This window comes from Rhodococcus rhodochrous (genome assembly GCF_014854695.1).
Lineage (GTDB): Bacteria > Actinomycetota > Actinomycetes > Mycobacteriales > Mycobacteriaceae > Rhodococcus.
Map to the genome: position 1 here is coordinate 518,104 of NZ_CP027557.1, position 56,644 is coordinate 574,747.

The 56,644-nt window shown below is 68.6% G+C and carries 55 protein-coding genes, 1 pseudogene and 1 riboswitch (2 of these 57 running past the window's edge); of the genes and pseudogenes, 43 read left to right on the top strand and 13 right to left on the bottom strand.

The features are described 5' to 3' along the window. The 7 genes in view from C6Y44_RS02340 to C6Y44_RS02370 are tightly spaced (at most 39 nt apart) and all read left to right on the top strand, a layout consistent with a single transcriptional unit that may run on beyond the window. Positions 1 to 699, top strand: the 3' portion of a protein-coding gene (locus C6Y44_RS02340; RefSeq protein ID WP_159416854.1) for an MlaD family protein. It extends 618 nt beyond the left edge of the window; only the last 699 of its 1,317 coding nucleotides appear in the window; the start codon falls outside the window, past its left edge; the stop codon is at positions 697 to 699. After that, entirely contained in the window at positions 696 to 1,733 is a 1,038-nt protein-coding gene (locus tag C6Y44_RS02345; protein WP_159416853.1) for an MCE family protein, read from the top strand. Before C6Y44_RS02340 ends, C6Y44_RS02345 begins: the two co-directional genes overlap by 4 nt. A gap of 4 nt (positions 1,734 to 1,737) precedes the next feature. After that, entirely contained in the window at positions 1,738 to 2,760 is a 1,023-nt protein-coding gene (locus tag C6Y44_RS02350; RefSeq protein WP_225623703.1) for an MCE family protein, read from the top strand. Next, entirely contained in the window at positions 2,757 to 3,863 is a 1,107-nt protein-coding gene (locus tag C6Y44_RS02355) for an MCE family protein (RefSeq protein WP_159416852.1), read from the top strand. The genes C6Y44_RS02350 and C6Y44_RS02355 overlap by 4 nt, the downstream gene beginning before the upstream one ends. Continuing rightward, the gene (locus C6Y44_RS02360; RefSeq protein ID WP_159416851.1) at positions 3,860 to 4,981 is read left to right on the top strand and encodes an MlaD family protein; all 1,122 of its coding nucleotides are present in this window, start codon (positions 3,860 to 3,862) and stop codon (positions 4,979 to 4,981) included. The genes C6Y44_RS02355 and C6Y44_RS02360 overlap by 4 nt, the downstream gene beginning before the upstream one ends. Further along, the gene (locus tag C6Y44_RS02365) at positions 4,978 to 6,240 is read left to right on the top strand and encodes an MlaD family protein (RefSeq protein WP_159416850.1); all 1,263 of its coding nucleotides are present in this window, start codon (positions 4,978 to 4,980) and stop codon (positions 6,238 to 6,240) included. The genes C6Y44_RS02360 and C6Y44_RS02365 overlap by 4 nt, the downstream gene beginning before the upstream one ends. Before the next feature lie 39 nt (positions 6,241 to 6,279). After that, the gene (locus tag C6Y44_RS02370) at positions 6,280 to 6,846 is read left to right on the top strand and encodes a hypothetical protein (protein ID WP_159416849.1); all 567 of its coding nucleotides are present in this window, start codon (positions 6,280 to 6,282) and stop codon (positions 6,844 to 6,846) included. A 12-nt stretch (positions 6,847 to 6,858) separates the two neighbouring features. Here C6Y44_RS02370 and C6Y44_RS02375 read toward each other — a convergent pair whose 3' ends face one another. Both C6Y44_RS02375 and C6Y44_RS02380 read right to left on the bottom strand, forming a co-directional pair. Beyond that, complete coding sequence (locus C6Y44_RS02375; protein ID WP_159416848.1) at positions 6,859 to 8,238, bottom strand: M1 family metallopeptidase; 1,380 nt, start codon at positions 8,236 to 8,238, stop codon at positions 6,859 to 6,861. Then, positions 8,205 to 12,110 carry a Pls/PosA family non-ribosomal peptide synthetase gene (locus C6Y44_RS02380; RefSeq protein WP_159416847.1) on the bottom strand — a complete coding sequence of 1,302 codons (3,906 nt, stop codon included), beginning with the start codon at positions 12,108 to 12,110 and terminating at the stop codon, positions 8,205 to 8,207. Before C6Y44_RS02380 ends, C6Y44_RS02375 begins: the two co-directional genes overlap by 34 nt. A 165-nt stretch (positions 12,111 to 12,275) precedes the next feature. After that, a riboswitch (SAM riboswitch) is annotated at positions 12,276 to 12,393 on the top strand. 68 nt (positions 12,394 to 12,461) lie between these two features. Between C6Y44_RS02380 and C6Y44_RS02385 the strand changes: the two genes are divergently transcribed. Together C6Y44_RS02385 and C6Y44_RS02390 are read left to right on the top strand one after the other, a co-directional pair. Then, positions 12,462 to 13,775 (top strand): aminotransferase class V-fold PLP-dependent enzyme, encoded by a 1,314-nt coding sequence (locus tag C6Y44_RS02385; protein WP_120281248.1) that lies wholly within the window; start codon positions 12,462 to 12,464, stop codon positions 13,773 to 13,775. Positions 13,776 to 13,982: 207 nt separating this feature from the next. After that, on the top strand, positions 13,983 to 14,615 hold the full coding sequence (locus C6Y44_RS02390) for a hypothetical protein (RefSeq protein ID WP_174246946.1): 633 nt from the start codon (positions 13,983 to 13,985) through the stop codon (positions 14,613 to 14,615). Positions 14,616 to 14,676: 61 nt separating this feature from the next. On the opposite strand, the gene C6Y44_RS02395 is transcribed toward C6Y44_RS02390, so the two are convergent. Together C6Y44_RS02395 and C6Y44_RS02400 are read right to left on the bottom strand one after the other, a co-directional pair. Next, positions 14,677 to 15,207, bottom strand: a complete 531-nt coding sequence (locus C6Y44_RS02395) for a winged helix-turn-helix domain-containing protein (RefSeq protein ID WP_159416846.1) — start codon at positions 15,205 to 15,207, stop codon at positions 14,677 to 14,679. Between the two features lie 219 nt (positions 15,208 to 15,426). After that, positions 15,427 to 15,900 (bottom strand): YbaK/EbsC family protein, encoded by a 474-nt coding sequence (locus tag C6Y44_RS02400; RefSeq protein WP_120281250.1) that lies wholly within the window; start codon positions 15,898 to 15,900, stop codon positions 15,427 to 15,429. Between the two features lie 113 nt (positions 15,901 to 16,013). On the opposite strand from C6Y44_RS02400, the gene C6Y44_RS02405 reads away from it, so the two are divergent. Next, positions 16,014 to 16,844, top strand: coding sequence for a crotonase/enoyl-CoA hydratase family protein (locus C6Y44_RS02405; RefSeq protein ID WP_120281251.1), 831 nt, complete (start codon positions 16,014 to 16,016; stop codon positions 16,842 to 16,844). Positions 16,845 to 16,912: 68 nt separating this feature from the next. Here C6Y44_RS02405 and C6Y44_RS02410 read toward each other — a convergent pair whose 3' ends face one another. After that, positions 16,913 to 17,404 (bottom strand): inorganic diphosphatase, encoded by a 492-nt coding sequence (locus C6Y44_RS02410; RefSeq protein ID WP_016933994.1) that lies wholly within the window; start codon positions 17,402 to 17,404, stop codon positions 16,913 to 16,915. 262 nt (positions 17,405 to 17,666) lie between these two features. Between C6Y44_RS02410 and dacB the strand changes: the two genes are divergently transcribed. From dacB to C6Y44_RS02515, 21 genes are all read left to right on the top strand, one after another. Beyond that, the gene (dacB, locus tag C6Y44_RS02415; RefSeq protein ID WP_159416845.1) at positions 17,667 to 19,010 is read left to right on the top strand and encodes a D-alanyl-D-alanine carboxypeptidase/D-alanyl-D-alanine endopeptidase; all 1,344 of its coding nucleotides are present in this window, start codon (positions 17,667 to 17,669) and stop codon (positions 19,008 to 19,010) included. Then, positions 19,007 to 20,056, top strand: a complete 1,050-nt coding sequence (locus tag C6Y44_RS02420; protein WP_174246945.1) for a zinc-dependent metalloprotease — start codon at positions 19,007 to 19,009, stop codon at positions 20,054 to 20,056. The genes dacB and C6Y44_RS02420 overlap by 4 nt, the downstream gene beginning before the upstream one ends. A gap of 2 nt (positions 20,057 to 20,058) precedes the next feature. Then, positions 20,059 to 21,111 carry a tRNA lysidine(34) synthetase TilS gene (gene tilS, locus C6Y44_RS02425; RefSeq protein ID WP_225623704.1) on the top strand — a complete coding sequence of 351 codons (1,053 nt, stop codon included), beginning with the start codon at positions 20,059 to 20,061 and terminating at the stop codon, positions 21,109 to 21,111. Then, complete coding sequence (gene hpt, locus C6Y44_RS02430; protein ID WP_060653514.1) at positions 21,093 to 21,647, top strand: hypoxanthine phosphoribosyltransferase; 555 nt, start codon at positions 21,093 to 21,095, stop codon at positions 21,645 to 21,647. The genes tilS and hpt overlap by 19 nt, the downstream gene beginning before the upstream one ends. Before the next feature lie 251 nt (positions 21,648 to 21,898). Next, on the top strand, positions 21,899 to 24,454 hold the full coding sequence (ftsH, locus tag C6Y44_RS02435) for an ATP-dependent zinc metalloprotease FtsH (protein ID WP_192378620.1): 2,556 nt from the start codon (positions 21,899 to 21,901) through the stop codon (positions 24,452 to 24,454). A gap of 50 nt (positions 24,455 to 24,504) precedes the next feature. Beyond that, on the top strand, positions 24,505 to 25,191 hold the full coding sequence (gene folE, locus C6Y44_RS02440; protein ID WP_269072366.1) for a GTP cyclohydrolase I FolE: 687 nt from the start codon (positions 24,505 to 24,507) through the stop codon (positions 25,189 to 25,191). A gap of 32 nt (positions 25,192 to 25,223) precedes the next feature. Continuing rightward, positions 25,224 to 26,045 carry a dihydropteroate synthase gene (folP, locus tag C6Y44_RS02445; protein ID WP_174247090.1) on the top strand — a complete coding sequence of 274 codons (822 nt, stop codon included), beginning with the start codon at positions 25,224 to 25,226 and terminating at the stop codon, positions 26,043 to 26,045. Then, positions 26,042 to 26,425: a dihydroneopterin aldolase gene (gene folB / locus C6Y44_RS02450; protein ID WP_159416842.1), complete on the top strand. Its 384-nt coding sequence runs from the start codon at positions 26,042 to 26,044 to the stop codon at positions 26,423 to 26,425. The genes folP and folB overlap by 4 nt, the downstream gene beginning before the upstream one ends. Beyond that, positions 26,422 to 26,946 carry a 2-amino-4-hydroxy-6-hydroxymethyldihydropteridine diphosphokinase gene (folK, locus tag C6Y44_RS02455; protein WP_159416841.1) on the top strand — a complete coding sequence of 175 codons (525 nt, stop codon included), beginning with the start codon at positions 26,422 to 26,424 and terminating at the stop codon, positions 26,944 to 26,946. The genes folB and folK overlap by 4 nt, the downstream gene beginning before the upstream one ends. Before the next feature lie 11 nt (positions 26,947 to 26,957). Then, entirely contained in the window at positions 26,958 to 27,434 is a 477-nt protein-coding gene (locus tag C6Y44_RS02460) for a DUF3180 domain-containing protein (RefSeq protein WP_159416840.1), read from the top strand. Between the two features lie 74 nt (positions 27,435 to 27,508). After that, a complete protein-coding gene (locus C6Y44_RS02465; protein ID WP_192378621.1) occupies positions 27,509 to 28,675 on the top strand; it encodes a DUF6779 domain-containing protein in 1,167 nt (388 codons plus the stop codon). Positions 28,676 to 28,834: 159 nt separating this feature from the next. After that, complete coding sequence (locus C6Y44_RS02470; protein WP_159416839.1) at positions 28,835 to 29,770, top strand: Rossmann-like and DUF2520 domain-containing protein; 936 nt, start codon at positions 28,835 to 28,837, stop codon at positions 29,768 to 29,770. Beyond that, entirely contained in the window at positions 29,763 to 30,701 is a 939-nt protein-coding gene (gene panC, locus C6Y44_RS02475; RefSeq protein WP_159416838.1) for a pantoate--beta-alanine ligase, read from the top strand. Before C6Y44_RS02470 ends, panC begins: the two co-directional genes overlap by 8 nt. Positions 30,702 to 30,745: 44 nt before the next feature. Beyond that, positions 30,746 to 31,183, top strand: coding sequence for an aspartate 1-decarboxylase (gene panD, locus C6Y44_RS02480; RefSeq protein WP_060653532.1), 438 nt, complete (start codon positions 30,746 to 30,748; stop codon positions 31,181 to 31,183). A 2-nt stretch (positions 31,184 to 31,185) separates the two neighbouring features. Then, a complete protein-coding gene (locus C6Y44_RS02485; RefSeq protein WP_159416837.1) occupies positions 31,186 to 32,019 on the top strand; it encodes a type III pantothenate kinase in 834 nt (277 codons plus the stop codon). Positions 32,020 to 32,112: 93 nt separating this feature from the next. After that, positions 32,113 to 32,565: a rhodanese-like domain-containing protein gene (locus tag C6Y44_RS02490; protein ID WP_159416836.1), complete on the top strand. Its 453-nt coding sequence runs from the start codon at positions 32,113 to 32,115 to the stop codon at positions 32,563 to 32,565. 98 nt (positions 32,566 to 32,663) lie between these two features. Continuing rightward, the gene (gene lysS / locus C6Y44_RS02495; RefSeq protein ID WP_225623803.1) at positions 32,664 to 34,130 is read left to right on the top strand and encodes a lysine--tRNA ligase; all 1,467 of its coding nucleotides are present in this window, start codon (positions 32,664 to 32,666) and stop codon (positions 34,128 to 34,130) included. A 95-nt stretch (positions 34,131 to 34,225) separates the two neighbouring features. Then, entirely contained in the window at positions 34,226 to 34,585 is a 360-nt protein-coding gene (locus C6Y44_RS02500) for a histone-like nucleoid-structuring protein Lsr2 (protein WP_006550504.1), read from the top strand. Between the two features lie 150 nt (positions 34,586 to 34,735). After that, entirely contained in the window at positions 34,736 to 36,166 is a 1,431-nt protein-coding gene (locus C6Y44_RS02505; protein WP_159416834.1) for a phospholipase D-like domain-containing protein, read from the top strand. A 270-nt stretch (positions 36,167 to 36,436) separates the two neighbouring features. After that, a complete protein-coding gene (locus C6Y44_RS02510; protein WP_120281267.1) occupies positions 36,437 to 38,980 on the top strand; it encodes an ATP-dependent Clp protease ATP-binding subunit in 2,544 nt (847 codons plus the stop codon). Positions 38,981 to 39,160: 180 nt separating this feature from the next. Beyond that, positions 39,161 to 39,805, top strand: coding sequence for an MBL fold metallo-hydrolase (locus C6Y44_RS02515; RefSeq protein ID WP_159416833.1), 645 nt, complete (start codon positions 39,161 to 39,163; stop codon positions 39,803 to 39,805). Positions 39,806 to 39,863: 58 nt separating this feature from the next. Here the strand turns inward: C6Y44_RS02515 and C6Y44_RS02520 are convergent, their stop codons facing one another. Further along, a complete protein-coding gene (locus C6Y44_RS02520) occupies positions 39,864 to 40,490 on the bottom strand; it encodes a TetR/AcrR family transcriptional regulator (RefSeq protein WP_060653547.1) in 627 nt (208 codons plus the stop codon). A 119-nt stretch (positions 40,491 to 40,609) separates the two neighbouring features. Here C6Y44_RS02520 and C6Y44_RS02525 point away from each other — a divergent pair, with 119 nt between their 5' ends. From C6Y44_RS02525 to C6Y44_RS02535, 3 genes are all read left to right on the top strand, one after another. Then, positions 40,610 to 41,908: an oxygenase MpaB family protein gene (locus tag C6Y44_RS02525; protein ID WP_120281269.1), complete on the top strand. Its 1,299-nt coding sequence runs from the start codon at positions 40,610 to 40,612 to the stop codon at positions 41,906 to 41,908. Positions 41,909 to 42,025: 117 nt separating this feature from the next. After that, positions 42,026 to 42,466 (top strand): OsmC family protein, encoded by a 441-nt coding sequence (locus tag C6Y44_RS02530; RefSeq protein ID WP_060653552.1) that lies wholly within the window; start codon positions 42,026 to 42,028, stop codon positions 42,464 to 42,466. Between the two features lie 61 nt (positions 42,467 to 42,527). Further along, entirely contained in the window at positions 42,528 to 43,214 is a 687-nt protein-coding gene (locus C6Y44_RS02535; RefSeq protein WP_159416832.1) for a DsbA family oxidoreductase, read from the top strand. Here C6Y44_RS02535 and C6Y44_RS02540 read toward each other — a convergent pair. After that, positions 43,204 to 43,734, bottom strand: coding sequence for a DUF1990 family protein (locus tag C6Y44_RS02540; RefSeq protein WP_159416831.1), 531 nt, complete (start codon positions 43,732 to 43,734; stop codon positions 43,204 to 43,206). The genes C6Y44_RS02535 and C6Y44_RS02540 overlap by 11 nt on opposite strands. Position 43,735: 1 nt before the next feature. Beyond that, entirely contained in the window at positions 43,736 to 44,041 is a 306-nt protein-coding gene (locus C6Y44_RS02545; protein WP_006550495.1) for an antibiotic biosynthesis monooxygenase family protein, read from the bottom strand. Between the two features lie 33 nt (positions 44,042 to 44,074). Here C6Y44_RS02545 and C6Y44_RS02550 point away from each other — a divergent pair, with 33 nt between their 5' ends. Beyond that, complete coding sequence (locus C6Y44_RS02550; protein WP_159416830.1) at positions 44,075 to 44,833, top strand: alpha/beta fold hydrolase; 759 nt, start codon at positions 44,075 to 44,077, stop codon at positions 44,831 to 44,833. A gap of 45 nt (positions 44,834 to 44,878) precedes the next feature. Here C6Y44_RS02550 and C6Y44_RS02555 read toward each other — a convergent pair whose 3' ends face one another. Next, a complete protein-coding gene (locus C6Y44_RS02555) occupies positions 44,879 to 45,763 on the bottom strand; it encodes an HhH-GPD family protein (protein ID WP_159416829.1) in 885 nt (294 codons plus the stop codon). Between the two features lie 93 nt (positions 45,764 to 45,856). Here C6Y44_RS02555 and C6Y44_RS02560 point away from each other — a divergent pair, with 93 nt between their 5' ends. Next, on the top strand, positions 45,857 to 46,486 hold the full coding sequence (locus C6Y44_RS02560) for a carbonic anhydrase (protein WP_120281274.1): 630 nt from the start codon (positions 45,857 to 45,859) through the stop codon (positions 46,484 to 46,486). A 102-nt stretch (positions 46,487 to 46,588) separates the two neighbouring features. After that, a complete protein-coding gene (locus C6Y44_RS02565) occupies positions 46,589 to 47,332 on the top strand; it encodes a hypothetical protein (RefSeq protein WP_159416828.1) in 744 nt (247 codons plus the stop codon). A 23-nt stretch (positions 47,333 to 47,355) separates the two neighbouring features. Here C6Y44_RS02565 and disA read toward each other — a convergent pair whose 3' ends face one another. Beyond that, entirely contained in the window at positions 47,356 to 48,438 is a 1,083-nt protein-coding gene (gene disA / locus C6Y44_RS02570; protein WP_120281276.1) for a DNA integrity scanning diadenylate cyclase DisA, read from the bottom strand. Between the two features lie 93 nt (positions 48,439 to 48,531). On the opposite strand from disA, the gene C6Y44_RS02575 reads away from it, so the two are divergent. Next, on the top strand, positions 48,532 to 49,095 hold the full coding sequence (locus C6Y44_RS02575; RefSeq protein ID WP_120281277.1) for a PaaI family thioesterase: 564 nt from the start codon (positions 48,532 to 48,534) through the stop codon (positions 49,093 to 49,095). Positions 49,096 to 49,135: 40 nt separating this feature from the next. On the opposite strand, the pseudogene dinB reads toward C6Y44_RS02575, so the two are convergent. The 3 genes and pseudogenes from dinB to C6Y44_RS02590 all read right to left on the bottom strand — a co-directional run bounded on the left by dinB (position 49,136) and on the right by C6Y44_RS02590 (position 52,539). Beyond that, positions 49,136 to 50,391: pseudogene (gene dinB / locus C6Y44_RS02580) on the bottom strand (DNA polymerase IV). A gap of 32 nt (positions 50,392 to 50,423) precedes the next feature. Further along, positions 50,424 to 51,815 (bottom strand): DNA repair protein RadA, encoded by a 1,392-nt coding sequence (gene radA, locus C6Y44_RS02585; protein ID WP_120281279.1) that lies wholly within the window; start codon positions 51,813 to 51,815, stop codon positions 50,424 to 50,426. A 91-nt stretch (positions 51,816 to 51,906) separates the two neighbouring features. Beyond that, positions 51,907 to 52,539, bottom strand: a complete 633-nt coding sequence (locus C6Y44_RS02590) for a hypothetical protein (protein ID WP_174246944.1) — start codon at positions 52,537 to 52,539, stop codon at positions 51,907 to 51,909. A 276-nt stretch (positions 52,540 to 52,815) separates the two neighbouring features. Here C6Y44_RS02590 and carD point away from each other — a divergent pair, with 276 nt between their 5' ends. The 5 genes in view from carD to rlmB are tightly spaced (at most 25 nt apart) and all read left to right on the top strand, a layout consistent with a single transcriptional unit that may run on beyond the window. Beyond that, positions 52,816 to 53,304, top strand: a complete 489-nt coding sequence (carD, locus tag C6Y44_RS02595; RefSeq protein ID WP_006550486.1) for an RNA polymerase-binding transcription factor CarD — start codon at positions 52,816 to 52,818, stop codon at positions 53,302 to 53,304. A 25-nt stretch (positions 53,305 to 53,329) separates the two neighbouring features. Then, positions 53,330 to 54,037 (top strand): 2-C-methyl-D-erythritol 4-phosphate cytidylyltransferase, encoded by a 708-nt coding sequence (gene ispD / locus C6Y44_RS02600; RefSeq protein WP_159416827.1) that lies wholly within the window; start codon positions 53,330 to 53,332, stop codon positions 54,035 to 54,037. Between the two features lie 5 nt (positions 54,038 to 54,042). Continuing rightward, complete coding sequence (ispF, locus tag C6Y44_RS02605; RefSeq protein ID WP_024102859.1) at positions 54,043 to 54,519, top strand: 2-C-methyl-D-erythritol 2,4-cyclodiphosphate synthase; 477 nt, start codon at positions 54,043 to 54,045, stop codon at positions 54,517 to 54,519. A gap of 11 nt (positions 54,520 to 54,530) precedes the next feature. Next, a complete protein-coding gene (cysS, locus tag C6Y44_RS02610; protein ID WP_159416826.1) occupies positions 54,531 to 55,925 on the top strand; it encodes a cysteine--tRNA ligase in 1,395 nt (464 codons plus the stop codon). After that, a protein-coding gene (rlmB, locus tag C6Y44_RS02615) for a 23S rRNA (guanosine(2251)-2'-O)-methyltransferase RlmB (RefSeq protein WP_120281283.1) crosses the window boundary here: on the top strand, positions 55,925 to 56,644 show its 5' portion. Its footprint extends 249 nt past the window's final position; only the first 720 of its 969 coding nucleotides appear in the window; the start codon lies at positions 55,925 to 55,927; the stop codon falls past the right edge of the window. The genes cysS and rlmB overlap by 1 nt, the downstream gene beginning before the upstream one ends.

Consider the following 56,644-nt stretch of genomic DNA (forward strand, 5'->3'; position numbering starts at 1 on the left):
CTCACCCCCGACGGCGGGCCCTCGACGCTGGTCGCACTCTCGGATGCCGTGCGCGGGCTGCAAGAATCCGCACCGGATCTGCTCGACGCCGTGAACCATGCCGTGGTTCCCATGCGGACCCTGGCGGAGAAGCAGGCGGAGTTCGGGACGTTCCTGACGGCGAGCGCCACCACTCTCGACCACGTGGCGAACGGCTTCGAGAAGCACATCGACCAGGTCATCGGGGTGACGACCTCCCTCACGCCGGTGCTGGGGGTCATGGCGGACGGAGCCGACGAGTTCCCACGCATCACCACACGGATGCGTCGCATCTCCGACAAGTGGTTCGAAACCTTCTGGCCCTACGGCGCACCGCGCGGGATGGGCAAGTTCATCTTCCAGTTCACGCCGCACCGGATGTACACGCGTGCCGACTGCCCCCGCTACGGCGACCTCGCCGGCCCGAGTTGCGAGACGGCACCCGAGACCGGGGCACCTCCGGTCTCGTCGCTGAACACCGGCCCCCGGAGCGGAACGCAGGTACTCAGCAGCATCCCCTCCGGCGGCAACGTCGGCCCGGTGGGCAGCGACGAGGAGAAGAAGCTGCTCGGTGCCCTCCTCGGAGGCGATCCGTCGGCCGCCGCCGAAGTACTGCTCGGACCGGTGGCGCGCGGAGCGATGATCTCGATGCTCCCGGACGAGGGGAGCGGACCGAGGTGAGCTATCGCAAGCCCCTGATCGGCCTCGTCCTGTTCTTGGTGCTGGCCCTCGCGGCGACGTGGCCGGTGGTCGTCACCCTCCAGCGGAACGTCCACGGTGACACGGTCGGCTACAGCGCGGTCTTCAGCGACGTCTCCGGCCTGCGGGTGGGTGACGACGTCCGGATGGCCGGCGTGCGGGTCGGACGCGTCGACGCGATCGAACTCGACGGGTCGGTCGCGAGGGTGGCGTTCCGCATCGAGGCGGGGCAGACGATCCACGACGACACCGAGGCCGCGATCACCTATCAGAACATCATCGGTCAGCGATATCTGGGACTCTCCCGCGGAGAGGGCGGCTCCGGGGCACCGGCCCCGGAGAACTGGGAGATCCCCCTCGAACGCACCGATCCGTCGTTCGACATCTCCGTGCTGCTCAACGGATTCGAGCCCTTGTTCAGCGTGCTCGACCCGGAACAGGTCGACCGCATCACGAGCGCGATCATCGCGGCACTGCAGGGGGACGGTGGTGCCGTCACGGCCCTCGTCGCCGAAACATCGCGTCTCGCAGAGTCGCTCGCCGAACCCGACCGCATCCTCGGTGACATCATCGTCAACCTGGACGCGGTCATCGGCGACCTCGCGACGCAGAGCGAGGACGTCGACGCCGTCCTGACCAGTGCCCGTGCGATCTTCTCCGAACTGTCGGCGCGGCGCGACGAGACGATCGGCTCGCTCGACTCCCTGTCTGCGACCGTCGACCGGATCGCGGCGATGAGCCGGGAGGTGCACCCCGACCTGCATGCGATGATCAGCCGCCGACCCGGTTTCACCCGGCACTTCCTCGACAACAAGGACAGCTTCGGATATTTCGGGGCGAATCTGCCGGGGCTGCTCAAGGGCCTCGCGCGCGTCAGTCAGGAGGGCAGTTACCTGAACACCTACCTGTGCAACTTCAACGTCACCCTGATCCCCGAAGTGGGATCGATCATCCCGTCCGTCGTCTCCGAGGTCACGCCCGAAGGGCGGATCACGCATTCCCCGGTGTGCAGGTGAGACCGTGACGCGGAAACCGACCCTCGAAGATCGCAATCCTCTGGTCATCGGGACCGTGGCGGTCGTGGTGATCGTCCTCGCGCTGGCCGCCACCGTCGTCGTCTCCCGCATCGGATTCTCCTCCGTGCGTTACGAGGCCGAGTTCGCGCAGGCGGCCCGGATCAGCGCCGGCGACGCCGTGACGATCGCCGGTGTCCAGGTGGGAACCGTCGAAGGAGCGCGACTCGCCGGGGATCACGTGGTGGTGGCGATGGACATCGACCGCGACGTCGAACTCGGATCCGGCACCGTGGCGTCGATCAAGCTCACCACACTGCTCGGATCCCGCTATCTAGAACTGCAACCCGCAGGGGGAGAACCCCTGACCGACAACAGGATTCCCCTCGAGAACACCGTCGTTCCCTACGACCTGCAGGAGCTGCTCGCGGACGCGACGACCACCTTCGAGCAGGTGGACGCCGAACGTCTCGGGGAGACGATGACGCTGATGGCGGACGAACTCCACGGCGTACCCGAGCTTCTCCCGCAGGTCCTGCAGAACATCGAGAGTCTCTCCGGCACCCTCGCCGACCGACGCAGGCAGATCGGGTCGATCCTCGAGGCGACCGCGTCGATCACCACCATCGTGCGCGCCCAGCAGGACAGTCTCGGTGTCCTCGTCCGCGACGGGTACAGCATGCTCGCCGAGATCGAGAACCGCCGCAATCTGGTTCAGCGCCTGCTCGATTCGACCACCCAGCTCGTGAACTCCCTGCACTCGGTCGTCGTGGAGGACCGGACGCACGTCGACGCGATGATCGCCGATCTCGACGAGTTCCTGCAGACCCTCGCGAACAACGACGCGTTGCTCCGCAACATCCTCCAGATCCTGCCCGTCCCGATCCGGAACTTCACCAACGCGTCGGGGACGGGCAACGAGGTCGACTTCACGGCGCCGGCCGGACCGATGATCGACTCCTGGATGTGCGCCCTCGTGGGGCAGACCGGCGAGCCGAGCCTGCGCGACTATCTCGGGGAGTGCCGATGACGGTGAAGACGATGGTGAAGGGGATCGTGCTGGTCGCGATCGTCGCACTGGCGGGAGCCCTCGTGCTCGACCGGGTCCTGTCACCGGATCGGCCCGTCACCGTCACCGCACGGTTCGACAACGCCGCCGGTCTGTACGAGGGAAACGAGGTGTCGATCCTCGGGATACCGGTGGGGCGCGTGCTGACGATCGAACCGCAGGGCACTCACGTCGCGGTCGCGATGGAGATCGACGCCGGTGTCGAGGTACCTGCCGACGTCCGGGCGGTGGCCGTGTCGACCTCCGTGCTCACCGACCGGCATGTCGAACTGACCCCCGCCTACCAGGGCGGACCGACCCTCGCGGACGGCGCGGTGATCGACCTGGACCGGACCCGGACCCCGATCGAATTCGACCGCCTGCTCGCGATGGCCGACACCCTGGCCCTCGAACTCGAGGGCGACGGGACGGGCGACGGACCGGTGGCACGACTGCTCGATGTCGGAACCGGGATGACGGCAGGCAACGGCGTCGGTATCAGGGCCGCTCTCGGCCGTCTGTCGGACGCACTGCGGATGAGCGCCGAGAAGGGCGCGGTGACGGGCAACGAGATCACCGCCATCGTCGACAACCTCTCCGCCCTGACGGACATCGCCGCCGCCAACGACGTCGAGATTCGTGAATTCGGCGAAGCCACGCGAAGACTCAGCACGGTCCTCGCCGACGCCCGGGTCGGAACCGGCGACACCGGAACGAAACTCAACGAGATCCTCGCGCACGCCGAGCAACTGCTCGAGACCCACCGCGACGAGGTGCACTCGACGGTGACGAACGCCGAATCGGTCACCCGCGCGCTTGTCGACTACCGCAACGAGGTCGCCGAATTCCTCGATCTGTCACCGCTTCTCCTCGGCAACGCGTACAACGCGATCGACCAGGAACACGGTGCGGCCCGCGTCCACGCCCAGCTCGAGAAGGTCTTCTTCGACGGACATCTCGTCTCCCAGGTATGCGCGGCGCTGGAGATGCGCGACCACGGGTGCACCTCCGGAAACCTGAAGGACTTCGGCCCGGGCTTCGGCATCGCCTCGATGCTCGAGGGGATCGCGGGGTTGCCACGATGAGACACCGACACACCACCGGGCGACGACGGACGCGGGCCGTGGTCGCGATGATCGCCGCGTCGGTTCTCGGCACCACCGCCTGTTCGGTCGGCCTCGAGAGTCTTCCCCTTCCCGAACCGGGCGTGGACGGCGAGTCCTATCTGCTCCACGCGACCTTCGAGAACGCGCTCAACCTGCCGACGAAGGCCAAGGTGAAGCTCGCGGGTGCGGACGTCGGGGAGGTCGCGTCCATGCGGGTGGAGGAGTACTCCGCGATCGTGACCATGCGCATCGCCGAGGATGTGTCCGTCCCGGTGGGAACCGCCGCCGAACTGAGATCCGCCACGCCGCTCGGTGACGTGTTCGTCTCGCTGCAGCCCCCGGTGGATGCGGCCGGTGCCGCGGCCCTCGCTGCGGGGGACACGATCCCGTTGTCGTCGACTGCGGCAGCAGCGACCATCGAGGAGGTGCTGTCCACCGCATCGGTTCTCGTCAACGGTGGAGCGCTGCGGAACCTCACGAAGATCGTCGACGGGCTGGGGGAAGCGGTGGGGGATCGCGGCGACCGGCTCGGGACGCTCGTCGACGAGTCGACGCGGCTGGCGGGCCTCATCACCGCACGCACCGCCGAGATCGAGGAGTCCCTGACCCGCACCGACCGGCTCGTCGCGACCCTTGCGGAGCGTCGGTCGACGATCGACGAGGTGATGCTGGCCGCGCGCCCGGCGCTCGACGTCGTGGCCTCGGATACCGCGCAGCTGCTCGACCTCGTCGGGCAGGTCGACCGGATCGGGCAACAGATCGGGAAGTTCCCGTCCGTGCAGGGCACCGACACCCGCAGCACCCTCGCGGACCTCGACCGGATCGCCGAACAGCTGAACGCCGCCGCGACCCATCCGGACGCCAGCCTGAACTCGGTCAACCGGTTGCTCGCACCGATCATGCGGGTCACCAACAGCACGTCGGCGAACGTCGACGCCGACCTCGAGCAACTGGTGATCGGCGCTGTTCCCGCGCCCGGACATTCGGGAGACCCGGGCAGTCGCCTGCCCGACGAGACCGACTGGCAGGCGTTCGTGGGAACGCTGACGTACACGCTGATGCGATTGCAGCAGCGACTGGACGGAGAGGGTCCGTGAGCCGCCGCGGCCCCGTCGAGGTCGCCGCCGGCGGCATCGTCGCGGGGGTACGCTACGGCTACGCGCGTCGGCTGGGACTGTCCGTGGTCGCCCTCGCCACCACCTTCGTCGTCGGGATGACGTACCTGGTGTTCGGTGTGTTCGACGCGGACCCGACGGCCGAGACCTACCGGATCCGGGTGCACTTCGACGAGTCGGGCGGCTTGCTGCCCGGCCGGGACGTCACGCTGCGCGGTGTTCCCGTCGGTACGGTCTCGTCCGTCGACCTGACGGAGGGTGGGGTGGTCGCGGTCGCCGAGATCGATTCGCGGGCACGGATTCCGGCGGGTGGGGAAATTCGCGTCGCGGGCCTGTCGCTCGCGGGCGAGCAGTATCTCGACCTGCGTCCCGACAGCGACGACGGCCCCTATCTCGAGGACGGCGCCGAGATCTCGGCCGAGGACACCGCGACACCCGTTCCGCTGTCGACCCTCATGCACGACCTCGACGGCATGCTCGCCCAGATCGACCCCGACTCGCTGCGGGTGATCGTGGAGGAACTCGGTGTCGGACCGGAGGGTCCGCGCAAACTCACCGACATCGTCGAGGGCGGAACCTTCCTCATCTCGACGCTCGACGGGGTTCTGCCGCAGACGGTCTCGTTGTTGCGCTCCGGCAGGATCGTGCTCCGCACACTCGCGGATGCCGCACCCGGACTGCAAGGCATGTCGGGGGAGATGTCGACCCTGCTCGGCGGAGTCGAATCGATGGACGAGGGATTCCGCAGTTTCGTCGACAGGACACCCGCGACGATGCACTCCGTCGACGCTCTCCTCGCGGAGAACTCCCCGACGATGGTGCAACTGCTGGGCAACCTGACGACGGTGGCGCAGATGGCGCACGTGCGTGTCCCCGCCCTGAACGAGTTCTTCTTCCCGAGCGATCGGGACGGGTCGACGCTCGAAGCGCTCATGACCGCCTTCCGCGACGGCGGCATCTGGGCGCTGGTGAACATCTATCCCCGCAACTCGTGCGACTACGACCTGCCGCGACGACCACCGACGATCGCGGATCATCCGGAGCCGTATCTGTACACCTACTGCACCGACCCCGACCCGTCGACGCTCGTGCGCGGCGCCCGCAACGCGCCGCGTCCTCCCGGTGAGGAGGGCGCCGCGACCATGCCGCCCGGCGTCGATCCGCTCCGTACGTCCGACCCGGCTCCCGTCGGGCCGTACAGCGTCCCACTCGACTACGGCGGACCGACAGTGCCGAACTGACCTGTGCCCGACGATCGTGCAGAACCCAGGAGAACCGACATGAGCACCGACACCGCGACCCGCACGGACGGAACCGAGACGACCGACGACACGGATACGGTTGTATCCGAGAAGAATTCGAGAAGAAGGTGGTTCGCGCGGATTCCCCTCCTTCTGCTCGTGCTCGTCGCGGTGGCGGGACTGGTGGCCGCAGCGGTGCTGGGAACCCAACTCCGGAACGCCCGCGCCGTGGAGGACGCCGCCCGCGCGGCGTCGGAGGCTGCACGGCAGTTCGCCGTGACGTTGACGTCGGTGGACTCGGCGGACCTCGACGCCGACTTCGCCGCGGTACTCGACGGAGCCACCGGCGAATTCGAGAAGATGTACGCCGAGTCGAGTGCACAACTCGAACAGGTGCTGATCGACAACCAGGCACGCTCGGAGGGTGTCGTCGTGGAGTCGGGTATCAGGTCCGCGACCACGACGAAGGTCGAGGTCCTGTTGTTCGTCGACCAGAGCGTCACGAACACTCTCGTTCCCGAACCGCGACTCGATCGCAGCCGCGTGGTCATGACGATGGAACTCGTCGACGGCCGGTGGCTCGCGTCGCAGGTGGATCTGCCCTGAGCCGGTGTCGAGTCAGGCGGTCGGTGCCGGAGGGAGCTCTCGCGTGCTCAACCATGCCTCCCACAGCGGCCGGAGCGAGACTTCCGAGAAGCGTGCGGCGAGATCCTTGAACTGCGCCGTCGTCACGTTGCCGTGCCGGTGTTCCTCGGTCCACGTCCGCAGGAGGGTGAAGAACGGCTCGTCGCCGAGCTGCAAGCGCAGGGCGTGCAGGGTCAGTGCCCCGCGCTTGTAGATGCGGTCGTCGAACATGTCCTTCGGGCCCGGATCCTCGAGCAGGATGTCCTGCGGCTTGCGGGCCAGTCCCCGGTGGGCGTCGAGCGCGTGTGCATGCGCCGGTCTGCCGCCCGAGTTCTCCGACCACAGCCACTCCGCGTAGCACGCGAATCCTTCGTGGAGCCAGATGTCGCACCATCGGTTCAGTGTGAGGCTGTTGCCGAACCACTGGTGCGCCAACTCGTGTGCGACGAGCCGTTCCTCGCGGCCGGTACCGTCGCAGAAGTTCGCGCCGAAAATCGACAATCCCTGTGCCTCGAGGGGGATCTCGAGGTCGTCGTCGGTCACCAGAGCGGTGTAGTGCGCGAACGGGTACGGGCCGAACAGGCGTGTGAACAACTCGAGCATCTCGGTCTGGCGAGCGAAGTCCCGATCGAACTCCGCGCGCAGGCGAGGCGGGTGTATTCCGTACTGCGGTACGGGTTCCGTTGCGAGGGTGCGTATCTCGTAGTGTCCGGTCTGGACCGTGGCGAGATAGGTCGCCATCGGTTCGGGTTGCTCGTACACCCGGGTGGTGCGGCTCGCCTTCGTGGTCTTGTGCACCAGCGTGCCGTTCGCGATCGCGACGAACGGAGCGTCGGTGGTGACCGCGATGCGGTAGGTGGCCTTCGAACCGGGATGGTCGTCGCAGGGGAACCAGGTGGGTGCGCCGTTGGGCTGGCTCGCGACGAGCGACCCCTCGTCGAGTTCCTCCCAGCCGACCTCACCCCACATGGTCCGCAGCGGGATGGGAGTCCCCGAGTACTGCACACCGAAGACGAGGACCGCCCCGGCGGGCAGTTTCTCGGCGGGGGTGACGGTGAGCTTGCCACCGCGATGCGCGAACTTGGCGGGACGTCGGCCGTTGACGGTCACCTTCGCGACCCGCATCGATCGCGCGAGATCGAGCGAGTACTCGGCGCGCACGTCCGTCGTCGTGGCGATGATCTTCGCCCGGCCGTCGAGTCGGTTGGACACGACCTTGTAGGTGAGTTCGAGTTCGTAGCGGGAGACCCGGTAGCCGCGGTTCCCGCTCTCGGGCAGATAGGGGTCGAGCGGCCGGTCCGCGGCGACCGGCGCGACGGGCTTGGCGGCCTTGATGGGCTTCACCGCGGTGACCAGTCGTTCGGCGTGGTCCACGGCGTGATCGGATTGCCCTGCCAGCGAGTGGACGGCGGGACGACGTCACCGCGCATCACCAGCGAGGCCGGGCCGACGGTGGCGCCGTCGCCGATGCCCGAGGCGGGCAACGCGACGCATTGGGGGCCGAGCGTGGCGCCGGCGCCGAGGGTCACGGTGTCCATGGACATGATCCGATCATGGAACAGGTGGGTCTGTACAACACAACCGCGTTCGACGGTCGCACCGTCGCCCAGTGACACCAGGTCGGCCTCGGGCAACCAGTAGCTCTCACACCACACACCGCGGCCGATCCTCGACCCCAGCGCGCGCAGCCACAGGTTCATCACGGCGGTGCCCGCCGCGGCCCGGGCGAACCACGGTGCCGCGACGGTCTCGACAAAGGTGTCGGAGACCTCGTTGCGCCACACGAACGAACTCCACAGCGGGTGCTCGACGCGTCCGATCCGACCGACGACGAGCCACTTCGCGATCACGGTCACGAGGCACGCCACGGCTCCGGCCACCATGAGCACGAGACCGCCCAGCAGCGCAGCGGCGAGATAGCCCAGGTGCACGGCGAGGGTGTTGAGGGCGAAGAGCACACCGAGCCCGATGCCGTAGGTGACGACCATGGGCACGAGCCGGAAAGTCTCCACCGCGCCACGCGCGATCTTGAGTTTCAGCGGCGGTTCGAAGGTGCGACTCGCGTCGCTGTCGCCGCTCGCGCGCCGCAGGCGCACCGGGGGACTGCCCAGCCACGACGAGCCGGATTTCGCCTTCTCCGGAGCCGCGGAGAGCACCGCGACGAGCCCGTGCTTCGGGACCCGGCGCCCCGGCGCCGCCATGCCCGAGTTCCCGAGGAAGGCGCGCTTGCCGACCTTCGCATGCGAGATGTACAGCCATCCGCCGCCGAGTTCGTAGGAGGCGACCATCGTGTCGTCGGCAAGGAACGCTCCGTCGGCGACCTTCGTGAACTTGGGGACCATCAGCACGGTCGACGCCTCGACGTCCTTGCCGATGTCGGCGCCGAGCAATCGGAGCCAGATCGGGGTGAGCATCGACGCGTAGAGCGGGAACAGGAAGGTGCGCGAGGAATCCATGAGGCGCTCGGTGAACCACACCTGCCAGCCCACGCGGCTGCGCACGGGATGCCAGCCCTCTGTCATCCCGACGGCGAGCAGCCGCACCGCCATCAGGGTGAGCAGGGCGAAGACGAACATCGTCAGCAGCGCCGCGACGGGCAGCATCGCCAGGGAGTGCACCACGGCGTCGGAGACGGTGGGGGTGTCGTGCACCCACCACACGAGCAGCGCGACCCCGGCGGCGATCGAGACGACGGGCAGGCCGCCGAGCAGGATCGACGACAGCGCGTAGACCGGCACCCACCTGCCGCCCCGCGGCGGAGTCGCGGCGGGCCACGGCCGATCGGCCTTGCCGGCCTTGCGGGCGGGGGAACCCGACCAGTTCTGCCCGGCCTTCACGCGACCGAACACCGCGGATCCGGCCTCCACTTCGGCGTTCTTACCGATCCGCGCACCGGGGGCCAGGAACGATCGGGCGCCCACCGTGGCACCGGCACCGATCCGGATGCTTCCGATGTGGACGACGTCGCCGTCCACCCAGTAGCCACCGAGATCCACCTCCGGCTCGACGGCACAACCGTCGCCGAGTTCGAGGAGGCCGGTGACGGGCGGAAGACTGTGCAGGTCGACGTCGCGGCCCACCTTCGCTCCCAGCGCCCGCGCGTACTGGCGCATCCAGGGAGCGCTCGAGATGTTCACGGCACCCACGGCCTCGGACAGTCGCAGGGCCGTCCACAGCCGGAGGTGGACGCTCCCGCCGCGGGGGTAGCTTCCGGGCTTCATGCCGCGCAGGAGCAGACGCGAACCCGCGACGGAGATCGCCATGCGCCCGACGGGCGTGAGGAACAGCAGGACACCGAACGCGACCCACCACCACGACAGGGTGACGGTCCACGGCACGTCCACGACGAACGCGACGACGTTGTTCAGGATCGCCAGCCACGTCACCCACTGCAGTCCGGTGAGGGTGGTGAGGACGGCGGTCACCGCGATCTGCCCGAGCTGGGCGAGTCGCGGCACCGGCATCACCTCACGCGGTGTCGCCGCTTCCGTCGGCGCGAGTTCGTCGAGATAGACGGCGAGCGATCCGAGCCTCGGGTGGTCGTACAGTTCCGCGACCGTCATCTCCGGATACCGGCTCCGCAGCGCCGTGACGAGTTGCGCCGCCGCGAGGGAACCACCGCCGAGTTCGAAGAAGTCGTCGTCGACGCCCTCGATCCGGGCGCCGAGGATGTCGGTCCACAGTTCGGCGACCCATTCGGCGGTGGGATCGAGACCGAGTGCTTCCACCGAGTCGGCATCGGCGCCGGGCAGCGGCCACGGCAGGGCGTTGCGGTCGACCTTGCCGGACGTGCGGGTGGGCAGTTCGTCGACGAGCGCGAGTCGCGGGACGAGCGCGGCCGGGAGTTGTTCGGACAGCAGGTCGTGGGCCGACGCGATGTCGAAGTCCGGATCGGTGGAGGCGATGTATCCCACGAGGATCGAATGTCCCGCGACCGTCTTGCGGACCGCGCACGCGCCGCCCGCCACACCGGGCAGGTTCTGCAGCGCGTTGTCGACCTCGCCGAGTTCGATGCGGCGGCCACCGATCTTGACCTGGTCGTCGGCGCGCCCCTGGAACAGCAGGCCGGCGCGGTCGAGCGTCACGAGATCACCGCTGCGGTAGGCGCGGTCCCAGCCGAGAGTGGGCATGGGAGCGTACTTCTCGGCGTCCTTCGCCGGATCGAGGTAGCGCGCGAGACCGACACCGCCGATGACGAGTTCACCGGTCGCGCCCTCCTCGACGGGGTTGCCGTCGGCGTCCACGACGGCGAGATCCCATCCGTCGAGGGGCAGGCCGATGCGGACCGGTCCGGTGCCGTCCATCAGCGACGCGCAGGCCACGACCGTCGCCTCGGTGGGTCCGTAGGTGTTCCACACCTCGCGTCCCGGAACGGCGAGACGTTCGACGAGATCGGGTGGGCAGGCCTCGCCACCGAAGATGAGCAGACGCACCGCCTCGAGGGCTTCGGCCGGCCACATCGCCGCGAGGGTGGGCACCGTGGAGACGACGTTGATGTTGCGCGAGACGAGCCACGGCCCGAGATCCATGCCGGAGCGGACCAGCGCGCGGGGCGCCGGAACCAGACAGGCGCCGTGCCGCCACGCGAGCCACATCTCCTCGCACGAGGCGTCGAACGCCACCGACAAGCCGGCCAGGACCCGGTCGCCGGGACCGAGCGGCGCCCCCTGGCAGAACATCCGTGCTTCCGCGTCGACGAAGGCCGCCGCGTTGCGGTGGGTGACGGCGACACCCTTCGGTGTCCCGGTCGAACCGGAGGTGAAGATGATCCACGCGTCGTCGTCGAGGTTCGGACCCCGTACCACCGGGGTGCCCGACGGTGCGGCCGTGCCCGGTCCGATGCCCTCGTCGGTGACGATGGCGGTGACCTGCGCTTCCGAGAACACGAGTTCGGCCCGCTCGTCGGGATCGTCGGCGTCGACGGGGACGTACGCGGCGCCCGCGGCGAGAATGGAGAGAATCGTCACATACAGGTCGCTGCGCCCGGAGGTCATGCGCACCCCGACCCTGTCGCCGGCCCCGACACCCGCGTCGTTCAGCGCATACGCACCCGCGATCACCGCCTCGGCCAGTTCGGCGTATTCGAGGACCGTCGAGCCGTCGTCGATCGCGGGGGCGTCGGGATGTGCTTCGGCAGTGCTCCGCAGCAGGTCGACGAGGGTGCGGGCGGGTGGAGCGTGCGACGCGCGGAGAAACTCGTCCGGGATGGGGGACCGGCCGACGGGGGTCGAGGTTATGGCTGGCAACTCCGCGGGTCCTTCTGCTCGATGGTGCTTCCGGTTATCTCACGTCCGGGTGGACGGCAGGTGAACGTTCGGCGCGCAGAACGCGTGTCGGCGTCGTGCGGTGCCGGGCGACGCGGAGCGGTGCGGGGTTGACACGGCTCGGTCGTCCTGCCATTCTCTTCGCCAGGTCATGAGTACCAGCGTCAAGCCCCGGCTAGCTGGTCGGCAACCCTCCAACCGCGGTGGGGTGCTCCGGGTGACGACCGGGCCGTGAATCCACTACCGGACACGGCAAGCGCGGACTCCGCCGGCGACGAGAATTCTCCGTCGTAGGCGTCACCGGCGGGTCCCCGAGTACACGAGGGATTTGTCATGACTGCTGTAGCCGCCACCACCTGCATCGCTCCGTTCGCCACCGTTTCCGGCTGTGACGTGCAGGTTCCGCTCGTCCAGGGTGGTACCTGCACCTACGCGAACTTCGACTACGCGGCGAGCGCACCGGCGCTGTCCGCCGTCACCGACCGCATCACGGAGCTGCTGCCCTTCTACGCGAGCGTGCACCGCGGCGCCGGATACGCCTCGCGGATCAGCACCACCGCCTACGAGGACGCCCGCACGTCCGTCTCGCGCTTCGTCGGCGCGGCCGACGACCAGGTCGTCGTCTTCACGCGCAACACCACCGATTCGCTGAACCTGCTCGCGAGTGCGGTGCCCGGCGATGTCGTCGTGCTCGACATCGAGCATCACGCGAATCTGCTGCCCTGGAAGAATTCTCGCATCGTCGAGGCCGCGGACACCGTCTCCGAGACGGTGTGGCGCCTCGCGGTCGAACTGCAGCGTGCCCCCGCGGCCCTGCTCGCCGTCACCGGTGCTTCCAACGTCACCGGTGAGGTCCTGCCGATCGCCGAACTCGCCGAGCTCGCACACGCTTCCGGCGCCCGGATCCTCGTCGACGGTGCGCAGCTCGTGCCCCACCGCCGTGTCGATCTCGCCGAGCTCGGTGTGGACTACCTCGCGTTCTCCGGCCACAAGCTGTACGCGCCGTTCGGTGCGGGAGCGCTCGTCGGCCGCCGAGACTGGCTCGACGCCGCCGAGCCGTATCTCGCCGGTGGCGGCGCGGTGCGCGAGGTGCGCCTCGATCACACCGAATGGGCCTGCGCCCCTGCACGTCACGAGGCCGGCACCCCCAACGTGCTCGGTGTCGCCGCTCTTGCCGCCGCGTGCGATGCGCTCGCCGGTTTCGACTCCGACGCGGTGACCCGTCACGAGGAGGCCCTGTGCGCCCTGCTCGTCGACGGTCTGCAGACCATCGACGGTGTGGAAGTGCTTCGGCTGTGGAACGATTCGGCCGACAGCGTCGGCATCGTCACCTTCACGGTCGACGGTTACGAGCCCGGCCACGTCGCCTCCTATCTGTCCGCCGAGCACGGCATCGGCGTCCGTGACGGACGTTTCTGCGCCCACCCGCTGCTCGCGCGGGTCGGTCGCGCCGGCGGTGCCGTCCGGGCGTCGCTCGGGCTCGGCAGCTCGTCCGCTGACGTCGAGCGGCTCCTCGGAGCGCTCCGGTCGCTGGTCGAGAGCGGGCCGACGTGGGTGCACGCGAAGACCGACGGCGTGTGGAATCCCTCGCCGGAGACGCGTCCCGGTCTCGGGGCGACCGATGGCGACGCATCTCCGTGCGTCTAGCGGTCGACAATTCCCCACAGGATAAGTAGGGTAATTCGCATGGAACGGACGAGGGCGATCGCTGCGGCACGCTGGTGCCGTCGCCATGTCGACCTCTGCCGTACGGCATCGGGAATCTGTCCGGACTGAAGGTCTTCTCCTCACAGTCTTCCGGCTCACAGGCCGATCCCTCCGTGCCGCTCCGCGGCCCGTACCGAGAGGCATCCCATGTCCGTCGCATCCACCGTCACCCCTGGATCAGCAGATCCGGCCACCGCAGACCCGGCCGTCGTCGAGTCCGAAACCGTCCGGCCGTTGCGTGTCGCCGTCGAACTCGCCGGTCACTCCGGGCCCGACTACTGGGCCGACCTGACCCTGGGGCGTGCCGGCGACCCGCCGCTCGACCTCAGTGCCGATGCATCCAACGTCGTGCGGGTGCGTGCCGCCGACCTGCGTGAGGCCGGGAAACTGCGCGACCGCATCCGCGCGGAGGCCGCCGGGGAGGGGCGCGATCCCGATTCGGTCACGGTGCTCGTCGACGTCGAGGTCGTCCTCGCCTCCGATGCCCGCACCGCCCGCACCCGGCGCACCCGCCCGGAATCGACTCGCGGGGAGGCCGGCACGCTGTCTTATGTCGGAACGCCGCACGGTCTCGCCGGGTTGATCGCCGACATCCATGCCGTGCAGGTCGCCGACGGCGTCACGCTGATCCCGCTCGCCGCGCCGTTCACCGTCGAGCATCTCGTCGACGGAACGCTGCCGTGGCTGGAGTCGCGCGGCCTCATCGAGGTCTCACCGACCGTCGTCGAGGTCCTGCGCCGGTTCGGTGAAGGTGCCCAGGCGTCCGTGCGCGCTTCCTGACATCGGTCGGTATCACGAAGGAGGGGCAGGTGTTCGACTCCTGCCCCTCCTTCGCATGCGTTCACGCCGTGCGGCGGTCGAGTACTTCGACGACGTGCACGCGCGGATCGGGATCGAACCGGTAACCCGAACCACGCACGGTCGTGATGATGTTGCCGAAACGTCCCAGCTTGGAACGGATCCGGGAGACGTGGACGTCGACACTGCGGTTGCCGCGGTCGCTGTCGACGTCGTCGTTCTCGGAGTAACCGGCGCCGAGCGGCCGCAGCGCCGCGCGGGACACCACGACGCGGGGCCGGCGAACCAGATGCGCGAGGATCTCGAACTCGCTGTGACTCAACTCGACCCGCTGATTGTCGAGCACCAGTCCGCGGGCCGGCAGATCGATCACCAGAGGGGTCGGGCCGGGACTGAGGAGGGTGTGGGTGCGCGCACCCGGGAGCAGATCGAGCGCGGTCTCCCGCAGGGCGTCGGCAAGGGCTGCGAGATCGCCCGCCGATCCGGCGTTCGTGTCCGAGATCTGCACGATGAGAACGAGTTCGGGGGAATCGACCGAGCTGCCGGCCGGGTTCTCGATGGAGGACGTGGTCATGGAAGGGCTCCGCTGGTCGGAAGGTGAACGGCGCCGGGCAGGCAACTACCCGCAGCAGTGCGGCGCCGGGAAAGAGGAAGGGATGGTGCGGATCTCAGAACGCACAGAGGCACGAGCGGGTACGGCACAGGTCGACATGCCTGCGGCTCCACGCTCGGACTGTCACGACGGAGAGTGTACCCGGGTGGAGATGCCGGCGGTACCGGTAGGTGGACGGTCTCAGTCCACGTCGACGTCGATCGCTGCGGTGATGCGCATGAGCTCCGAATAGACGGTCCGGAACAGTGTGTTCGGGCACCCACCCGATGCCCACAGATCCGGATAGTGCTGCAGCGCACGGTCGATGTAGGTGGGAAGGTTCGTGGGGTGACCGAGCGGTGCGACGCCACCGAGTGGCTGACCCGTGACCTCCGTGACCAGATCGGGGGAGGCCGGCACGAGTTCGCCGCCGAGACGCTCGCCGGTCCGTTCGACCGACACGCGGTGCGCGCCGGACACGAGCAACAGGATCGGATCGTCGTCGAGCAGGAAGACGAGCGACTTCACGATCGCGCCCACCTCCACACCCACCGCGGCAGCGGCCTGCTCGGCGGTGTGCACGGTCTCCGGCTGCTGGACGATCAGACCGTGATGGCCGCGGGAGATGAGCGTGTCCGACACGCGGTGGGCGTTCGGATGCAGCGACCTGGTCATGGATCAAGAGTATGAAAATCGCCGCGCGATGGGCGCGGTTCCGAGGACGCGTCGTCGTCGTGTCGTGTCGTGGGGTCGGTGCGAAACGAAGATCCACAAGTTACTCTTCAGTAATGTCCGATCACTCGCCCTGGAAAGCGTTCACCGTCGAACGCAAGGATCACGTCGCACAGGTCACGCTCATCGGCCCCGGCAAGGGCAACGCCATGGGTCCCGACTTCTGGGCGGAACTGCCCGTCCTCTTCGGTGAGCTCGACGCCGACCCCGAGGTCCGCGCCGTCGTCCTCGCCGGTTCCGGCCGGAACTTCTCCTACGGCCTCGACCTCGTCGCCATGGGCGGCAGCCTCGGCGCCGTCGTCTCCGGCAAGGCGCTCGCGAAGCCGCGCACGGACTTCCACACGTTGATCAAGAACATGCAGGCGGCCATCACGGCCGTCGCCGACTGCCGCAAGCCGGTCGTCGCCGCGGTCCAGGGCTGGTGCATCGGCGGAGCGGTCGATCTCATCTCCGCCGCCGACATCCGCTATGCGAGCGCCGATGCGAAGTTCAGCGTCCGCGAGGTCAAGGTCGGAATGGTCGCCGACGTCGGTACCCTCGCCCGGCTCCCGCTCATCATCGGCGACGGTCACGTCCGCGAGCTCGCGCTCACGGGCAAGGACATCGACGCCACCCGCGCCGAGAAGATCGGTCTCGTCAACGACGTCCACGACGACGCCGACGCAGTGCTGGCCGCCGCCCACGCGACCGCCGCGGAGATCGCCGCCAACCCGCCGCTCGTCGTCCAGGGCATCAAGAACGTCCTCGACCACACGCGCTCGCCGCAGGTCGACGACAGCCTCCGCTACGTCGCGGCGTGGAACGCGGCGTTCCTGCCGTCGGAGGACCTCACCGAGGCGATCACCGCCGTCTTCGAGAAGCGCCCGCCGCAGTTCAAGGGCGAGTAGACCCCGCATACGACGGATCCCCCGGACGATCACATCGTCCGGGGGATCCGCGTTGTGAAGGCTCGGTGTCAGTGCCCGCCGTTGTTCTTCAGGCGCTCGACCGACGCGGTCACCTCGGCCTCGGCCTCGGCGCGACCGACCCAGTCGGCGGCCTCGACGTGCTTGCCCGGCTCGAGATCCTTGTAGTGCACGAAGAAGTGCTTGATCGCGTCGAGCTCGAACTGCGAGACGTCGCTGATGTCCTGGACGTGATCCCACCGCGGGTCGCCGGCCGGGACGGCCAGGATCTTGTCGTCGCCACCGGCCTCGTCGACCATCTTGAACATGCCGATGGGGCGGGCCTCGACGATCACGCCGGGGAAGACCGACTCGGGCAGCAGGACCATGCAGTCGAGCGGATCGCCGTCCTCACCGAGGGTGTTCTCGATGTAGCCGTAATCGGCCGGGTAGCCGAACGAGGTGTACAGGTAACGATCGAGCTTGACGCGTCCGGTCTCGTGATCGACCTCGTACTTGTTCCGCTGTCCCTTGGGGATCTCGATGGTGACCTCGAACTCCACGCCTTGCCTCACTTCGTCGGTGTTTTTCCGGCGGATACGACATCCGTATCTGCGGTGATGGTCCGCAGAGAGGATAACGGTCGCGGCGCTAGGCTGGAGGTGCAGGTACCGGGGCCCCGAGTGCGTCACAGCAGTATGCGGCCGGCAGCGGGAAGTGCGGGTGGCTGGTCGACCAGTGTGTGCAGGATGCAGCGGAGGCGTGTTGACGGGGCAGGGTGGCAACAAGAAGCAGGGTTCACTGGCAACCAGGCGACGACGGAACATGAAGATCCTCTTCGGGATCTGGGGTGCGGGTTTCCTCGCTCTCGTCGTGGGCGGGGCCTTCGCGATCTACGACGTGCGGGCGTCCGCCGGCGCGGTCGTACTCCCCGCCCCGGCGCCGGTGGTCGCGACCCCCGCGGTCGCCGCGGTCTCGCCCGACGCTCCGATGCCCGACCCCACCTCGCTGGCGGCGGCACTCGACCGGGCCGTGAACAATCCCGGCCTCGGTGACTTCGCCGGGTCGATCACCGACCCCACGACCGGCACGGTCCTGTGGTCGAAGGACGCCGATCGCGCGCTGATCCCGGCTTCCACGACGAAGATCCTCACCGCCGCGGCGGCCATGCTCGTGCTGCCCTCCGACCATCGGATCACCACGCGCGTCGTCGAGGGTTCGAAGCCGGGGGAGATCGTCCTCATCGCCGGTGGCGACCCCACCCTCTCGGCGATGCCGCCCGGACAGGAAAGCTTCTACCCGGGTGGCCCCCGCGTCGCCGACCTCGCCGAACAGATCCGGCGCAGCGGCGCGACGGTCGAGACCGTCCTCGTCGACACGAGCCTGTACAGCGGAGATCCGCTCGCGCCGGGCTGGTTCCCGCAGGACGTCGGCGACGGCTACGTCGCGCCCATCGAACCCGTGATGCTCGACGGCGGCCGGTCGAACCCGCTCGAGGACGAATCGCCCCGCAGTGCGACGCCCGCTCTGGACGCCGGACGCGCACTGGCGACCGCGCTCGGCGCCGATCCGGCGCGGGTCGCGCCCGGGTCCGCCTCGCCGGGCGCGGCGCCCATGGCGTCGGTCCAGTCGGCGCCGCTCACCGTGCGTCTCGGCCAGATGCTGCGCCGATCCGACAACGTCCTCGCGGAGACGATCGGACGAGAGGTCGCGGTCGCGACCGGCAACGAGCACTCGTTCGAGGGCACGACGAAGGCTGTGACCGGTACCCTGCAGCAAGCGGGTCTGGACGTCACCGGAGTGACGTTGCGCGACGTCAGCGGGCTCTCGGTCGAGAACCGGATCCCCGCTCGCACGCTCGATCGCGTGATCTCGGAGGCGGCCGGACCGGACAGGACGGAGCTGCGGCCCATGCTCGACTATCTTCCCGTCGCCGGAGCGACCGGCACGCTCGCCGATCGCTACGGCACCACGACCCGTGCCGGAGCCGGATGGGTGCGCGCGAAGACCGGCACGCTGACCGAGGTCAACGGACTCACCGGATACGTGGTCGACTCCGACGGCCGCGTGCTGTCGTTCGCGCTGCTCTCCAACGGCAGGTCCCCGAGCGAGGCCCGGCCCGCCCTCGACGCCGTGGCGTCGGTACTCCGTGAGTGCGGTTGCCGATGACCGGCAAGGAGCGGGCACTCGGCGACGCGATCGACTGGTCGTTCGCGGCCGGGGTCGGCGTGCGCCTCACCCGCTCCGAACCCGCGATGTCGCGGTACACCCGCGACGCGGTGCAGGACGAGTTGTTCTCGGCCGCCGCGCGCGCCGAGGGACCGGTGCGCGAGCACACACGTCTCGACGACGGAACCGAGCCGCCGCCCGCGCAGGTCGTCGACCGGCCGGGCTGGGTGCGTGCGGCCGCAGCGTCGATGGCCGACCTCACCGCGACATCGGGCGACGATCCGGCCGGCTCCTCCCGGCGCTGGGTGGGCAAACCGGCGGGCGCGCAGGCCGGCGCCATGCTCGCCTACCTGTCGTCCGCGGTGCTCGGACAGTACGACCCGTTCTCCCGTTCGCTGCTGCTCGTCGCGCCCAATGTCGTCGCGGTCGAACGCGCCCTGAAGGTGCCGCCCGCCGACTTCCGGCTGTGGGTGTGCCTGCACGAGGTGACCCACCGCGTGCAGTTCGCACAGGCACCGTGGATGGCCGAGCTGATGCGCGAGGCCGCCGCCGACCTCGCCACCGCGGTCGAGGAACCGATGGGCGACGTCGCGACCCGCGTGGTGTCCGCGGTGAAGGACCTACGCACTCCCGGCGACAAGCCGATGTCGGAGCGGGGCATGCTCGGTGTCGTGCGGGCGCTGCAAGCACAGTCTCAGCGCGAGTCGTTCGACCGGATCCTCGCGCTCGGAACGCTGCTCGAAGGACACGCCGATCATGTGATGGACGGTGTCGGCCCGGCCGTGGTCCCGTCGGTCGCGCGGATCCGGCGCGCGTTCGACAACCGGCGGCACCGCAACAGCAGCCCGGTGCATCGCCTCATCCGGCTCGTCCTCGGCATGGACGCCAAGATGGCCCAGTACGTGCACGGCAAGAAGTTCGTCGACGCCGTCGTCGCGAAGGTCGGCATGGACGACTTCAACGCCGTGTGGTCCGGTCCGGACGCCCTGCCCACCCTGACCGAGATCGACCATCCCGACGCGTGGATCGCGCGGGTGCTGAGCTGATCGTGGCTTCACCGTCGGCCGATCGTCCGCTGCTGCCCGAGGCCCCGGCGATCCACGAGGTGCGACTCGCCGTGCGGGCCTGGCTGGGCGCGCACCCGACCGCTGCGGTGACCGTCGCGCTGTCGGGTGGGGCCGATTCCGCAGCCCTGACCGCCGCGGCCGTCGCGGAGACCGACGCGGTGCACGTCGTCGTCGTCGATCATCGTCTCCAGTCCGGTTCCGAGGTCGTCGCCGCGCGGGCCGCGGAGTTCGCCCGGGCCCGCGGCTGCGCGACCGTCACGATGGTCGGCGTGGACGTCACCGGCGGGGGAGGCATCGAGGCCGCCGCGCGCGCGGCCCGCTACCGGGCGCTCGACGAGAACCGCGACGGACGGCCCGTGCTGCTCGGGCACACCCTCGACGACCAGGCCGAGACGGTGCTGCTCGGTCTCGGCCGCGGATCGGGTCTGCGTTCGATCCGCGGGATGGCGCCCTTCGACCCGCCGTGGGGCCGGCCGCTGCTCGGCGTGCGCCGCGACACGACCCGCCGGGCGTGCGACGAACTCGGCTACCGCCCGTACGAGGATCCGCACAACGCCGACGACCGGTTCACGCGCGTGCGTCTGCGCCGCGAGGTACTGCCGCTGCTCGAGGACGTGCTCGGTGGCGGCGTCGCCGAAGCCCTCGCGCGCACGGCCGGGCAACTGCAGGACGACGGTCACGCCCTCGATGTCTGGGCCGACGACCTGCTCGTGACGGCGCGGCGCGAGGACGACCTGCTCGACACCGACGCACTCGCGGCGGCTCCCGCCGCAGTACGACGCAGAGCCCTCCGATCGTGGCTGATCGATCACACCGCCACGCCGAACGAGACGATGCTGCGAGCGGTCGACGACCTGGTAGTGGCGTGGCGCGGACAGGGCCCGGTCGCGGTCGGGCGGGGCCCGCGGACGGGGACGAGGTTGGTGGTGTCGCGTCGGCGTGGCACGCTTGCCGTGGAGTACGTCGACCGGACGAGACCCGGGCGACCGGCAGCAGAAGGTAGGGAAGGACCCCGGTGTACGAGAACGACATAGCGTCGGTGCTGATCTCCGAGGAACAGATCAAGGAGCGGACCGCAGAGCTGGCGCAGTCGATCGCCGAGCGTTACCCGGTGGGTGCGCCGGAAGGCGATCTGCTGCTCATCGGGGTGCTCAAGGGCGCCATCTTCTTCATGACCGACTTCGCGCGCGCTCTGCCGATCCCGACGCAGATGGAGTTCATGGCCGTCAGCTCGTACGGGTCGTCGACCTCGTCCTCGGGTGTCGTGCGCATCCTCAAGGACCTCGACAAGGACATCGCCGGTCGCAACGTCCTCATCGTCGAGGACATCATCGACTCGGGTCTGACGCTGTCGTGGCTGCTCAAGAACCTCTCGACGCGCAACCCCGCGTCGCTCGAGGTCGTCACGCTGCTCCGCAAGCCGGAGGCCGTGAAGATCGACGTCGAGGTCAAGGACGTCGGATTCGACATCCCGGACGAGTTCGTCGTCGGTTACGGCCTCGACTACGACGAGCGCTACCGCGACCTGCCCTACATCGGCACGCTGGATCCCAAGGTCTACAGCAGCTGACCTCCGGTCGAGCCGGGTGGTGAGTTCCCCGGCCCGGGGAACTCCGGTTCCGTCCCGATCGTTGTCGATTACGACGTCTTCCCGGTGTCGGCTCCGGCCGGTGCCGGGGCGACTGCTCGTTGCTACGCGGTAACCTTGCGTTGCCTGGTCAGTGACCGTTGCGGCATGCGGCCACCCCGGGCGCGAAGCGCCGCGACTGCGAGACCCCGACGAACTCGATCGAAAGGACCGGCCGCTCGGGCCGAACCTGTATGAACCGCAAGACAGTGTTCCGTAATCTGGCGATCGTCGCCGGCATTCTGCTGGTGATCTACGCCTTCAGTTACTTCGGCGACGACACGCGCGGTTTCACTCAGGTGGACACGTCCGTCGCGGTGGCTCAACTCGAATCGCAGAACGTCAGTGAAGCCCGCATCGACGACCGCGAGCAGCAGGTGCGCTTGTGGCTCGAGAACGGCAACGACGCGACCGAGGGCAGCACCGAGATCATCGCGAAGTACCCCGCGTCGGCCTCCGAGCAGATCTTCGACCTCGTCGCCGCGTCGGGCGCGGAGAAGTACGACACGAACGTCACCCAGGAGAGCTGGCTGACGTCGATCCTTCTGTTCGTCCTGCCGATGATCATCCTGCTCGGCGTGTTCTTCTTCGTGATGAGCCGCATGCAGGGCGGTGGCCGCGGCGGCATGATGGGCTTCGGCAAGTCGAAGGCCAAGCAGCTGTCGAAGGACATGCCCAAGACGACCTTCGCCGATGTCGCCGGCGCCAACGAGGCCGTCGAGGAGCTCTACGAGATCAAGGACTTCCTGCAGAACCCGGCGCGCTACCAGGCACTCGGCGCGAAGATCCCCAAGGGCGTGCTGCTCTACGGCCCTCCCGGCACCGGTAAGACCCTCCTCGCACGCGCCGTCGCCGGCGAGGCGGGCGTCCCGTTCTTCACGATCTCCGGTTCGGACTTCGTCGAGATGTTCGTCGGTGTCGGCGCCTCCCGCGTGCGCGACCTGTTCGAGCAGGCCAAGCAGAACGCCCCCTGCATCATCTTCGTCGACGAGATCGACGCGGTCGGCCGCCAGCGCGGCGCCGGCCTCGGCGGTGGGCACGACGAGCGCGAGCAGACCCTCAACCAGCTCCTCGTCGAGATGGACGGCTTCGGCGACCGCTCCGGCATCATCGTGATGGCCGCGACGAACCGCCCCGACATCCTCGACCCGGCGCTGCTGCGTCCCGGCCGGTTCGACCGTCAGATCCCGGTCACGAACCCCGACCTCGCCGGTCGCCGGGCGATCCTCGCCGTGCACTCGAAGGGCAAGCCGATCGATCCCAATGCGGATCTCGGTGCGCTCGCCAAGCGCACGGTGGGCATGTCCGGCGCCGACCTCGCGAACGTCGTCAACGAGGCCGCCCTGCTCACCGCCCGTGAGAACGGCACGGTGATCACCGAGGCGATCCTCGAGGAATCGGTCGACCGCGTCATCGGCGGTCCCCGCCGCAAGAGCCGCATCATCAGCGAGCACGAGAAGAAGATCACGGCCTACCACGAGGGCGGTCACACCCTCGCCGCGTGGGCGATGCCCGACATCGAGCCCGTCTACAAGGTCACCATCCTCGCCCGCGGCCGCACCGGCGGTCACGCGATGACGGTGCCCGAGGACGACAAGGGCCTGATGACGCGTTCGGAGATGATCGCGCGCCTCGTCATGGCGATGGGTGGTCGTGCCGCGGAGGAGCTCGTCTTCCGCGAGCCCACCACCGGCGCCTCGTCCGACATCGACCTGGCCACGAAGATCGCGCGTGCGATGGTCACCGAGTACGGCATGAGCGCGAGGCTCGGCGCCGTCCGCTACGGCCAGGAACAGGGCGACCCCTTCCTCGGCCGGTCGATGGGGGTGCAGTCCGACTACTCGCACGAGGTGGCACGCGAGATCGACGAGGAGGTCCGCAACCTCATCGAGGCCGCGCACACCGAGGCGTGGGCGATCCTCAACGACTACCGCGACGCCCTCGACGTGCTGGCGGCCGAGCTGCTCGAGCACGAGACGCTGACCCGCAAGGACCTCGACCGGATCCTGGCCGACGTGAAGAAGCGTCCGCGGATCACGACCTTCAACGATTTCGGTGATCGGGTCCCGTCCGACAAGCCGCCGATCAAGACACCCGCCGAGCTCGCGGCCGAGCGTGGCGAGCCGTGGCCGCCGGAACCGCCGTCGCTGACGAAGCCGGCGCATCAGCATCCGCAGTATCCGGGCCAGGGCGAGGTGCCCGCTCCCGCCGGTTACCAGCCGGGCGCGCAGCCGCAGTACCAACCTGCGAACGGCTACCCCCAGCCACAGACGCAGGCACAGCCCCAACCGCAGTCGCAGCCGGTCCCGGCCTCCGAGCCGCTTCCGGGCTTCCAGCCGGCGGCTCCGTACCCGGGTGGTCCACGGCACGCGACGCGGCCCGACTACGGCGCTCCCGCCGGATGGTCGGCTCCCGGCTGGCCGCCGCGCGAGCAGACCCCGCAGGAACAGCAGGGGCACGGGCCGCAGGGCTCCGGACAACCGCAGGGTTACGGGTATCCGCAGGGACCTCAGGGTCAGAACCCCCAGAGCTACGGACAACCCAGCTACGGACAGGCCCAGGAAACGCAGAGTTTCGGGCGTCCGCAGGAGCCGCAGGACGCCGACCGTCCGTCGGACTCCGGCGACAACGGTGCGGGAGATGCGCACCGCGGGGAGAACCACGTGGGAGACTCGCAACCGCGCGATGGTTACGGCACTCCCGAGCCTCCTCCCACACAACGGTGGGAAGGCCCGGCCGGCCGGCACTGATCCGTGTCGGTGAGTCCGGTACCGGGCGCACATCGGGACCGTCGGTTCCGATGGAGACGAGTGAGCGAAGAGTGGAGGGCGAGCGGGTGTCGGTGAACCACCTGAAATCGGATACGGGTTCCGACCCGGAGGACGTGACGACCCACGAGTTGAGCGTGGACGCGGGACGTACGTTCGACCGGGCCCGAGCCGAAGCGGCCGTGCGCGAACTGCTGATCGCGGTGGGTGAGGATCCGGACCGCGAGGGTCTGCGCGACACCCCGTCCCGGGTGGCCCGCGCCTACCGTGAGGTGTTCGGGGGACTGTTCACGGACCCGGACGAGGTCCTCGACACGACCTTCGACGAAGGTCACCAGGAACTCGTCCTCGTGCGCGACATCCCGATGTACTCGACGTGCGAGCACCACCTCGTGTCGTTCCACGGGGTCGCCCACGTGGGCTACATCCCGGGCCCGACGGGACGCGTCACCGGCTTGTCGAAGCTGGCGCGTCTCGTGGACCTCTACGCCAAGCGCCCGCAGGTCCAGGAACGCCTCACCAGCCAGATCGCCGATGCCATGATGCGCAAGCTGCAGCCGCGCGGTGTGATCGTCGTGGTCGAGGCCGAGCACCTGTGTATGGCGATGCGCGGCATCCGCAAGCCCGGCGCCAGCACCACCACCTCCGCCGTGCGCGGGTTGTTCCAGACCAGTTCGGCGTCGCGTGCCGAGGCCCTGGATCTGATCCTGCGCCGGTGACCGTCTTCCCCGCAGAACAGTGGCCCGTCGTGATGGGCGTACTGAACGTCACCAGTGATTCCTTCTCCGACGGCGGTCGCTATCTGGACCGCGAGACCGCGATAGCCCGCGGCTTCGAGCTGCGCGAGCTCGGCGTCGACATCGTCGACGTGGGTGGCGAGTCCACCCGGCCGGGCGCGGTGCGCGTCGACCCGGAGGTCGAGGCGTCCCGGGTGGCGCCGGTCATCGCGGCCCTGTCGGAGGCGGGTATCCCCACAAGTGTCGACACGATGCGTGCCTCGGTCGCCGAGGCGGCGATCGAGGCCGGGGTGACGATGATCAACGACGTCTCGGGTGGGCGTGCCGACACCGACATGGCCGCGGTGGTCGCCGAGGCCGGGGTGCCGTGGATCCTCATGCACTGGCGTCCCCTCGGCGAATTCGTCCACGCGGGCGGTTCGACGCACTACGACGACGTCGTCCGCGATGTCCGCGACGAGCTGCTCACACAGGTCGACATCGCGGTGGCCGCAGGCGTGGACTCCGAGAAGATCGTGCTCGATCCCGGTCTGGGCTTCGTGAAGGAACCCGACCACAACTGGCAGTTGCTGCAGCGTCTGCCCGAGCTCACCGACCTGGGTTTCCCGGTGCTGATCGGGGCGTCCCGGAAGCGGTTCCTCGGGTCGCTGCTCGCGGCGCCCGACGGCACGGTCCGCCCGCCCGCGGGTCGCGAGGTCGCCACGGCGGTCGTCTCGGCGCTCGCCGCCACCCACGGCGCGTGGGGTGTACGCGTCCACGACGTGCAGGCATCCCGCGACGCGCTCGCGGTGGTGCGTGCCTGGCAGCGCGGCAGCGCGGAAGGAGTGCACGCGTGAGCGACCGCATCGAACTACGGGGACTGACGGTCCGCGGCAACCACGGCGTCTTCGAGCACGAGAAGCGGGACGGTCAGGACTTCGTCGTCGACATCGTCGTGTGGCTCGATCTCGCACCGGCCGCGGCGTCCGACGAACTCACCGACACCCTGCACTACGGCGAACTCGCCGAGCATGCTGCGGCGATCATCGCCGGTCCGGGTCGCGATCTCATCGAGACGGTCGCCGGTGAGATCGCCGACGAGGTACTCACCGACCCGCGTGTTGCCCGGGTGGAGGTCACGCTCCACAAGCCGTCGGCACCGATCCCGCTGACCTTCGGCGACGTCGCCGTGGTGATCGACCGCTCCCGCAGCGACGCGACGGGGAACGCCTCATGAGTCGTGCCGTGCTGTCCATCGGATCGAACATCGGCGACCGGCTCGCGCACCTGCGGTCGGTCGTCGACGCATTGGGCGAGCGCGCCGTCGCCGTCTCGGCGGTGTACTCGACGGCACCGTGGGGCGGGGTCGAGCAGGAGGACTTCCTCAACGCCGTCGTCGTCGCGGAGGACCCCGCGTTCGGTCCGCGCGACTGGCTGCGGTTCGGTCAGGAGCTCGAGGAGGCCGCAGAACGCGTCCGGATCCAGCGCTGGGGTCCGCGCAGCCTCGACGTCGACGTCGTGACCTGCGACAGCGGCGACGGTGAGGTGCGCAGCGACGACCCGGAACTGATCCTGCCGCATCCGCGCGCACACCAGCGGGCGTTCGTGCTCGTCCCGTGGCTCGACGTCGAACCCGGAGCGGTGCTCACCGCCGACGGCCGGCAGTTGAGGATCGGCGAGTGGCTGGGCGAACTCGACGCCGCTGAACGTGAGGGTGTGCACCGCACCGACCTGACGCTGACCGGGCCGACGGCCTAGGGGCGCAGCGAGTGCTGAAACAGACCCGAATCCGAGATCTGCTGGCACTGGCCGTGCTGGCAGCGATCGTCGCGTGGCTGCTCGTCCGCACGATGTACGGCTCGCTGCCGCCCATCCCCGTCTACGCGGGAGCCTCGCTGTATCCCGTTGCGATCATCGAAGTGGTCCTGGCATTCATGATCCGGTCGCGGGTCGGCAAGCACGAGATCGGTGAGGGCCCAGGCAGGCTGCATCCCATCACCGCGGCGCGTGCGGTCGCGCTCGCCAAAGCGTCCGCGTTGGTAGGTGCCGCGAGCGCCGGAGTGTGGGCCGGCTTCCTGCTGTATCTCGTGCCGCAGCGCGGAGTCGTGCAGGCCGCCACCGACGACACCTCGGGTGTGCTCGTCGGAGCCCTCGCCGGTATCGCATTGGCGGCGGCCGCACTGTGGCTCGAATACTGTTGCCGGACACCGGAAGATCCCGACGAACCGAACGAACCGGCGCTCTGACCTCGGATTTCGCGGTGGGGCAGGGCGTGTCGTCCGGCTCCGATCGGTGGACCCCTCCAAGTACCCTGATGGTCATGGCAACTTCGGCGCGACCAGACAGGAATCGCCGTCCGTGGCGCAGTACCGGCTCGATGATCGTGGCCGGTCTGCTCGCTCTGGCGATGATCGCCTCGCTGCTGTTGATCTTCAGTGAGAGCGTGCAGTTGCTGCGCGTCGCGGTGGTCGTCGCTCTGTGGGCCGCGACCGTCGGAGCCATCGCGATGAACAAGTACCGCCGCGAATCGGCGCTCGATCGGGCGAAGGCCGACGACCTGAAGACGGTCTACGAGCTGCAGTTGCAGAGGGAGATCGCGGCGCGACGCGAGTACGAGCTGAGCGTCGAGGAGAAGGTCCGCGCCGATCTGAAGCTCGACGCCGGTGAGATGGCGGCCCTGCGCACCGAACTGGCCACCCTGCGTCGCACGCTCGAGATGTTGTTCGACGGCCGGTTACCCGACGACGCCGTCGCCCTCGAAGGTCAGGCCGAGAAGCTGCGTGAGCTGAGCGAGGCGGCGCGGGTGTCCGCTCCGCGTCCGTCGGGGCCGGCCTTCGCGTCCCCCGACGACGAGCCGGTCACCGCGGAGACCGAATCGGTCGAGGCGGCCATGCGCGCGGCGACGGCGTCGGAGAAGACGCCCGGAAAGGGTGGCGTCGAAGAACCGCGAACCGAGAAACAGGCGAAGGACAAGGTTGCGACTGGGAAGACGGCGACCGGAAAGACGGCGACCGGAAAGACGGCGACCGGGAAGGGAACGGCCGAGAAGTCGACGGCGGGGAAGGCGACGGCTGCATCGGCGACCGCAGGACCGGACGTCGAGGACGCCGAGATCGAGGACGCGGAAGTCGAGGATCCGAAGGCCGTGGACCCAAAGACGGGGGACACGAAGACGGGGGACACGAAGGTCGCGAGCGCCGAGAAGACGGCGGACGGGATGTCCGAGCCGCAGAAGCCCGGCAAGCACGAGTCCGACTCCGACCCCGACCCGCAAACGGACGCAGACAAGGCCGAAGCGAAGACGAAGGGCGATGACCCCGCGGAAGGGAAGGACACCGCCGCGAAGGCCGATGGAGCTGCGGAAACGACCGAGGAGAACGACGAGGACGACGACGAGTCGTCCGGACGCCGCTCCCGGCGTCGTCGCGCCGACGGCGAGGGCCGGACGGTCGCCGAGATCCTCGCGTCGTTGTCCGCCGAGCGCTGATCGCGGGGCGCCCGCAAGGCAGGTCACGGCCACCCCACCTCGGTCGATGAGGCGCAGATCACTCGGCCCGACCGTGGCGAGCCCCGGAAAGCGCGCGCTATTGTCGAGCGGAACGTCCGGTACCCGCTGAGCGGGACTGGAACGAACGAGAGGACTCCCGTGAATTCCTTCGGGATCACCAACGCACCCGCGCCTGCGCGCCTGTCGGTAGGAATCGTGTCCGCCGGACGGGTCGGCACTGCACTCGGCGCAGCTTTCGAACGCGTCGGTCATGTCGTCGTGGCCTGCTCGGCCGTCTCCGACGTCTCGCGTCACCGTGCCGCCACCCGCCTGCCGGATTCGCAGATCCTGCCGGTCGACGAGGTTGCCGGCCGCTGCAATCTCCTTCTTCTCGCCGTTCCCGATACCGAACTGTCGTCCCTGGTCAAGGGCCTTGCAGCCACCGGTTCGGTCGCCGCCGGCACGATCGTCGTCCACGTCTCCGGTGCCCACGGCACCGCGATCCTCGAGCCGCTGACCGAGCAGGGCGCCGTGCCGCTCGCGATCCATCCCGCAATGACCTTCACCGGCCATGACGAGGACATCGACCGGCTCTCCTCCGCGTGCTTCGGCATCACGGCCGCCGACGAGATCGGCTACGCCATCGCGCAGTCTCTCGTCCTCGAGATCGGCGGCGAGCCGGTCCGCGTCCCCGAGTCCATGCGCACGACCTACCACGCCGCGCTCGCGCACGGCAGCAACCACTTGGTCACGCTGGTCGCCGACGCCGTCGAGGCGCTGCGCAGCGCCCTGCAGGGGGAGGAACTGCTCGGCCAGCAACTCGTCGACGACGCCCCCGGTGGAGTCGCCGAGCGGGTGTTGCAGCCGTTGCTCTCCGCGGCGCTCGACAACGTGCTGCGGCGCGGGCCCTCGGCCCTCACCGGGCCGGTCGCGCGCGGCGATGCCGACGCCGTGGCCGCGCACCTGCGTGCGCTCGAGGCCGTCGACCCGCAGATCGCCGCCGGGTACCGCGCGCTGTCGCTGCGATCGGCGCAACGGACCGGGTCGAAGCCGGAACTGATGGCAATTCTCGAAGGAGCTGAATACGGTGAGTGAAGCAGGACAGCGCGGATACGTGCGAGGTGAACTGAGCGTTCACCACGATCCCGCAGGCCTGACCAAGGTCACCCGGGCTCTGCGCGGCGTCGGCCGCACCGTCGCACTCGTGCCGACGATGGGTGCGCTGCACACCGGTCACCTCGAACTCGTGCGCCAGGCCAAGCTCACCGGTGCCGTTGTGGTCGTGTCGATCTTCGTCAACCCGCTGCAGTTCGGGAAGAACGAGGACCTCGACGCCTACCCACGCACTCTCGACGCCGACCTCGAATTGCTCCGCGAAGCGGGCGTCGAACTCGCCTTCGTGCCGACGGTCTCGGCGATGTACCCGCAGGGCCCGCGCACAACGATCCACCCGGGTCCGCTCGGGTCGGAGCTCGAAGGTGCTTCGCGCCCCGGCCATTTCGCGGGCATGCTGACGGTCGTCGCGAAGCTGTTCAACATCGTCGGTCCCAACACGGCGTTCTTCGGTGAGAAGGACTACCAGCAGCTCACCCTGATCCGTCAGATGGTCGCCGACCTGAATCTCGACATCCGCATCCTCGGCGTTCCCACCGTGCGCGAACAGGACGGGCTCGCACTGTCCTCCCGCAACCGCTATCTCGACCCCGAGCAGCGCGAGATCGCGACCACGCTGTCTGCGGCGCTCGTCGCCGGCGCACACGCCGCAGCAGGCGGATCCGAGGCGATCCTGTCCACGGCACGCGACGTGCTCGCGCAGAGCCCGCAGATCGAGGTGGACTATCTCGAGGTGCGCGGCGCCGATCTGGGGCCGGCACCCGAACGCGGCGACGGCCGACTGCTCGTCGCCGCACGGCTCGGCTCCACACGCCTCATCGACAACGTCGGGGTCGCCGTCGGCACCGGTTTCCTCGAACGAGCCACCGGCCCGGTGGATCCCGACGCCGAAGACAACCTGACGAACCGCTGACCCACCGATCGAATTCGGAAACGAGAAAGAAACCGAGGACGAGCATGTTCCGCACCATGATGAAGTCGAAGATCCACCGCGCCACGGTCACCCACGCGGATCTGCACTATGTCGGTTCGGTGACCGTCGACCAGGATTTGATGGACGCCGCGGATCTGCTCGAGGGCGAGCAGGTCTGCATCGTCGACATCGACAACGGCGCCCGGCTCGAGACGTACGTCATCGCCGGTGAGCGTGGATCGGGCGTCATCGGGATCAACGGTGCCGCAGCACGTCTCGTCAGCCCCGGCGATCTCGTCATCCTCATCGCCTACGGCGTGATGAACGAGCAGGAGTGCAAGGACTACAACCCGCGCGTGGTGTTCGTCGACGCCGACAACCGCCAGGTCGAGCTCGGCAACGATCCCGCCCACGCTCCCGAGGGCTCGGGCCTGATCACGCCGCGGATGCTGTCGACCCTCGACTCGCCGTCCCTGGTCTAGAGGTGCTCCTCACCGTCGACGTCCGCAACACCAATATCGTCCTGGGGGTGTTCGCGGGCAGCGGCTCGCACGCGCGGCTGCTGCGCGACTGGCGCGTCCGTACCGACCCCAGGATGACCGCCGATGAGATCGCCCTGCTGTTCCGCGGTCTGCTCGGCGAATCCGCCGAGCAGGTCACCGGGGTGGCGGCGCTGTCGACCGTGCCGTCGGTGCTGCGCGAGCTGCGCGTCATGCTCGACCGCTACTGGTCGTCGGTGCCGCACGTCGTGGTGGAGCCGGGGGTGCGCACGGGAGTGCCGCTGCTCGTGGACAACCCGAAGGAGGTCGGCGCCGACCGCATCGTCAACAGTCTGGCGGCCTACCACTTCTACGGATCCCCGTGCATCGTCGTGGATTTCGGGACGTCCACGTGCGTCGACGTCGTGTCGGGCAAGGGGGAGTTCCTCGGCGGGTCCATCGCTCCGGGTGTGGAGATCTCGATGGATGCGCTGGCGTCGCGGTCGGCGGCACTGCGGAAGGTCGAATTGCTCCGTCCCCGAGGTGTTCTGGGCAAGAACACCGTCGAGTGCATGCAGTCCGGGGCCGTCTTCGGGTTCGCCGGGATGGTCGACGGCATCGTGCGGCGGATCTGCGCCGAGGTGCCCGGTTTCGACGGTGACGACGTGGTCGTGATCGGCACCGGCGACAGTGCGCCGCTGATCATGCCGGAGTCGCGCACTCTCGAGCACCACGAGCCGGATCTGACCCTCGAGGGACTGCGTCTGGTGTACGAGCGGAATCAGGTGAGACGAGCGGCACGCGGAACTGCGGGTTCCGCTGAGCGCCATTCTGTGTAAAAATGTTCTTCGTGATCCGTTGCATGAGCACCCAGGAGTGTTGTCGAGGCTGACCGCCGCCTCGACCGATAACACATTCCTGGGAGTTTTCTCATGCGCGCTGCGCTTCTTTCCACCACTTCTGTTTCCACCGCTGCTCCGGTCGCCTTCCACCGGCTTGCCGTCGAGCGCACGTACCCCACCGAACTGTCCGCAGCGGTCGCCCGCGGAGCCGTCGTCGTCGACATCCGCTCGAACGCCGAACGTGCCGCTCAGGGAACACTTCCCGGTGCACTGGCCATCTCCGTCGATCTCGTCGCCGAGCGACTCGATCCGAGCGGCAAGGGCCGTCTCGCCCTCGCCGTCGACCGCGACGTCGAATGGATCCTCGTCTCGTCCGACGGCGTGAGCTCGCACGGTGTGGTCACCGAACTGCACGCGCAGGGTCTGCGCAGGGTCACCCACCTCGTCGGAGGCTACGACGCCATCCGCGCGGCCCGCCTGGTCGGCGCAGTCGCCGAGGCCCAGCACGTCGCGCAGGACGTGGCGCGGGTCACCGCTCACTGAAAGCGCGCATCTGCAGGAATAGTGACCTCGGGTGTCCGATAGTCTGGTTACCCGTGAGTGATGCCACCGTTCAGCAGCCCGACGACACCCCCGAGCAGATGCGGGTCCGCCGCGAGAAGCGCGAACGGCTCCTGGCACAGGGCTCGGACGCCTATCCCGTCGAGATCCCGCGTACCCATACGCTCGCGGAGATCCGCGCCGAGTATCCCGACCTCGAACCCGACACCGCCACCGGCACCGTCGTGGGCGTCGCCGGCCGCGTGATGTTCTCGCGCAACACCGGCAAGCTGTGCTTCGCGACGCTGCAGGAGGGCGACGGCACCCAGCTGCAGGTCATGCTCAGCCTCGCCGGCGTCGGCGAGGAGGCGCTCGCCGCCTGGAAGTCCGAGGTCGACCTCGGCGACATCGTGTTCGTGCACGGCGAGGTCATCAGCTCCCGGCGAGGTGAGCTCAGCGTCATGGCCGACTCGTGGACCATGGCGTCGAAGGCGCTGCGTCCGCTGCCGGTCGCGCACAAGGAGATGAACGAAGAGGCACGGGTGCGTCAGCGCTACGTCGACCTCATCGTGCGTCCCGAAGCGCGCCGCAACGCGCGCATGCGTGTCGCGGTGGTGCGCGAGCTACGCAACGCACTCGAGCGTCGTGGCTTCCTCGAGGTCGAGACGCCCATGCTGCAGACCCTGCACGGTGGCGCGGCGGCCCGTCCGTTCGTGACGCACTCGAACGCGCTCGACATCGATCTGTACCTGCGTATCGCGCCGGAGCTGTTCCTCAAGCGCTGTGTGGTCGGCGGTATCGAGAAGGTCTTCGAGATCAACCGCAATTTCCGTAACGAGGGTGCCGACTCGACGCACTCGCCGGAATTCTCGATGCTCGAAACGTACGAGGCGTACGGCACCTACGACGATTCGGCTCGGATGATCCGCGAGATCATCCAGGAGGTCGCGTTCGCGGTCTTCGGCAGCCATGTGGTGACGCTCGCCGACGGTACGGAATACGACCTCGGGGGTGAATGGAAAACCCTCGAAATGTATCCCTCGCTGTCCGAGGCGATCGGCGCGGACGTGACCCCCGACACGACGCTCGAGGAATTGACGGCTCTCGCGGATCGCGTCGGTCTGGAGATTCCCGAGGGTAAGGGCTGGGGCCACGGCAAGCTCGTCGAGGAACTCTGGGAGCACATGTGCGGCGACCAGCTGAACGAGCCGACCTTCGTGCGTGATTTCCCCGTCGAGACGTCGCCGCTGACCCGCGATCACCGCACCGTGCGCGGGGTCACCGAGAAATGGGATCTGTACGTCCGCGGTTTCGAACTCGCCACGGGTTACTCGGAACTCGTCGATCCGGTGATTCAGCGCGAGCGCTTCGTCGACCAGGCGCGCCTGGCCGCGGAAGGTGACGACGAGGCAATGGTCCTCGACGAGGATTTCCTCGCCGCGATGGAACAGGGAATGCCGCCGACCACCGGTACCGGAATGGGAATCGACCGTCTGCTGATGGCACTTACCGGTCTGGGAATCCGCGAAACAATCCTGTTCCCGATTGTCCGACCGAACACCCGTTAATCGGATTTCGCCGCTCCATATTGCGATGCGTTAATCGGCGGGTAGTGTGGTGCCCGTCCCGCGGGGGGAAGCGCATGCGAGAGGATTTACACCACATGGCGAAGAAAGTCACTGTCACCCTGATCGACGATGTGGATCAGGAATCGGCGGCGGACGAATCGGTGGAGTTCGGTCTCGACGGAGTGACGTACGAGATCGACCTTTCCGAGGACAATGCGGCACGGCTGCGCGAGCAGTTGGAATTCTGGATCGAACACGCTCGCAAGGTCGGCGGCCGTAAGCGGAGCAAGACCGCGGCCGGAACTGCGCCGGCTGCGCGCAAGAGCGGATCCGGAAGTGCGGGTCGCGAGCAGACGGCCGCTATCCGTGAATGGGCACGGAACAACGATCTGCCGGTTTCGGCGCGTGGCCGAATCTCTGCGGAGATCGTCGAGGCGTACAACAAGGCGCACTGACGACATCCTCGTCCGTGGGGCGTCGTCCATCCGTGGACGGCGCCCCGCAGTCGTCGGTGGACGGGTTCGGTTGCGACACAGTGGCGCCCGTCACACCACCCGATCGTGCGGTCGAGCCGGCACGATGCGGTCGGGGAGTAGCATCCGCTCATGGCCGAGACCGTGCTCGAACCTGGTTCCACCTGCTGGCGAATCGCGCGAGCGGAGAGGTTGACCTGCATAGTCGACGCGGCCGACTATTTCCGTCACGCCAAGTCGGCGATGCTCCGCGCGGAAAAGCGCATCATGCTGATCGGATGGGATTTCGACACCCGGATCAAGTTCGAACCCGACGGCGCGACTCTCGAGGGACCGAACAAACTCGGTGAATTCCTCGAATGGCTTCCCGAACGACGTCCCGATCTCGATATTTATCTCCTCAAGTGGAACATCGGTGCGTTCAGTGCCCTCGCGCGCGGAATGACGCCGGTGTTCGTGCTCGATTGGCTCACCGACCCACGCTTGCACTTCGAAATAGACGGGGCGCATCCCGTGGGCGCGGCGCATCATCAGAAAATTCTCGTCGTCGACGACAGCATCGCTTTCTGCGGCGGTATCGATATGACCGTCGACCGCTGGGACACCCCGGATCATCCCGACCGGAGCAAATACCGGCGCGAGCCGAGCGGTAAACGCTACGGGCCGTGGCACGACGTGACGACCGCTGTCGACGGTGATGCCGCGCGGGCCCTCGGCGACCAGGCCCGCGCCCGGTGGAAGGCGGCCACGGGGGAGGAAATCGAGCCCGTGCCGGAGCCGGAACCGATCTGGCCCGACGATCTCGAACCGACCCTCCGCGGTGTCGACGTGGGCATCGCTCGCACCCTGCCCACCTACGACGGGAAGGACGGCGTCCACGAGATCGAGGCGCTGTACCTGTCGGTGATCGAGAAGGCCCGGCACACCCTCTACCTCGAGAGTCAGTACCTGGCCTCGCGCAGGATCGCGGACGCGCTCGCCGAACGACTGCAGGAACCGGACGGCCCCGAGATCGTGGTGGTCATCCCGCGCAACGCCGAGGGCTGGCTCGAACGCAAGGCGATGGACGGTGCCCGGCGTGCCCTGCTGCACATGCTGTGGGAGGCCGACGTGCACGGCCGATTCGCCGCTTACTATCCCGTCACCGCCGGCGGTGAGCCGATCTACGTGCACGCGAAGGTCGTCGTGATGGACGAGACGCTGCTGCGGATCGGGTCGTCGAACCTGAACAATCGTTCGATGGGCTTCGACACCGAATGCGACCTGGCGATCGAAGCCGCCGAACCCGGGGACGCGGTCGGCCGCGCGGCCGTCGAGCTGCGCAACATCCTGGCGGCGGAACACCTCGACGTCGACCCCGAAGCGATCGCCGAGGCCACGAAGGACGGCGGCTCGCTCATCTCCACCATCGAACGGTTGCGTGGCCCGGGACGTTCGCTGCGGCCGTTCGAACCGGGTACGGTGTCGGACGAGGACAGTGTCCTCGCAGAAAGTGCTCTGGCCGATCCCGAACGCGCCTCGCGGAGCCTCGGACGCAGGATCGAGCGATTCTTCGCCCGTTGATCTTCCACTGCCGCTGTTCGCTTGTGGCGTACAGCTTGCGGAAACGTATCCGCCACGTGCAGCGTTAACTTCTGAAACCGGGTTTTCTCGCCGCCTTCCGAAGGGTAGAGGGAAAGCGAGTCGATACCACGACCACTAGAGTGTGGAGTGGGAGCTTGGAACCTCTGAAAGGTTCCGACGAACGACTCGAGTGCCGGAGCTTAAGAGCGGCAGCAGGGTGCGGGACGATCGGCGTACCGGACCGGCGGCCGGAGAGTGTGAGGGAGTGCGATGTTCGAAAGGTTCACCGATCGCGCGCGGCGCGTCGTTGTCCTGGCTCAAGAAGAGGCCAGGATGCTCAACCACAACTACATCGGCACGGAGCACATCCTCCTCGGCCTCATCCACGAGGGTGAGGGTGTGGCGGCGAAGTCGCTCGAGTCGTTGGGTATCTCCCTCGAAGGTGTGCGCAGCCAGGTCGAAGAGATCATCGGCCAGGGTCAGCAGGCGCCCTCGGGGCACATTCCCTTCACTCCTCGTGCCAAGAAGGTCCTCGAGCTGAGCCTTCGCGAAGCGCTCCAGCTCGGACACAACTACATCGGTACCGAACACATCCTGCTCGGTCTCATCCGCGAGGGTGAGGGCGTGGCGGCGCAGGTGCTCGTCAAGCTCGGCGCCGACCTCAACCGGGTGCGTCAGCAGGTCATCCAGCTGCTGTCCGGTTACCAGGGTAAGGAGCCCGCAGAATCCGGCACGAGCCGTGGCGAGACCGGCACTCCGTCCACGTCGCTCGTCCTGGACCAGTTCGGCCGCAACCTCACGCAGGCAGCTCTCGAGGGCAAGCTCGACCCGGTCATCGGCCGGGCGAAGGAGATCGAGCGCGTCATGCAGGTGCTGTCGCGTCGTACGAAGAACAACCCGGTGCTCATCGGCGAGCCGGGTGTCGGTAAGACCGCCGTCGTCGAGGGCCTCGCGCAGGCCATCGTCAACGGTGAGGTCCCCGAGACCCTCAAGGACAAGCAGCTCTACACGCTCGACCTGGGCTCGCTCGTCGCCGGCAGCCGTTACCGCGGCGATTTCGAGGAACGCCTGAAGAAGGTCCTCAAGGAGATCAACAGCCGCGGCGACATCATCCTGTTCATCGACGAGCTGCACACGCTCGTCGGTGCCGGTGCTGCCGAGGGCGCGATCGACGCCGCGTCGATCCTCAAGCCCAAGCTCGCCCGCGGTGAGCTGCAGACCATCGGTGCGACGACCCTCGACGAGTACCGCAAGTACATCGAGAAGGACGCCGCTCTCGAGCGCCGCTTCCAGCCGGTGCAGGTCGGGGAGCCGACGGTGGAGCACACCATCGAGATCCTCAAGGGTCTGCGCGACCGCTACGAGGCGCACCACCGCGTCTCGATCACCGACAAGGCGCTCGTCGCGTCGGCCACTCTCGCCGACCGCTACATCAACGACCGCTTCCTGCCGGACAAGGCGATCGACCTCATCGACGAGGCCGGTGCACGCATGCGCATCCGTCGCATGACCGCGCCGCCGGACCTGCGCGAGTTCGACGACAAGATCGCCGACGCCCGTCGCGAGAAGGAATCGGCGATCGACGCGCAGGACTTCGAGAAGGCCGCGAGCCTGCGCGACAAGGAGAAGCAGCTCGTCGCGCAGCGTGCCGAGCGCGAGAAGCAGTGGCGTGCGGGCGATCTCGACGTCATCGCCGAGGTCGACGAGGAGCAGATCGCCGAGGTCCTCGCCAACTGGACCGGTATCCCGGTGTTCAAGCTCACCGAGGAGGAGACCACGCGTCTGCTCCGCATGGAGGACGAGCTGCACAAGCGGATCATCGGCCAGGAGGACGCCGTCAAGGCCGTCGCCAAGGCGATCCGTCGTACGCGTGCCGGCCTGAAGGACCCGAAGCGTCCGTCCGGTTCGTTCATCTTCGCCGGCCCGTCCGGTGTGGGTAAGACGGAGCTGTCCAAGGCGCTCGCGAACTTCCTGTTCGGCGAGGACGACGCGCTCATCCAGATCGACATGGGCGAGTTCCACGACCGCTTCACCGCGTCGCGCCTGTTCGGTGCGCCTCCCGGCTACGTCGGATACGAGGAGGGCGGCCAGCTCACCGAGAAGGTGCGCCGCAAGCCGTTCTCCGTGGTTCTGTTCGACGAGATCGAGAAGGCCCACCAGGAGATCTACAACACCCTCCTGCAGGTCCTCGAGGACGGTCGCCTCACCGACGGTCAGGGACGCACGGTCGACTTCAAGAACACCGTGCTGATCTTCACGTCGAACCTGGGCACCGCCGACATCTCGAAGGCCGTCGGGCTCGGCTTCTCGGCCGGAACGGGCGAGCAGTCGAACTACGAGCGGATGAAGAACAAGGTCCACGACGAGCTGAAGAAGCACTTCCGGCCCGAGTTCCTCAACCGTATCGACGACATCATCGTCTTCCACCAGCTCACGCAGGATCAGATCATCCAGATGGTCGACCTGATGATCGGACGTGTGGAGACGCAGCTGAAGAACAAGGACATGGGTATCGAGCTCACCGAGAAGGCGAAGTCGCTGCTCGCCAAGCGCGGCTTCGACCCGGTGCTCGGTGCACGTCCGCTGCGTCGCACGATCCAGCGCGAGATCGAGGATCAGCTCTCCGAGAAGATCCTGTTCGGCGAGATCGGCGCGGGCCAGATCGTCCTCGTCGACGTCGAGGGCTGGGACGGCGAGGGCGCCGGCGAGAACGCGAAGTTCACGTTCACGCCGAGCGAGAAGCCGGCCGAGGTCCCGGACACCCCGGCGGTCGCGCTGGCCAAGTCCAGCGAGGGCGAGTCCGAATCCGGATAAGCGTCCGCTGCCTGTGAGAGCAGGCACGTGTTGCTGCCTGTGAGAGCAGGCGCCTGCTGTACCGAGAGGGGCGGCACCCGCGAGAGGGTGCCGCCCCTCTCGCCGTCCGACGCACTTGACCTCCAGTCGGCTCGAGGTTGCACGGTGGTGGTGACCGGACGACGACCAGGAGGTATCGCGATGCGGCAAGTACTGCCCGATCTGTGGGAGACACAGGAGGACAACCCGTTCCCGGGGCTGAGGACGCACGCCTATCTGTGGACCGGGAAGAACAACGTGCTCTTCTATTCGGTTGCCGGTGAGTCCGATTTCGACGCACTGGACCGCCTCGGTGGGATCACCGACCAGTACCTGTCCCACCAGGACGAGGCCGGCCCGATGCTCGGCAGGATCGCCGAGCGCTTCGGGTCGAGACTCCACGCGGCGGCGGCGGAGGCCGATGTGGTCGGCCGGCACGCCCGCATCGACGTCCCGCTGACGGAACGTCACGTGGACGACAACGGGGTGGAGATCGTTCCGACGCCCGGGCACACGGTGGGGAGCATCTGCTATCTGGTGCCCGGCGCGGACGGGACCCGCTACCTGTTCACCGGCGACACGCTGTACCGCGGTGCTTCGGGGAAGTGGCGGGCCGGCTACATCGAGGGGATGAGCGACGCCCGTGCGCTCGCCGACAGTCTGCGCCTGCTGGCGACGGCGGAACCCGATGTGGTGATCTCGAGTGCGTTCGCGGGGGAGTCGGGCGTGCACCGGATCGACCCCCGCGAATGGCCTGCCCACATCGACCAGGCTCTGACCGGGTTGTCTGCCGCGGTGCAGGGCTGAGGAGAGCTCTTCCGGACCGTCTGCCCTGCCGCGGGTCGTGGCCGACCTTGCCGCCGGCTCATCTGCCGATGGTCGGCATGTGCGCGGTGAGTGTCGACAGGGTGCTGGCGACGATCTCGGTGAGTTCGTCGGGGCGGATGTCGAGCGTGCCGTCGAGCCAGCCGCGGACGAGCTCGACGGCACCGGCCATGACGACCACCGCGCACAGTTCGGCCTGCCGGGAGTCGAGGCGGGTGCCCACCGCGTCGCTCTGCTTGGCGAGTTCGTCGGCGGCGGACCGGATGAACGCGCTCTTCCGCTCGGCGAGCGGGGGCGCGTCGGAGATGAGGAAGCGACCCTGCTGGGGGTTGCGTTCGACGGCGCCGACGATCGCTCCCACCGCGGCGCGCGCCTTGGCGTGCAGCTCGTCGGGGGCCGCCGCGATGGCGTCGACGGCGCGTTCGAGCAGGGTCGCGCCGAGCTCGTCGTAGGCGGTGGTGACGAGGTCGGTCATGTCGGTGAAACTCTCGTAGAAGAAGCGCGGGCCGACTCCCGCAGTGGCCGCGACCTTCCGTACCGTCGCCGCCGACCAGCCCTCGTCGGCGACGACGTCGATCACCGCGTTCTGGAGACGCTTGCGGCGTTCGGCGCGCCGGTCGGCCGGGGCGACGCCGCGATACGCGCGGGTGGCTTCGGGCTCGGACACATCGTCGAGTGTGGCACAACACCACCGACCTTCAGGAATCGATCAATTCCGGAATCAAGTGTTTACTAATTGTGGAATCCTTGTCATAGTCGATCCCCGAATCCGGACGAGGAGGAAACGTGACGATCGATGCCCCGTCGACTGCCCACCTGCACGACCGAACCGATCGACTCGCACCGAAGCCGATCCTGCGAGAGGGCGGCCCGCGTCTGGCGATGTCGTTGCTCGCCGGCGACTCGGTGCGACCGACCCGGGCCCAGGCCCGGGCGTTCGCCAAGTTCGCGCACACCTGCGATCCCGTGGCCGACGATCTGGTCGCCGCGATGCGCCGCGACCGGCTCCGCATCCGCACACAGTTCGAGCAGGCACTCGAACACGGCATCGAGACCGTGGACGATCCCGCACCCGAGGTGGCAGCGTTCATCGCCACCCTCGACGACGTGCCGTTCTGGGTCGACTACGACAAGCTCGATCTCGCTGCGCGGGCAATCGCACGGATGCCGATGAGCACCCTCATGGCGTTCACCACCGCCATCGCCTTCCCGGCCAGCTACGTCTCCCCGCGCGTCAACGACGTGCTGTTGCGCGGCGGCGACCTCGCGAAACGCGCCGCGGGTCGGATCGTCGAGACGGTCTCGTGGTCGATGGACTGCACGGCGCCCGGCGGAATGGAGCGCTTCGGAGCGGGGACGAAGAACACCGCCCGTGTCCGCGTCGTGCACGCCTACATCCGTGCCGGGATCGATCGGGTCGACGACTGGAACACCGACACGCACGGCCGGCCCGTGAACCAGTTGCACTACTGCGTGACGATGATCCCGATCGCCGGGGTGGCCCTCGCCGTCATGGCGGCCGGGCACTGGTACTCGCGACGTGAGCGCGACGCGATCGTCCACCTCTACCGCTACGTCGCCCACACCATGGGCGTGACGGCGGAACTGCAGGTCACGTCCTTCGACGAGCTCCTGCGTCTGATCTGGCTGGCGGTCTGGTCGGAGGTCGACCCCGACGACTCGTCCGCCGCTCTCACCGAGGCCGCGCTGAAGGCCGTTCCCCGCATCTACGGGGTCGACGGCCCCGGCGCGGCGAACCGCATCAGGAGCTGGGCGCACTACCACTTCCACGCCGACCTGGCCCGCCTGTCGCTGGGCTCCGGATACGCCGACGCCGTGGGCGTTCCGCGACTGAGCCCGATGGCGGCGCTGTATCCGGTGTGGTTCGCGCGCAACCTCCTACGCGACCGCCTGAGTGTCCTGGTGCCCGGTGGTGCCGGACGCGCCGCCCGGCGGGGTCACGCCGAGCGCATGCGGGAGATCGCCGAGGTGAAGCGGCGGCTCGAAGTACGGCCCTACGAACGGGACGGAGCCGTGCAGTCGATCCGCGAACGCGACCGCGAACTCCGGGCGCGATCGGCCTGATCCGGACATCGGGAACGCTCTGGCGCGAACAGCCCTCGCCACCATCGCGACTCTGCAAGTGTGGTTCGTGAAGGAACTGTCGCATGCAGAGCTGTCGCACGCAGAGAAGGAGAGGTCATGCCCACTCGTACCGCACGGACCGCATGGAACGGGGATCTGCAGAAGGGCTCCGGTCAGGTGGAGCTCACCAGCTCGGGCCGTGGCACGTTCGACGTGTCGTTCCCGAAACGCTCGGCGGAGAACGCGGACGGCACCACCAGCCCCGAGGAGCTCGTCGCCGCCGCGCATTCGTCGTGCTACGCGATGCAGTTGTCCGCACTGATCGCGGAGGCGGGCGGCACACCGCAGAGCCTCGAGGTCACCGCCGACGTCTCGCTGGGGCCCGACCCGGCGGGCGGATTCCGGCTCACCGGAATCGAACTGAAGGTGCGGGGTGAGGTCGACGGCCTCGACGCCGACGGCTTCGTCAAGGCCGCAGAGGACGCGAAGGCGGGATGTCCCGTGAGCAAGGCACTCACCGGCGTCGAGATCTCCCTGGACGCCGCCCTCGAGAGCTGACCGGGTTCATGGACCGATCGGCCCGGGAACAGAGCACGTCAGGGCCGGGTTGTACCCGAATATGAGCATGCCCGACGTACTTCTCCCCACAGCCCACATCGAGATCTGGTCCGACATCGCCTGCCCCTGGTGCTACATCGGCAAGCGGCGCTTCGCGGAGGCGCTCGAGTCCTTCGACGACCGCGACCGGATCGAGGTCACCTGGAGGTCGTACCAGCTCTCGCCCGACACACCGGTCGGGCGACGGGTCCCCGAGATCGAGGCGCTCGTCGCGATGAAGGGGATGCCGGCCGAGCAGGTCCGGCAGATGTTCGCCCAGGTCTCGGACACCGCTGCCGACGTGGGACTCGAGATCGACTTCGACAACGTCGTCGCCGCCAACACCTTCGATGCGCATCGGCTCGCGCATCTGGCCGGCGACAAGCGCGACGAGGTCCTCGAGGCGTTGTTCCGTGCGCATTTCGTCGACGGCGAGGTGGTCGACGATGTGGATGTCCTCGTGAAGGTCGCCACCGAGGTCGGGCTCGATCCGGAGTCGACGCGCGCAGCCCTCGACGGCGACGATCCCGCCGGTGAGGCCGCGGCCGACGCCGTGACCGCCGATCTCTTCGACGCACGACGGATCGGCATGCAGGGGGTGCCGTTCTTCGTGGCCAACCGCGCCGTCGCAGTGTCGGGTGCGCAGCCGGTGGACGTCTTCCGTCAGTTCCTGCGCAAGGCCGTCGACGATGTGACGGTCAAGCTGTGAGTGCCGCGAGATAACGTCGCGCGATCTGCTGCTGGAGCAGGTGCCCGACGGGACCGGCCACCTTCGTATACCAGCGGGCGGGGCGGGAGAACGCGAGCACCGTGCCCCGCACCCGCCCGTCCGCGGTGCGCTCGACGACGAAGGTCTCCTCGCCGCATTCGGGATGGCCCGGGAGTGTGCCGTAGGTGAACCCGCGTACGTCCGGGGTGTCGACGATGTCGATCACGCGGCACCGCGCCGACGCGCGCACCGGACCGAGACCGAAGCCGAGATCCACTTCGACGCCGGGTACTGCGAGGGGCGTACCGGCCGGGATCCGCATGCCCGCGCCGCGATGCATGTCCCACGAGAACAACCGGGCAGCGGCGACCTCGAACACGGTGTCGCCGCTGCCCAGTTCGCTCTCGACCTTCAGGTGCCGATAACCGGAGGGGAGCGGTGCCTCGCCGCGGAAGGCACGCAGGCTCGCTCCCACCTCCGGATAGGTGAACTCACGCCCGGACCCGCCGGACGCGGACATCTCAGGACTTCTTGACGTCGAGGACGACCTCGAACTCGAGGAGCGAGGCGCCGGTCGCGACGGGCTTCTTCGCCTCACCCGCGTGGGCGGCACGTGCGTCGCCGTCGCGCCACGCGGCGAAGTCCTCCTCGGACTCCCACTGCGTCACCACGAAGTACCGGTTCTCGCCGGCGGTGGGACGGAGCAGCTGGAAACCCAGGAAGCCGGGGGAGTTGTCGACGGTGTGCGCCCGATTGGCGAATCGCTTCTCCAGCTCGGGGCCGGCGCCTTCGGGAACTTCGATTGCGTTGATCTTCACGACTGCCATGCGCGAGAGCCTACTCCGCTAACTTGGTCGATTGTGTTGCACGACGAGGGCGGAACCGGACGACCCATCCTGCTGTTGCACGGCCTCATGGGCAGCGCCCGCACGTGGCGTCGTCACGTGCCGTGGTTACGCGGGCACGGGCACGTGTACACCTTCGACGCCGCCGGTCACGGCCGTCCCGCTCCCGACGAACTCACCACCGAAGCGTTCGTCGCCGATCTCACAACCCACCTCACTGAGATCACCGAACCACTCGTCGTGATCGGGCATTCGATGGGCGCTCTGCACGCGTGGTGCTTCGCCGCCGCCCATCCCGAGCGGGTCACTGCGCTGGTGCTCGAGGACATGGCGCCCGACTTCCGGGGACGCACGGCCGCGAACTGGGCGGCGATGATCACGCAGTGGCCGCAGCCGTTCCCCACCGAGGACGCGGTGTTCGATTTCTTCGGGCCCGTCGCGGGTCGCTACTTCCTCGACTCGTTCGTCCGCCGCGACGACGGCTGGTATCTGCACGGCGACGTCGAGACCTTCCGCGACATCTCGGAAGAGTGGGGGTCGCGGCACTTCTGGGACGAGTGGAACTCGATCCGCGTGCCCGCGCTGCTGCTCGAAGGCGAGTTCACCATCACCCCCGAGGGACAGATGCGACGGATGGCGACGCGACCCGGCACCGACCACGTCCTCGTCGACGGCGCCGGGCATCTCGTGCACGACGACCGGCCCGACGAGTTCCGCACCGCCGTGGAACACTTCCTCACCGCGCACGCACTGTCGGCGAGCCGACTCGGGTAGCACTGTCGGCGAGCCGACTCGAGTAGCACTGCCGGTAAGCCGACTCTAGGAGGTCGAGCCCTCGCCGGCGAGTGCGAAGCGGCCGTCGTCGGTCTGCTCCACGAGACCGTCCACGAGCAGCGAATGCAGGGCGCGGTCGCGCTGGCCCGGATCCGTGGTCCACACGCTGTCGAGAACGGGTCGCTCCACAGGGACGCTGCTCTCGCGCAGTACCGCCATCAATCGGCCTCGCACCTGCCGGTCGGTGCCGGCGAACTTCTGCACCTTCCGGGGCGGTCCGTCGTGGGCGGGTCGCCCGGCCTGCACCCACGCGCACTCGGGCAGCGGGCAGCGCCCGCAGTCGGGTGTGCGGGCGGTGCACACGGTCGCGCCGAGTTCCATCAGTGCCGCGGAGAAGGTCGCCGCACGCGCACGCTGACGCGGAAGGATCGCCTCGACATCGGCGAGATCCCGCGTGGTCGAGGGGTTTCCGGGTTCCGCCCGGCCGTGGACGGCGCGGGCGACGACACGACGCACGTTCGTGTCCACCACCGGCACACGCTGCCCGTGCGCGAAACACGCCACCGCTCGCGCGGTGTATGCGCCGACGCCGGGCAGAGTCAGCAGGACGTCGACGTCCTCGGGAACCCGATCCTCATGCTCGGCGGCGAGTACGCCGGCGCACTCGTGCAGGCGCAGCGCGCGGCGCGGATAGCCGAGCTTGCCCCACGCCCGCAACACCTCGGCCCGACTCGAGACGGCCATGGCGGACGGCACGGGCCAGCGCTGCACCCACTCCTCCCAGATCGGGGCGACCCGGGCCACCGGCGTCTGCTGCAGCATGACCTCGGACATGAGGATCTGCCAGCCCGTCACCCCGTCGTGGCGCCACGGCAGGTCGCGCGCCTGGGCGGCATACCAGCGCAGCAACGACGGCGCATCCACGGACATCTCGGGTCTCCTCCGGTCACAGGGTCGGGTGTCGGGTTCCATCGAGAAGATGTCGAACGAAATCGGACATGGGTGCAGGTGAATAATGTACGCATGCCGAACTCCAATCCCATCTCCGCCTGGAAAGCCCTGACCGAGGGTAATCATCGTTTCGTCAGCGGCACCCCGCTGCACCCGAGCCAGGGAATCGACCGTCGCGCCGAGCTCGTCAACGGTCAGCATCCCACCGCCGTGCTGTTCGGCTGCGGAGACTCCCGCGTCGCCGCAGAGATCATCTTCGACCAGGGGCTCGGCGACATGTTCGTGGTCCGCACCGCGGGTCACGTCATCGACAGCTCCGTGCTCGGCTCCATCGAGTATGCCGTCGACATCCTCGACGTTCCGCTCATCGTCATCCTCGGCCACGACAGCTGCGGTGCCGTGGCGGCGACCATCGATGCCCTCGACAAGGGCACTGTGCCGGGTGGGCACATCCGCAGTCTCGTCGAGCGTGTCGCTCCGTCGATCCTCATGGGCCGGGCCGAGGGGCTGTCCACCGTCGACGAGCTCGAGGGTCGCCACGTGGTCGAGACGGGCAAGCTGCTCACGGATCGTTCCCGCATCATCGCAGAGCGCATCGCCGACGGCCGCTGCGCCATCGTGGGCGTCACCTACAAGCTCGAGGACGGCAAGGTGAGTCTGCGCGGCCACTTCGGCGACATCGGTGAGGTCTCCGACAACTGAAGACGTGTGCACCTGCCGGTCACAACGATGTGACCGCAGGTCACAGCGACACGCCGACGGCGGTGTAGCCGTGCGCCCCCCGCGGCACATACCGTGGGGGGCGTGCTTGAACCGACCGGTCCTCTGCCCCCCGAGATCTACTGGCGACGACGCATTCTCGCGATCGGAGTCTCGGTGGTCGTGCTGGCTCTGGTCATCTGGCTCGTAGTGGCGCTGACCGGCGGCGAGGACCCCGATCAGAATCCCGAACCCGCAGCAGCGGAGGTGACGACCTCCGCCACCACGACGGCGGCCGATGCGTCCGCCGACGCGGCATCCGCGAGCACCACCCGGAGCGGTGAATCCTCGGGTTCGTCCGGATCGGGTGGAGCGGAGGGATCGGCCTCGGACGACGCGGACGAGGACGACACGTCCACGTCCGCCACCACCTCCGCTGCTCCGGTTCCGCCGGGGCAGTGCTCCGATCAGTCGCTCGCCGTGCGGGTGACGGCGGACGAGCCGAACTACCGGATCGGCTCCGAACCCGATTTCACGATCGTCATCACCAACATCGGCACATCGCAGTGCGAACGCGACCTCGGTGCGGGCCTGCAGCAGGTGCTCGTCTACAGCCTCGACGGCAACGAGCGGCTCTGGGCCAACACCGACTGCTTCCCCGAATCGACCGCCGACATCCGGTCGCTCGCTCCGGGCGACCAGGCGGCCTATTCCGTCAAGTGGTCGGCGACGACCTCCGAGCCCGGCTGCCAGGCGCCGCGCGAACCGGTCGGCCCCGGCGCATACACCGTGGTCGGGCAGCTCGGCGGCCTGCGCAGCGTGCCCGAGCCGTTCAACATCACGCCCTGATCTGCTGCTCGTCCGAGCGCTGTTCAGTCGTAGTGGTTGATCGCGGCTTCGGCGAGGCGCGACAGTCCCTCGCGGATGTACCGGGCCCACAGGGCGCCGACCCCGTCGACCGCCTGGAGATCGGCAGCGGTGGCCGCGAGCAGGCCCTGCAGCGTGCCGAACGCACCCACGAGCCGGTTGATCTGCCGGGTCTGCAGGCGCGGCACCCGATGGAGCACGCGATAGCCGCGCGGGCTCATCGAGGTGTCGAGGGCCTCGATGGTGCCCGAATAGCCGAAGGCGCGGGCAAGGCTGGTCAGATCGAGCAGGTCGACGTCGGTCAGGTGTGCGAGACGCTCGAGAGCCTGCTCGACCTCCTGCTGGGTGGGGACGTGCTCGCCCGCAAGGTAGTCGCGCACGATGAGCTGCCGGGCGAGCTGGTTGTCGCCGACGAGTTCTTCGAGCTGGAGGGCCAGCTGGCGACCGTCGGTCCCGAGTTCGAGCACGTCCTGCTCGATCTCCACGGACAGGCGGTGCATCATCTCGAGCCGCTGCGCCACGGTGAGCGCATCGCGCAGCGTGACGATGTCCTCGATCTCGACCACGGACAACTGCCGGGTCACCTCGTCGAGGCGGGCCTTGTAGCGCTCGAGTGTCGCGACGGCCTGGTTGGCCCGCGACAGGATGGTCGCGGAGTCGTTGATGACGTGGCGGCGACCGTCGACGTACACGCTGACGATGCTCATCGACTGGCTGACCGAGACCACCGGATATCCGGTCTGGATCGCGGTACGTTCCGCGGCGCGGTGCCGGGTACCGGACTCCACGGTGGGAATGCTCGGATCGGGGACGAGCTGCACGTTGGCACGCACGATGCGCGAACCGTCGGTGGACACGACCACGGCGCCGTCCATCTTCGACAGCTCCCGGAGCCGGGTGGGGGCGAACTCGACGTCGAGTTCGAAGCCCCCGTCGCACAGCTCGGCGACCGTGTCGTCGAAACCGAGGACGATCAGGCCGCCCGTCCGGCCACGGAGGATACGTTCGAGACCGTCGCGTAATGCGGTGCCGGGCGCCAGACGAGCGATGGTGTCGCTCAGCGTCGATGCCGGCGCCGACTCGGTCATCTGGACTTCCTTCCCCTGTGCGGTCTGCGGTCGTCGTCACAATGCGCGGACTCCCTGATCGGCGCCCCGACCGCGCAACTACATTACTTGCTCATGCGCAGCACCTGGACTCTGCCCGACGACCTCGTCGTTCCCGATCTGCCGGAAGATCATCCCGGCCCGGGTGCGCCGGTACCGCAGCACTGGAACAAGTGCTTCGGGTGTGGTGACGACCAGCCCCACGGTCTCGCGATGGAGTTCACCGTCGGCGAGGGTCTCGAGGTGCTCGGCCGTCTCGACGTCGCCACGCGCTACCAGGGCGGACCGGGATTCATCCACGGCGGCATCCTCATGACGGCCTTCGACGAGGTACAGGGAATGGCGTGCAACGCCGCCCTGCGGACCGCCGTCGTCACCGGGCACTTCGAGACGGACTTCGCTCGTCCCATCCCGCTGGGTTCGGTGCTCGAGTTCCGCGCCCGTGTCGACGGCACGGTGCGGCGCAAGGTCTACACCAGCGCGGAGGCACGCATCGTCGACGGTCCGCTGGCCGACCCGGACGTCGTGGTGGCGTCGTCGGTCGGGCTGTTCGTCGTCGTCGGACACGAGCACTTCGCGAAGGGTCGCGACTACGCCGACGGCATCCCGCAGAGCGAGCACGACATCTCCGCTGTCTGAGATCTCTGTCGGTCAAGCTTTCTTGTTCAGGCTTTGTTGTTCAGGCCTCAGGGGCGTCGGGGAGCAACGGAACACCCGGCCGGTGGTCGCGTCCGAGCAATGCCGCGGACGTGACCGCGCCCGCGCCGTAGCGGGAGTGCAGATCGTCCAGGACGGCATCGAGGGCATGCCGGGCGACGGCGCGGTGCTGCGTTCGCATGTCTCCGGTACCGTCCCCGGCGGCCTCGACCGGCTCGTCGAACGGCAGCTCGAGTTGTTCGACGCCTTCGCCGACGAGATTCGTCACCGCGATCCCGATGAGGGTGAGGCCGCGCTCGGCGATGAGCGGCCGGGTCTGCTCGAGCAGGTCGCGCGCCGCCGCCGACAGCAGATCGGTGCGTGCGGTGGCCCCGGGCAGCGTGTGCGAGCGGGTCGCGCGGTTGTAGTCGGCGAAGCGCATCCGCAGGACCACCGTGCGGCCGAGGCGTCCGGCCCGGCGCATCCGCCGGCCCACGCGGTCGACGAGCAGTTGCAGCGTCTCGCCGACCGACTCGACGCTGTGCGGCCCGCGGCCGAGCGCGTGCTGCGCGCCCATCGAACTGCGCCGCCGATGCCGGACCGGACGCGGATCGTGGCCGATCGCGAGCGCGTGCAGGTGGCGTCCCGCCGCGCGTCCGAGGAGCGAGACGAGATCGGACTCGGAGTGGGCGGCGACATCGGCCACGGTTCGTAGACCGTGTGCGTGCAACTTCGCCGCCGTCACCGTGCCGACGCCCCACAACCGCTCCACCGGCAACGGATGGAGGAACTCGAGTTCGGCGTGCGGAGGAACGAGGAGCATGCCGTCGGGCTTGGCCACCCCGCTCGCGACCTTGGCGAGGAACTTGGTGCGTGCGACCCCGACGGTGATCGGCAGCCCCACCTCCTCGGCGACCGTGCAGCGCAGACGTGCGGCGATATCGACGGGTCTGCCGGCGATGCGCCCGAGACCGGAGACGTCGAGGAACGCCTCGTCGATGGAGATCCCCTCCACGATGGGTGTGGTGCGATCGAAGATCGCGAACACGTCGCGGGACGCCTGCGCATAGGCCTCCATGCGGGGAGGCACCGAGATCAGTCCCGGGCACAGGGCGTGGGCGGCCCGGCCCGACATCGCGGTGACGATGCCGTGGGCCTTGGCCTCGTAGCTCGCCGCGAGCACGACGCCCCACCCACTACGATCGGTTTACCGCGCAACCACGGATCGTCGCGCTGCTCCACCGACGCGTAGAACGCGTCGAGATCGGCATGCAGCACCGTCGCATCGGACACGAACACATGTTCGCACCGACCACCGACATCTCGGCAGGTCAGCGCGTGAGCGTCGACAGTGCCTGCGCCACGTTGGACACCTCGAACTTCTTCATGCCCTTCGGCACTCCCTCGACATCGCGCGGGACCACCCCGCGGTCGAAGCCGAGCCGGTTCGCCTCCGCGAGCCGACGACCCGCACCGACGACACGACGGACCTCCCCGGCGAGACCGACCTCGCCGAGCAACACGGTGCCGGCCGGGACGGGCTGGTCGCGCACGGCCGAGGCGACTGCGAGCGCGAGCGCGAGGTCGGCGGACGGATCGGTGATCCGCATACCGCCGACGGTGGAGGCGTAGACGTCGCAGTTGCCGAGCCGGCCGAGCCCGCAGCGACGCTCGAGCACCGCGAGCACCATCGCCACCCGCGCCGAGTCGAGACCGCTCACGGCGCGTCGCGGTGACGGATTGTGCGTGGGCACCACGAGCGCCTGGACCTCACCGAGGAGCGGGCGTTTGCCGTCCATCGTGACCGTGACGGCGGTGCCGGGCACGGCCTCGTCGCGGTGCTGCAGGAACAATCCCGACGGGTCGCTGACGCCGACGATCCCGTCCTCGGCGAGTTCGAAGCAGCCCACCTCGTCGGCGGCCCCGAACCGGTTCTTCACCCCGCGCACCATGCGCAGCGTGGAGTGCTTGTCGCCTTCGAAGTGCAGCACCACGTCGACGAGGTGCTCGAGGGAACGCGGACCGGCGACCGCGCCGTCCTTGGTGACGTGGCCGATGAGCAGCACCGGGATGCCGCTGGACTTCGCGAGGGAGGTCAGGGCGCTGGTGACCGCGCGGACCTGCGTGACACCGCCGGTGACGCCGTCGACGTCGGCGGCGAGCATCGTCTGGACGGAGTCGACGACCAGCAGCGTGGGTTCGACCTGCTCGACGTGTCCGAAGATCGTCGCGAGGTCGTTCTCGGCGGCGAGGTAGACCCGGTCGTGCACGGCGCCGGTGCGGTCGGCGCGCAAACGCACCTGACCGGCCGACTCCTCGCCGGTGACGTAGAGCGCGCGATCGGCTTCGCCACGCAACGCCCAGCGGTGCACCACCTCGAGGAGCAGTGTGGACTTGCCGACACCGGGTTCGCCGGCGAGCAGGACGACCGAACCAGGGACGACACCGCCACCGAGGACGCGGTCGAGCTCGGGGATGCCCGTGGGCTTCGCGTGGGTGGACTTGCCGTCGATCTGCGACAGCGGGATGGCCGGGGTGCTCGGTAGTACGGCGGCGGCACCGGCGCGGGCGAGCGAGGTACCCGACCGCGAGGCGACCGCGACCGGCTGGACGGGTGCTTCGTCCATCGACCCCCACGTTCCGCATTCGGGACAGCGCCCGACCCACTTCGCGACGGTGTGCGAGCAGTCGGAACAGCGGTAGAGGGTCTTGGTCTTTGCCACGGCCGGAGGATAGACGGTCGCACCGACATCGGAGCGGATGCGAAAGGGCCCGGCCGAGCTGTGCTCGACCGGGCCCTTCTGCAGGAAAGTCCTAGTGTGCTTCGCCCACGATCGGCGAGAGCTCCGACTCGTCGCGGGGGAGCTCCGGGCCGGCATCGATCGGCACGGACAGGGTCACGTCGCCGGCCTCGGCGAACGTGAAGGTCACGGGGATGGTCAGGCCCGGGCGGACACCCTCGGAGAGGTTCACGAGCTCGACGTTGTTGACGACTTCTGCCGGAGCCGGGGAAGGGGTCTCCTCGGTGCTGTTCGGACGCGGCGACTCGTCGACCTCCTCGACGAGGGCGGCGTTCTCCTCGGAGACACCGGCGACCACGGAGGACTGCGGCGGAATCTCGAGGCGGGCACCGGTGACCGAGGCTGCGAAATCGGTGGAGATACCGGTGAGCTGATCGCCGACGTACGGGTCGAGGTTGACGATCGTGAAGCCGAGCTGGGCGGTGCCGCCGGGCTCGATGCTGTACTCCTCGGAGTCCGGGTAGATCACGTGCACGTTGCGCAGCGCGAGACTGCCGGCGTCCACGTTGGAACCGTTGATGGCCGCGACCTGGGTCGAGGTCTGGGTGATCTGACCGGCGCTGCACGCGGACATCGTGAGCGCCGCTCCCGCGGCAAGGGCGAGAGCGGTCACGACTCGGCGAGTCGGCGCTTTGAGAGCAGTCACGGGTTCCTCCACTCGAGTAAGGCTCGCAATCCACTAGGCAGAGTAGTAGTTCCCGTGTGCGCTGTGTACGTCGGGGCCGAATGTCGTGCGGATTCGCGCGCGGAAGACAAGATCGACAGGCGCCGACGGGCGGGTGTGTCGGAGGTCACCCGATACACGGAAGGAACTGCCTGTCAAGCCCTACGCTCAGTGCTCGGTGCCCCTGACCTGCACCGTTGACGGGAGGGTGATGTGGTCACGTGTTAAACTGGGAGAATCGAAAGGGGCACGGGACACATGATTTTCAAGGTCGGAGACACCGTCGTATACCCCCATCACGGTGCGGCGCTGATCGAAGCAATCGAAACACGCACCATCAAGGGTGAGCAGAAGGAATATCTGGTTCTGAAAGTCGCGCAGGGCGACCTGACGGTCCGGGTACCTGCAGAGAACGCGGAGTACGTCGGAGTGCGCGACGTCGTCGGGCAGGAAGGCCTCGACAAGGTTTTCCAGGTGCTGCGCGCACCCCACACGGAAGAACCCACCAACTGGTCACGGCGGTACAAGGCCAACCTCGAGAAGCTGGCCTCCGGCGATGTCAACAAGGTCGCAGAAGTTGTGCGCGACCTGTGGCGCCGGGAGCAGGACCGCGGCCTGTCCGCAGGTGAGAAGCGGATGCTCGCCAAGGCACGTCAGATCCTCGTCGGTGAGCTCGCGCTCGCCGAGGGTACCGACGACGTCAAGGCGGAGACCATGCTCGACGAGGTTCTCGCCGCCGCTTCCTGACGCGCGAGACATCGGCAAACTGCACATGAGCGATCGCAACGGGCCGGTCGTCGGAATCATTCCGGCGGCCGGCCGCGGTGTTCGCCTGGGAGAACCACTGCCCAAGGCGTTCGTGGAACTGGACGGCCGCACGATGCTCGACCGCTCGGTCGAGGCGATGCTCTCTTCGGCGGTCATCGATCGAGTGGTGATCGTGGCGCCACCCGAACTGGCGGCCACGCCCGCGGACCGCCTCGTCGGCGGGTCGTTCGCCGACCGGGTCACCGTGGTGGCGGGCGGAGCCGAGCGTGCCGACTCGGTGCGCGCCGGTCTCGCCGCGGCATCGGGAGCGCGTTTCGTGCTCGTCCACGACGCCGCGCGTGCGCTGACCCCGGCCGATCTGTTCGTCCGGGTCGTCGACGCGTTGCGGGCCGGCAGCGACGCGGTGATCCCCGTCCTGCCTGTCGTCGACACCATCAAGAGTGTCGACGCCGGCGGGACCGTCACGGGCACTCCCGACCGGTCGACCCTCCGCGCGGTGCAGACGCCGCAGGGATTCGACGTCGAATTGCTCGAGCGGGCCAACCGCGACGCCGCCGACGCGACCGACGACGCGGGACTCGTCGAGCGGCTGGGGGAGCGGATCACCACCGTCGTCGGAGACCCTCTCGCTTTCAAGATCACCACCCCGCTGGACCTGGTGTTGGCACGAACCGTGCTCGCGTCCGGCGTCCGCACCGAGAAGGAGATGTGAGCATCGTGCGTGTCGGCATCGGAACGGACGTGCATCCCGTGGAGGCCGGACGGCCGTGCTGGATGGCCGGTCTGCTGTTCGAGGACGCCGACGGGTGCGCGGGTCACTCCGACGGGGACGTCGCTGCGCACGCGCTGTGCGATGCGGTGCTCTCGGCCGCCGGTCTCGGCGACCTCGGATCGGTCTTCGGCACGGGCCGACCCGAGATGGCCGGCGCGTCCGGTGTCGCCATGCTCGGCGAGGTACGTCGACTGCTCGACGACGCCGGCTGGGTGGTGGGCAATGCGGCTGTCCAGGTGATCGGGAACCGCCCGAAGATCGGGCCGCGGCGCGAGGAGGCGCAGGCGGTGCTGTCCGAGGCGCTCGGCGGTCCGGTCTCCGTGTCGGCGACCACCACGGACGGACTCGGGCTCACCGGTCGGGGAGAAGGTGTGGCCGCGGTTGCGACCGCACTGGTCCTGGCCCAGCAGGACGAGCGGTAGGATCGACGGTCGTGACCTTGCGCTTATACGACACCGAATCGCGGGCCGTGCGGGATTTCGAACCGCTGGTCCCCGGCCAGGCCTCGGTGTACCTGTGTGGGGCCACCGTCCAAGGCGAACCCCATATCGGGCACGTACGCAGCGGCGTTGCGTTCGACGTGCTCCGCCGGTGGCTCGCTACCAAGAGTCTCGATGTCTTGTTTGTGAGAAATGTCACAGACATCGAAGACAAGATCCTCCGCAAGGCCGCCGAGGCAGGTCGGCCGTGGTGGGAGTGGGCCGCGACCTACGAGCGGGCCTTCAACCGCGCCTACGACGCGCTCGGTGTGCTTCCACCCTCGGTGGAACCTCGCGCGACCGGCCACATCACGCAGATGGTCGAACTCATCCAGCGCCTCATCGACGCCGGGCACGCCTACGCGGCCGACGGCGACGTCTACTTCGACGTACTGAGCTACCCCGAATACGGTGCCCTCTCCGGACACCGCATCGAGGACGTCCACCAGGGCGAGAGCGCCGGACTCGGCAAGCGCGACCCCCGCGACTTCACGCTATGGAAGGCCGAGAAACCCGGTGAGCCCTCGTGGCCCACCCCGTGGGGACGCGGCCGCCCCGGCTGGCATCTCGAGTGCTCCGCGATGGCGGGCTTCTATCTCGGCGGCACCTTCGACATCCACTGCGGAGGAATGGACCTCGTCTTCCCGCACCACGAGAACGAGATGGCCCAGTCCCGCGCCGCCGGCGACGGCTTCGCCCGCTACTGGCTGCACAACGGCTGGGTGACGATGGGCGGCGAGAAGATGTCGAAGTCGCTCGGCAACGTGCTGTCGATCCCCAACGTGCTCGCCCGCGTCCGGCCGCAGGAACTGCGTTACTACCTCGGCAGCGCCCACTACCGTTCGATGCTCGAATACTCCGACGACGCGCTCGCCGAAGCGGCCGCCGCGTACCGGGGACTCGAGTCGTTCGTGCTCAAGACCCGCGACCGCGCGGGTGAGGTGCCCGTGGGCGAGTGGACCGAGGCCTTCGCCGAGGCGCTCGACGACGACCTCGGTGTCCCCAAGGCGCTCGCGGAGATCCACCGTAAGCGCAGCGAAGGCAACAAGGCGCTCGACAACGGCGATCTCGACACGGCCGTGCAGATCGCCTCGCAGGTCCGGAGCATGCTCGACATCCTCGGTGTCGACCCGCTCGACGAGCACTGGTGCTCCACCGACGACTCCGGATCGGCCGCACTCGCGGCACTCGACGTGCTGGTCGGCGCGGATCTCGAACGCCGCACGACCGCCCGGGCCGAGAAGAACTGGGCGGTGGCCGACGAGGTGCGGGACCGCCTCGCAGCCGCGGGGGTCGAAGTGACCGATACGCCCAACGGACCCGAGTGGTCTCTGAAAGCAGGACAGTGATGGCAGGCAATTCTCAGCGTCGCGGCGCTATTCGTAAGGGCGGCACGAAGAAGGGTCAGGTCGTCGGGTCCGGCGGACAGCGGCGACGCGGGCTCGAAGCGCGTGGCGCCACCCCCAAGGCCGAGGACCGGCCCTACCACCCCGCCGCACGGCGCGCCCGGGCCGCGGCCAAGGCCGCCGACCCGCGCGGCGGCGGTCGTCGTCCCGCGGCCGGTCGCAAGGCCGAGGACGGGCCCGAGATGGTGCTCGGCCGCAACCCGGTCGTCGAGTGCCTGCGTGCCGGTGTGCCCGCGACCGCTCTGTACGTCGCCCTCGGCGCCGAGGCCGACGAGCGGCTCAAGGAAGCCGTGCAGCGCTCGGCCGAGATGGGCATCTCGATCCTCGAGGTCTCGCGTTCCGAGCTCGACCGGATGTCGTCGAACGGGATGCACCAGGGCATCGGTCTGCAGGTGCCGCCGTACCGCTACGCGCACCCCGACGACCTGCTCGCGCGCGCCGCGGAGAACCACGAGCGTCCGCTGCTCGTGGCTCTCGACAACATCTCCGATCCGCGTAATCTCGGCGCGGTGATCCGCTCGGTCGCGGCCTTCGGCGGGCACGGTGTGGTCATCCCGCAGCGCCGCTCCGCGTCGGTGACTGCCGTGGCGTGGCGCACGAGCGCCGGCGCCGCAGCGCGACTGCCCGTCGCGCGTGCCACCAACCTCACCCGCACGCTCAAG

What these genes read in the sequence shown, in the direction of transcription:
- folP (WP_174247090.1), top strand. Translation starts at nt 25,224, where the DNA reads ATGGGCGTACTGAACGTCACCAGTGATTCCTTCTCCGACGGCGGTCGC.
- C6Y44_RS02370 (WP_159416849.1), top strand. Translation starts at nt 6,280, where the DNA reads ATGAGCACCGACACCGCGACCCGCACGGACGGAACCGAGACGACCGAC.
- C6Y44_RS02390 (WP_174246946.1), top strand. Translation starts at nt 13,983, where the DNA reads ATGTCCGTCGCATCCACCGTCACCCCTGGATCAGCAGATCCGGCCACC.
- C6Y44_RS02515 (WP_159416833.1), top strand. Translation starts at nt 39,161, where the DNA reads ATGCGGCAAGTACTGCCCGATCTGTGGGAGACACAGGAGGACAACCCG.
- C6Y44_RS02510 (WP_120281267.1), top strand. Translation starts at nt 36,437, where the DNA reads ATGTTCGAAAGGTTCACCGATCGCGCGCGGCGCGTCGTTGTCCTGGCT.
- C6Y44_RS02500 (WP_006550504.1), top strand. Translation starts at nt 34,226, where the DNA reads ATGGCGAAGAAAGTCACTGTCACCCTGATCGACGATGTGGATCAGGAA.
- C6Y44_RS02400 (WP_120281250.1), bottom strand. Translation starts at nt 15,900, where the DNA reads ATGACCAGGTCGCTGCATCCGAACGCCCACCGCGTGTCGGACACGCTC.
- C6Y44_RS02355 (WP_159416852.1), top strand. Translation starts at nt 2,757, where the DNA reads ATGACGGTGAAGACGATGGTGAAGGGGATCGTGCTGGTCGCGATCGTC.
- C6Y44_RS02560 (WP_120281274.1), top strand. Translation starts at nt 45,857, where the DNA reads ATGCCGAACTCCAATCCCATCTCCGCCTGGAAAGCCCTGACCGAGGGT.
- C6Y44_RS02490 (WP_159416836.1), top strand. Translation starts at nt 32,113, where the DNA reads ATGCGCGCTGCGCTTCTTTCCACCACTTCTGTTTCCACCGCTGCTCCG.
- ftsH (WP_192378620.1), top strand. Translation starts at nt 21,899, where the DNA reads ATGAACCGCAAGACAGTGTTCCGTAATCTGGCGATCGTCGCCGGCATT.
- carD (WP_006550486.1), top strand. Translation starts at nt 52,816, where the DNA reads ATGATTTTCAAGGTCGGAGACACCGTCGTATACCCCCATCACGGTGCG.
- C6Y44_RS02545 (WP_006550495.1), bottom strand. Translation starts at nt 44,041, where the DNA reads ATGGCAGTCGTGAAGATCAACGCAATCGAAGTTCCCGAAGGCGCCGGC.
- dacB (WP_159416845.1), top strand. Translation starts at nt 17,667, where the DNA reads ATGAAGATCCTCTTCGGGATCTGGGGTGCGGGTTTCCTCGCTCTCGTC.
- folE (WP_269072366.1), top strand. Translation starts at nt 24,505, where the DNA reads ATGGAGACGAGTGAGCGAAGAGTGGAGGGCGAGCGGGTGTCGGTGAAC.
- C6Y44_RS02505 (WP_159416834.1), top strand. Translation starts at nt 34,736, where the DNA reads ATGGCCGAGACCGTGCTCGAACCTGGTTCCACCTGCTGGCGAATCGCG.
- C6Y44_RS02360 (WP_159416851.1), top strand. Translation starts at nt 3,860, where the DNA reads ATGAGACACCGACACACCACCGGGCGACGACGGACGCGGGCCGTGGTC.
- C6Y44_RS02385 (WP_120281248.1), top strand. Translation starts at nt 12,462, where the DNA reads ATGACTGCTGTAGCCGCCACCACCTGCATCGCTCCGTTCGCCACCGTT.
- C6Y44_RS02555 (WP_159416829.1), bottom strand. Translation starts at nt 45,763, where the DNA reads ATGTCCGTGGATGCGCCGTCGTTGCTGCGCTGGTATGCCGCCCAGGCG.
- lysS (WP_225623803.1), top strand. Translation starts at nt 32,664, where the DNA reads ATGCGGGTCCGCCGCGAGAAGCGCGAACGGCTCCTGGCACAGGGCTCG.
- C6Y44_RS02465 (WP_192378621.1), top strand. Translation starts at nt 27,509, where the DNA reads ATGGCAACTTCGGCGCGACCAGACAGGAATCGCCGTCCGTGGCGCAGT.
- C6Y44_RS02530 (WP_060653552.1), top strand. Translation starts at nt 42,026, where the DNA reads ATGCCCACTCGTACCGCACGGACCGCATGGAACGGGGATCTGCAGAAG.
- disA (WP_120281276.1), bottom strand. Translation starts at nt 48,438, where the DNA reads ATGACCGAGTCGGCGCCGGCATCGACGCTGAGCGACACCATCGCTCGT.
- C6Y44_RS02540 (WP_159416831.1), bottom strand. Translation starts at nt 43,734, where the DNA reads ATGTCCGCGTCCGGCGGGTCCGGGCGTGAGTTCACCTATCCGGAGGTG.
- ispD (WP_159416827.1), top strand. Translation starts at nt 53,330, where the DNA reads ATGAGCGATCGCAACGGGCCGGTCGTCGGAATCATTCCGGCGGCCGGC.
- C6Y44_RS02575 (WP_120281277.1), top strand. Translation starts at nt 48,532, where the DNA reads ATGCGCAGCACCTGGACTCTGCCCGACGACCTCGTCGTTCCCGATCTG.
- panD (WP_060653532.1), top strand. Translation starts at nt 30,746, where the DNA reads ATGTTCCGCACCATGATGAAGTCGAAGATCCACCGCGCCACGGTCACC.
- C6Y44_RS02395 (WP_159416846.1), bottom strand. Translation starts at nt 15,207, where the DNA reads ATGACCACGTCCTCCATCGAGAACCCGGCCGGCAGCTCGGTCGATTCC.
- C6Y44_RS02405 (WP_120281251.1), top strand. Translation starts at nt 16,014, where the DNA reads ATGTCCGATCACTCGCCCTGGAAAGCGTTCACCGTCGAACGCAAGGAT.
- C6Y44_RS02420 (WP_174246945.1), top strand. Translation starts at nt 19,007, where the DNA reads ATGACCGGCAAGGAGCGGGCACTCGGCGACGCGATCGACTGGTCGTTC.
- folK (WP_159416841.1), top strand. Translation starts at nt 26,422, where the DNA reads ATGAGTCGTGCCGTGCTGTCCATCGGATCGAACATCGGCGACCGGCTC.
- C6Y44_RS02535 (WP_159416832.1), top strand. Translation starts at nt 42,528, where the DNA reads ATGAGCATGCCCGACGTACTTCTCCCCACAGCCCACATCGAGATCTGG.